The organism is Amycolatopsis lurida, from assembly GCF_900105055.1.
Taxonomy (GTDB): Bacteria; Actinomycetota; Actinomycetes; order Mycobacteriales; family Pseudonocardiaceae; genus Amycolatopsis; species Amycolatopsis lurida.
Map to the genome: position 1 here is coordinate 5,859,841 of NZ_FNTA01000004.1, position 54,122 is coordinate 5,913,962.

60 protein-coding genes and 1 pseudogene (2 of these 61 only partly in view) are annotated in these 54,122 nt (G+C 69.4%); 32 read left to right on the forward strand and 29 right to left on the reverse strand.

From position 1 onward, the window contains the following. On the reverse strand, nt 1–78 hold the start of the coding sequence (locus BLW75_RS33270) for a LytR/AlgR family response regulator transcription factor (protein ID WP_034315468.1). Its footprint begins 693 nt before the window's first position; 78 of the gene's 771 nt are visible here — the first part of the coding sequence; its start codon is at nt 76–78; its stop codon lies beyond the left edge, outside the window. Further along, a complete protein-coding gene (locus BLW75_RS33275; RefSeq protein WP_034315471.1) occupies nt 75–1,121 on the reverse strand; it encodes a sensor histidine kinase in 1,047 nt (348 codons plus the stop codon). Before BLW75_RS33275 ends, BLW75_RS33270 begins: the two co-directional genes overlap by 4 nt. 71 nt (nt 1,122–1,192) lie before the next feature. Between BLW75_RS33275 and BLW75_RS33280 the strand changes: the two genes are divergently transcribed. Beyond that, the gene (locus tag BLW75_RS33280; protein ID WP_241783756.1) at nt 1,193–1,672 is read left to right on the forward strand and encodes a hypothetical protein; all 480 of its coding nucleotides are present in this window, start codon (nt 1,193–1,195) and stop codon (nt 1,670–1,672) included. 64 nt (nt 1,673–1,736) lie between these two features. Here BLW75_RS33280 and BLW75_RS33285 read toward each other — a convergent pair whose 3' ends face one another. Genes BLW75_RS33285 through BLW75_RS33305 form a run of 5 tightly spaced genes read right to left on the reverse strand, consistent with a single transcriptional unit; the run spans nt 1,737 to nt 6,612 of the window. Further along, nucleotides 1,737–2,726: an ABC transporter substrate-binding protein gene (locus BLW75_RS33285; protein WP_034315477.1), complete on the reverse strand. Its 990-nt coding sequence runs from the start codon at nt 2,724–2,726 to the stop codon at nt 1,737–1,739. 28 nt (nt 2,727–2,754) lie between these two features. Further along, on the reverse strand, nt 2,755–3,816 hold the full coding sequence (locus BLW75_RS33290; protein WP_073848166.1) for an ABC transporter permease: 1,062 nt from the start codon (nt 3,814–3,816) through the stop codon (nt 2,755–2,757). Beyond that, on the reverse strand, nt 3,813–4,577 hold the full coding sequence (locus BLW75_RS33295) for an ATP-binding cassette domain-containing protein (protein ID WP_034315480.1): 765 nt from the start codon (nt 4,575–4,577) through the stop codon (nt 3,813–3,815). The genes BLW75_RS33290 and BLW75_RS33295 overlap by 4 nt, the downstream gene beginning before the upstream one ends. After that, nucleotides 4,574–5,629 carry a class I mannose-6-phosphate isomerase gene (locus tag BLW75_RS33300; protein WP_034315483.1) on the reverse strand — a complete coding sequence of 352 codons (1,056 nt, stop codon included), beginning with the start codon at nt 5,627–5,629 and terminating at the stop codon, nt 4,574–4,576. Before BLW75_RS33300 ends, BLW75_RS33295 begins: the two co-directional genes overlap by 4 nt. Next, complete coding sequence (locus tag BLW75_RS33305; protein WP_034315485.1) at nt 5,626–6,612, reverse strand: LacI family DNA-binding transcriptional regulator; 987 nt, start codon at nt 6,610–6,612, stop codon at nt 5,626–5,628. The genes BLW75_RS33300 and BLW75_RS33305 overlap by 4 nt, the downstream gene beginning before the upstream one ends. A 264-nt stretch (nt 6,613–6,876) precedes the next feature. On the opposite strand from BLW75_RS33305, the gene BLW75_RS33310 reads away from it, so the two are divergent. Next, entirely contained in the window at nt 6,877–9,264 is a 2,388-nt protein-coding gene (locus tag BLW75_RS33310; RefSeq protein WP_034315487.1) for a GH92 family glycosyl hydrolase, read from the forward strand. 203 nt (nt 9,265–9,467) lie between these two features. Further along, entirely contained in the window at nt 9,468–9,833 is a 366-nt protein-coding gene (locus BLW75_RS33315; protein ID WP_034315490.1) for a DUF3817 domain-containing protein, read from the forward strand. A gap of 65 nt (nt 9,834–9,898) precedes the next feature. Here BLW75_RS33315 and BLW75_RS33320 read toward each other — a convergent pair whose 3' ends face one another. Next, nucleotides 9,899–10,399: a MarR family winged helix-turn-helix transcriptional regulator gene (locus tag BLW75_RS33320; RefSeq protein ID WP_034315493.1), complete on the reverse strand. Its 501-nt coding sequence runs from the start codon at nt 10,397–10,399 to the stop codon at nt 9,899–9,901. A gap of 262 nt (nt 10,400–10,661) precedes the next feature. On the opposite strand from BLW75_RS33320, the gene BLW75_RS33325 reads away from it, so the two are divergent. After that, a complete protein-coding gene (locus BLW75_RS33325; RefSeq protein WP_005167823.1) occupies nt 10,662–10,961 on the forward strand; it encodes a thiamine-binding protein in 300 nt (99 codons plus the stop codon). A gap of 1 nt (nt 10,962) precedes the next feature. Here the strand turns inward: BLW75_RS33325 and BLW75_RS33330 are convergent, their stop codons facing one another. Next, nucleotides 10,963–11,379, reverse strand: coding sequence for a hypothetical protein (locus BLW75_RS33330; protein WP_034315495.1), 417 nt, complete (start codon nt 11,377–11,379; stop codon nt 10,963–10,965). A 97-nt stretch (nt 11,380–11,476) separates the two neighbouring features. On the opposite strand from BLW75_RS33330, the gene BLW75_RS33335 reads away from it, so the two are divergent. After that, complete coding sequence (locus BLW75_RS33335) at nt 11,477–12,448, forward strand: tetratricopeptide repeat protein (protein WP_034315497.1); 972 nt, start codon at nt 11,477–11,479, stop codon at nt 12,446–12,448. 61 nt (nt 12,449–12,509) lie between these two features. Here BLW75_RS33335 and BLW75_RS33340 read toward each other — a convergent pair whose 3' ends face one another. Continuing rightward, nucleotides 12,510–13,973: a neutral zinc metallopeptidase gene (locus BLW75_RS33340; RefSeq protein ID WP_034315608.1), complete on the reverse strand. Its 1,464-nt coding sequence runs from the start codon at nt 13,971–13,973 to the stop codon at nt 12,510–12,512. 144 nt (nt 13,974–14,117) lie between these two features. On the opposite strand from BLW75_RS33340, the gene glgP reads away from it, so the two are divergent. Next, nucleotides 14,118–16,658, forward strand: coding sequence for an alpha-glucan family phosphorylase (glgP, locus tag BLW75_RS33345; RefSeq protein ID WP_034315499.1), 2,541 nt, complete (start codon nt 14,118–14,120; stop codon nt 16,656–16,658). Between the two features lies 1 nt (nt 16,659). Here the strand turns inward: glgP and BLW75_RS33350 are convergent, their stop codons facing one another. After that, complete coding sequence (locus BLW75_RS33350) at nt 16,660–16,854, reverse strand: hypothetical protein (protein ID WP_034315502.1); 195 nt, start codon at nt 16,852–16,854, stop codon at nt 16,660–16,662. A gap of 318 nt (nt 16,855–17,172) precedes the next feature. Between BLW75_RS33350 and BLW75_RS33355 the strand changes: the two genes are divergently transcribed. From BLW75_RS33355 to BLW75_RS33370, 4 genes are all read left to right on the forward strand, one after another. Next, nucleotides 17,173–18,030: a hypothetical protein gene (locus BLW75_RS33355; RefSeq protein ID WP_034315610.1), complete on the forward strand. Its 858-nt coding sequence runs from the start codon at nt 17,173–17,175 to the stop codon at nt 18,028–18,030. A 21-nt stretch (nt 18,031–18,051) separates the two neighbouring features. Beyond that, nucleotides 18,052–18,417 carry a hypothetical protein gene (locus tag BLW75_RS33360; RefSeq protein WP_034315504.1) on the forward strand — a complete coding sequence of 122 codons (366 nt, stop codon included), beginning with the start codon at nt 18,052–18,054 and terminating at the stop codon, nt 18,415–18,417. 16 nt (nt 18,418–18,433) lie between these two features. Continuing rightward, complete coding sequence (locus BLW75_RS33365) at nt 18,434–19,063, forward strand: hypothetical protein (protein WP_034315506.1); 630 nt, start codon at nt 18,434–18,436, stop codon at nt 19,061–19,063. Nucleotides 19,064–19,137: 74 nt separating this feature from the next. Further along, nucleotides 19,138–19,971, forward strand: coding sequence for a hypothetical protein (locus tag BLW75_RS33370; RefSeq protein WP_034315510.1), 834 nt, complete (start codon nt 19,138–19,140; stop codon nt 19,969–19,971). On the opposite strand, the gene BLW75_RS33375 is transcribed toward BLW75_RS33370, so the two are convergent. Both BLW75_RS33375 and BLW75_RS33380 read right to left on the reverse strand, forming a co-directional pair. After that, the gene (locus BLW75_RS33375) at nt 19,968–20,363 is read right to left on the reverse strand and encodes a rhodanese-like domain-containing protein (protein ID WP_034315512.1); all 396 of its coding nucleotides are present in this window, start codon (nt 20,361–20,363) and stop codon (nt 19,968–19,970) included. The genes BLW75_RS33370 and BLW75_RS33375 overlap by 4 nt on opposite strands. Further along, a complete protein-coding gene (locus BLW75_RS33380) occupies nt 20,360–20,908 on the reverse strand; it encodes a cysteine dioxygenase (protein ID WP_034315514.1) in 549 nt (182 codons plus the stop codon). The genes BLW75_RS33375 and BLW75_RS33380 overlap by 4 nt, the downstream gene beginning before the upstream one ends. Before the next feature lie 318 nt (nt 20,909–21,226). Here BLW75_RS33380 and BLW75_RS33385 point away from each other — a divergent pair, with 318 nt between their 5' ends. The 6 genes from BLW75_RS33385 to BLW75_RS33410 are packed head-to-tail and all read left to right on the forward strand — an operon-like array spanning nt 21,227 to nt 26,200. Next, on the forward strand, nt 21,227–22,039 hold the full coding sequence (locus tag BLW75_RS33385; protein ID WP_034315517.1) for an ABC transporter ATP-binding protein: 813 nt from the start codon (nt 21,227–21,229) through the stop codon (nt 22,037–22,039). A gap of 55 nt (nt 22,040–22,094) precedes the next feature. Further along, nucleotides 22,095–22,874, forward strand: coding sequence for an enoyl-CoA hydratase/isomerase family protein (locus tag BLW75_RS33390; RefSeq protein ID WP_005167845.1), 780 nt, complete (start codon nt 22,095–22,097; stop codon nt 22,872–22,874). Between the two features lie 5 nt (nt 22,875–22,879). Beyond that, complete coding sequence (locus BLW75_RS33395; RefSeq protein ID WP_034315519.1) at nt 22,880–23,842, forward strand: class I SAM-dependent methyltransferase; 963 nt, start codon at nt 22,880–22,882, stop codon at nt 23,840–23,842. A gap of 1 nt (nt 23,843) precedes the next feature. Then, entirely contained in the window at nt 23,844–25,013 is a 1,170-nt protein-coding gene (locus tag BLW75_RS33400; protein ID WP_034315521.1) for a class I SAM-dependent methyltransferase, read from the forward strand. Between the two features lie 10 nt (nt 25,014–25,023). After that, nucleotides 25,024–25,788, forward strand: coding sequence for an HAD family acid phosphatase (locus tag BLW75_RS33405; RefSeq protein WP_034315526.1), 765 nt, complete (start codon nt 25,024–25,026; stop codon nt 25,786–25,788). 37 nt (nt 25,789–25,825) lie between these two features. Beyond that, on the forward strand, nt 25,826–26,200 hold the full coding sequence (locus BLW75_RS33410; protein ID WP_034315528.1) for a DUF427 domain-containing protein: 375 nt from the start codon (nt 25,826–25,828) through the stop codon (nt 26,198–26,200). Between the two features lie 3 nt (nt 26,201–26,203). Here BLW75_RS33410 and BLW75_RS33415 read toward each other — a convergent pair whose 3' ends face one another. Next, nucleotides 26,204–26,923 (reverse strand): hypothetical protein, encoded by a 720-nt coding sequence (locus BLW75_RS33415; RefSeq protein WP_034315530.1) that lies wholly within the window; start codon nt 26,921–26,923, stop codon nt 26,204–26,206. 67 nt (nt 26,924–26,990) lie between these two features. Between BLW75_RS33415 and BLW75_RS33420 the strand changes: the two genes are divergently transcribed. After that, on the forward strand, nt 26,991–27,767 hold the full coding sequence (locus tag BLW75_RS33420; protein WP_034315532.1) for a helix-turn-helix domain-containing protein: 777 nt from the start codon (nt 26,991–26,993) through the stop codon (nt 27,765–27,767). 28 nt (nt 27,768–27,795) lie between these two features. Further along, nucleotides 27,796–28,221 carry an acyl-CoA thioesterase gene (locus tag BLW75_RS33425; protein ID WP_034315535.1) on the forward strand — a complete coding sequence of 142 codons (426 nt, stop codon included), beginning with the start codon at nt 27,796–27,798 and terminating at the stop codon, nt 28,219–28,221. Here BLW75_RS33425 and BLW75_RS33430 read toward each other — a convergent pair. Beyond that, nucleotides 28,192–28,737 (reverse strand): GNAT family N-acetyltransferase, encoded by a 546-nt coding sequence (locus BLW75_RS33430; RefSeq protein ID WP_034315538.1) that lies wholly within the window; start codon nt 28,735–28,737, stop codon nt 28,192–28,194. The two genes, BLW75_RS33425 and BLW75_RS33430, sit on opposite strands and share 30 nt — an antisense overlap. 370 nt (nt 28,738–29,107) lie before the next feature. Here BLW75_RS33430 and BLW75_RS33435 point away from each other — a divergent pair, with 370 nt between their 5' ends. After that, complete coding sequence (locus BLW75_RS33435; protein ID WP_034315541.1) at nt 29,108–29,578, forward strand: GNAT family N-acetyltransferase; 471 nt, start codon at nt 29,108–29,110, stop codon at nt 29,576–29,578. A gap of 420 nt (nt 29,579–29,998) precedes the next feature. On the opposite strand, the gene BLW75_RS33440 is transcribed toward BLW75_RS33435, so the two are convergent. Continuing rightward, nucleotides 29,999–31,255 carry an HNH endonuclease signature motif containing protein gene (locus BLW75_RS33440; RefSeq protein ID WP_091598812.1) on the reverse strand — a complete coding sequence of 419 codons (1,257 nt, stop codon included), beginning with the start codon at nt 31,253–31,255 and terminating at the stop codon, nt 29,999–30,001. Between the two features lie 415 nt (nt 31,256–31,670). Between BLW75_RS33440 and BLW75_RS33445 the strand changes: the two genes are divergently transcribed. Both BLW75_RS33445 and BLW75_RS33455 read left to right on the forward strand, forming a co-directional pair. After that, nucleotides 31,671–32,522, forward strand: coding sequence for a nitroreductase/quinone reductase family protein (locus tag BLW75_RS33445; RefSeq protein WP_034315844.1), 852 nt, complete (start codon nt 31,671–31,673; stop codon nt 32,520–32,522). A gap of 460 nt (nt 32,523–32,982) precedes the next feature. Continuing rightward, on the forward strand, nt 32,983–33,969 hold the full coding sequence (locus BLW75_RS33455) for an acyl-CoA desaturase (protein ID WP_198935778.1): 987 nt from the start codon (nt 32,983–32,985) through the stop codon (nt 33,967–33,969). 4 nt (nt 33,970–33,973) lie between these two features. Here BLW75_RS33455 and BLW75_RS33460 read toward each other — a convergent pair whose 3' ends face one another. Genes BLW75_RS33460 through BLW75_RS33475 form a run of 4 tightly spaced genes read right to left on the reverse strand, consistent with a single transcriptional unit; the run spans nt 33,974 to nt 36,990 of the window. After that, on the reverse strand, nt 33,974–34,768 hold the full coding sequence (locus BLW75_RS33460; protein ID WP_034315837.1) for an alpha/beta hydrolase: 795 nt from the start codon (nt 34,766–34,768) through the stop codon (nt 33,974–33,976). A 2-nt stretch (nt 34,769–34,770) separates the two neighbouring features. Beyond that, the gene (locus tag BLW75_RS33465) at nt 34,771–35,718 is read right to left on the reverse strand and encodes a sigma-70 family RNA polymerase sigma factor (protein ID WP_034315835.1); all 948 of its coding nucleotides are present in this window, start codon (nt 35,716–35,718) and stop codon (nt 34,771–34,773) included. A 5-nt stretch (nt 35,719–35,723) separates the two neighbouring features. Then, nucleotides 35,724–36,380: an enoyl-CoA hydratase/isomerase family protein gene (locus tag BLW75_RS33470; RefSeq protein WP_034315833.1), complete on the reverse strand. Its 657-nt coding sequence runs from the start codon at nt 36,378–36,380 to the stop codon at nt 35,724–35,726. 1 nt (nt 36,381) lies between these two features. Beyond that, nucleotides 36,382–36,990: a TetR/AcrR family transcriptional regulator gene (locus BLW75_RS33475; protein WP_034315829.1), complete on the reverse strand. Its 609-nt coding sequence runs from the start codon at nt 36,988–36,990 to the stop codon at nt 36,382–36,384. 250 nt (nt 36,991–37,240) lie between these two features. On the opposite strand from BLW75_RS33475, the gene BLW75_RS33480 reads away from it, so the two are divergent. Beyond that, nucleotides 37,241–37,588 carry a DoxX family protein gene (locus BLW75_RS33480; RefSeq protein WP_034315826.1) on the forward strand — a complete coding sequence of 116 codons (348 nt, stop codon included), beginning with the start codon at nt 37,241–37,243 and terminating at the stop codon, nt 37,586–37,588. A gap of 2 nt (nt 37,589–37,590) precedes the next feature. On the opposite strand, the gene BLW75_RS33485 is transcribed toward BLW75_RS33480, so the two are convergent. Both BLW75_RS33485 and lexA read right to left on the reverse strand, forming a co-directional pair. After that, complete coding sequence (locus BLW75_RS33485; RefSeq protein WP_034315824.1) at nt 37,591–37,932, reverse strand: VOC family protein; 342 nt, start codon at nt 37,930–37,932, stop codon at nt 37,591–37,593. A gap of 37 nt (nt 37,933–37,969) precedes the next feature. After that, nucleotides 37,970–38,626 (reverse strand): transcriptional repressor LexA, encoded by a 657-nt coding sequence (gene lexA, locus BLW75_RS33490; RefSeq protein ID WP_034315919.1) that lies wholly within the window; start codon nt 38,624–38,626, stop codon nt 37,970–37,972. A 389-nt stretch (nt 38,627–39,015) separates the two neighbouring features. Here lexA and BLW75_RS33500 point away from each other — a divergent pair, with 389 nt between their 5' ends. Further along, nucleotides 39,016–39,450, forward strand: a complete 435-nt coding sequence (locus BLW75_RS33500; RefSeq protein WP_034315822.1) for a hypothetical protein — start codon at nt 39,016–39,018, stop codon at nt 39,448–39,450. A 1-nt stretch (nt 39,451) separates the two neighbouring features. Here BLW75_RS33500 and BLW75_RS33505 read toward each other — a convergent pair whose 3' ends face one another. After that, nucleotides 39,452–39,901: a MarR family winged helix-turn-helix transcriptional regulator gene (locus BLW75_RS33505; RefSeq protein ID WP_034315820.1), complete on the reverse strand. Its 450-nt coding sequence runs from the start codon at nt 39,899–39,901 to the stop codon at nt 39,452–39,454. A gap of 53 nt (nt 39,902–39,954) precedes the next feature. On the opposite strand from BLW75_RS33505, the gene BLW75_RS43655 reads away from it, so the two are divergent. Further along, nucleotides 39,955–40,326 (forward strand): VOC family protein, encoded by a 372-nt coding sequence (locus BLW75_RS43655; protein WP_158005392.1) that lies wholly within the window; start codon nt 39,955–39,957, stop codon nt 40,324–40,326. A gap of 72 nt (nt 40,327–40,398) precedes the next feature. Here the strand turns inward: BLW75_RS43655 and BLW75_RS33515 are convergent. Beyond that, nucleotides 40,399–41,169, reverse strand: a pseudogene (locus tag BLW75_RS33515) (helix-turn-helix domain-containing protein); the annotation flags it as partial. 102 nt (nt 41,170–41,271) lie between these two features. Here BLW75_RS33515 and BLW75_RS33520 point away from each other — a divergent pair. The 6 genes from BLW75_RS33520 to BLW75_RS33545 all read left to right on the forward strand — a co-directional run bounded on the left by BLW75_RS33520 (nt 41,272) and on the right by BLW75_RS33545 (nt 47,791). Then, nucleotides 41,272–42,177, forward strand: a complete 906-nt coding sequence (locus BLW75_RS33520; protein WP_034315813.1) for an MBL fold metallo-hydrolase — start codon at nt 41,272–41,274, stop codon at nt 42,175–42,177. 9 nt (nt 42,178–42,186) lie between these two features. Further along, entirely contained in the window at nt 42,187–43,452 is a 1,266-nt protein-coding gene (locus BLW75_RS33525) for a carboxylesterase/lipase family protein (protein WP_034315811.1), read from the forward strand. Nucleotides 43,453–43,551: 99 nt separating this feature from the next. Next, the gene (locus BLW75_RS33530; RefSeq protein WP_034315809.1) at nt 43,552–44,703 is read left to right on the forward strand and encodes an FAD-dependent oxidoreductase; all 1,152 of its coding nucleotides are present in this window, start codon (nt 43,552–43,554) and stop codon (nt 44,701–44,703) included. Between the two features lie 9 nt (nt 44,704–44,712). Beyond that, nucleotides 44,713–45,657, forward strand: a complete 945-nt coding sequence (locus tag BLW75_RS33535; RefSeq protein WP_034315807.1) for an RNA polymerase sigma-70 factor — start codon at nt 44,713–44,715, stop codon at nt 45,655–45,657. Between the two features lie 82 nt (nt 45,658–45,739). Then, complete coding sequence (locus BLW75_RS33540) at nt 45,740–46,906, forward strand: NAD(P)/FAD-dependent oxidoreductase (RefSeq protein WP_034315805.1); 1,167 nt, start codon at nt 45,740–45,742, stop codon at nt 46,904–46,906. 30 nt (nt 46,907–46,936) lie between these two features. Continuing rightward, on the forward strand, nt 46,937–47,791 hold the full coding sequence (locus tag BLW75_RS33545; RefSeq protein ID WP_034315802.1) for an NAD(P)H-binding protein: 855 nt from the start codon (nt 46,937–46,939) through the stop codon (nt 47,789–47,791). Here the strand turns inward: BLW75_RS33545 and BLW75_RS33550 are convergent. From BLW75_RS33550 to BLW75_RS33560, 3 genes are read right to left on the reverse strand one after another with little or no spacing between them, the layout of a single operon-like run. Then, nucleotides 47,767–48,297 carry a hypothetical protein gene (locus BLW75_RS33550; protein ID WP_034315800.1) on the reverse strand — a complete coding sequence of 177 codons (531 nt, stop codon included), beginning with the start codon at nt 48,295–48,297 and terminating at the stop codon, nt 47,767–47,769. The two genes, BLW75_RS33545 and BLW75_RS33550, sit on opposite strands and share 25 nt — an antisense overlap. A 19-nt stretch (nt 48,298–48,316) precedes the next feature. Continuing rightward, on the reverse strand, nt 48,317–49,444 hold the full coding sequence (locus BLW75_RS33555) for a C40 family peptidase (RefSeq protein ID WP_034315798.1): 1,128 nt from the start codon (nt 49,442–49,444) through the stop codon (nt 48,317–48,319). Then, nucleotides 49,444–50,403: a nucleoside hydrolase gene (locus tag BLW75_RS33560; protein WP_034315794.1), complete on the reverse strand. Its 960-nt coding sequence runs from the start codon at nt 50,401–50,403 to the stop codon at nt 49,444–49,446. The genes BLW75_RS33555 and BLW75_RS33560 overlap by 1 nt, the downstream gene beginning before the upstream one ends. A 53-nt stretch (nt 50,404–50,456) precedes the next feature. Between BLW75_RS33560 and BLW75_RS33565 the strand changes: the two genes are divergently transcribed. Beyond that, complete coding sequence (locus BLW75_RS33565) at nt 50,457–51,215, forward strand: acyltransferase (RefSeq protein WP_007031648.1); 759 nt, start codon at nt 50,457–50,459, stop codon at nt 51,213–51,215. A 103-nt stretch (nt 51,216–51,318) separates the two neighbouring features. Here BLW75_RS33565 and BLW75_RS33570 read toward each other — a convergent pair whose 3' ends face one another. Continuing rightward, nucleotides 51,319–51,885, reverse strand: coding sequence for an NADAR family protein (locus BLW75_RS33570; protein WP_198935777.1), 567 nt, complete (start codon nt 51,883–51,885; stop codon nt 51,319–51,321). Nucleotides 51,886–51,941: 56 nt separating this feature from the next. Beyond that, on the reverse strand, nt 51,942–53,198 hold the full coding sequence (gene ilvA / locus BLW75_RS33575; protein WP_034315790.1) for a threonine ammonia-lyase IlvA: 1,257 nt from the start codon (nt 53,196–53,198) through the stop codon (nt 51,942–51,944). A 101-nt stretch (nt 53,199–53,299) separates the two neighbouring features. On the opposite strand from ilvA, the gene BLW75_RS33580 reads away from it, so the two are divergent. After that, nucleotides 53,300–54,122 carry the 5' portion of a serpin family protein gene (locus BLW75_RS33580; RefSeq protein ID WP_034315915.1) on the forward strand. The gene runs 374 nt beyond the window's last position, so 823 of the gene's 1,197 nt are visible here — the first part of the coding sequence; the start codon lies at nt 53,300–53,302; the stop codon falls past the right edge of the window.

A 54,122-nucleotide genomic window follows, 5' to 3' on the forward strand; every position in this document is an offset into this window, starting at 1 on the left:
CTCGCGCAGCAGGCTGCACAGCTCGTCGAGGGCGGGCGGGACGTCGTCGACCGCCAGCACCCGCAGCCCGTTCGTCACGGCAGCACCCCCGGCTGGAATCGGGGCACGCGCACCACGACCCTGGTGCCCGCGCCGGTCTCGGTCTCGACCGTGAGGCCGTACCACGGCCCGTAGACGCTGCGCAGCCTTCTGTCCACATTGGCCAATCCGACGCCGCCGTCGTCGCCGTGCCCGGCCAGGATCGCCGCCGCGCGTGCGGGGTCCATGCCGACACCGTCGTCCTCGACGCTGATCACGCAGTCGTTCCCTTCCGCCATTCCCTGAACCTGGATGAACCCCGCTTCGGCGCGTGGCTCGATCCCGTGCCGGATCGCGTTCTCCACCAGCGGTTCCAGCACGAGGTACGGCACCGCGACGGCCAGCACCTCCGGCGCGACGCGCACCTGCACCCGCAGCCGCTCGCCGAGTACCGCGCGCTGCAAGGCCAGATACGTCTCGATGGCGCGGAACTCCTCGGCGACCATCGTGTACTCGCCGTGCCGGGCGAGGCTGTAGCGGGTGTACTCGGCGAAGTCGAGCATCAGGTCGCGCGCGCGATCCGGGTCGGAGCGGACCAGTGAGGAGATCACGGTGAGTGCGTTGTAGACGAAATGCGGCGAGATCTCGGCCCGCAGCGCGCGCAGTTCGGCTTCCGCGGCCTGCTCGGCGGAGGCCTCCAGCCTGCCGCGTTCGAGCGCGTGGACGACGAGTTCGGCGGCCTGGCGGGCGACGGCGTTCTTGCCGTCGGTGACCAGGAGGACCCCGGCCAGTTCGTCGTGGACATGCAGCGGCAGCGCCAGGAGTCCGGGTTCGGACACCGGCGTCTCGGAGTGGAGGACCTCGTCGAGCGCGGAGGCGACAACGTCGTCCGCCGCCGGGCGACCGGACCAGACGAGCGAGCCGGACAGGTCGGCGAGACCGAGCCCGGCGACCCCGAACAGCCGCCGGAGGCCGTGCGCCGCCTGGCGGGCGCGGGGTCCGGCCAGGCCGTCCATGAGATCGTCCGAGACACGCTGGGCGGCGACGAGCACCGGCACCGGGTCGACGCTCGCGGCGGGACGCCAGGGCAGACGGGTGCTCATCCGGCCTCCTCCACGACGTCGGGGCCTAGATCCTAACGTCGCTGAGTGGTTTCGCCGGTTACGCTCCGGGCATGGTCACTGGGGATGCCGTGGTGCTCCGGCTGGACGTCGTGATGCGCCGGGTCGCGTGGGCCGGGTTCGTGGTGTTCGGCGGCGGCGGCCTGGTGGCCGTCGTGCTGTCGCTGTTCTCCCGCTCGGTTTCCGGGGTGGTGTTCAGCCTGCTCAGCATGGCCTTCGCGGGGCTGATCCTGCTCGCTCTGCGGAAGTCGGCGGGCTCGCTGGTGATCTCCGCCGCGGGGATCGCGGTGCCGGGCGTGTTCGAGGTCCGGTGGACCGAGGTGACCCGGCTGCGGGTGTATCGGGAGAAGCGGCGCGTGGGCCGGTGGATGCACTGGTGGCACTACCGGCTCGACTGGACCGGCTCGGGGCCCGAAGCGCTGCTTGAGGATGGCGAGTACAGGTACGCGCTGGGGCACCTGGGCGGTGGCGCCCGGCTGTACGGAGCGTTGGAGCGGTTCGCGCCGGGCACGACGCGCGTGGAGCTGGCGTGAGCCGTCGGTCCGGTCTCGTGAGTGGTAAGGACGGTTAGAACCGTCCTTACCACTCACGAGGGCGTCAGCAGCTCTGCTTGTAGAAGTACTGCGCGTTCGCGTCCATGTTCGCCTTGGTGATGGAGTGCAGCGAAGCGGTCAGGTTCCGGGTCACCGGCTTGCCCTCCAGCGCCGCGATGGCCTGCTGCACGCCCTGCTGCCCGATGGCGGCCGGGTCCTGCGCGATGAGGCCCTGGTACTCGCCCTTCTTCAGGCCTTCGATCTCCGACGGCGACGCGTCGAAGCCGATCAGGTTGACCGCGCCGATCTTGCCCGCGTTACGCAGGCCGGTCGCGGCGCCCTCACCGGTGTTGAGGTTGGTCGCGAAGATGCCGATCAGGTCCGGGGTCGACGCCAGCGCGGCGGTCACCTTGGACGCGGCCTGGTCGGGCTCGTTCTGGGTGAACTGCACCCCGGCCGACTTCAGGTTGGGGTGGTTCTTCAGTTCGTCCTCGAAGCCCTTCGCGCGGGTGTTGGTGGTCGAGGTGCCCGCGATGGTGTCGAGCACCAGCACCGAGCCGGTCTTGCCCGCGGCCAGTTCCGCCATGGTCTTCGCGGCGAGCTTGCCGCCCTCGGCGTTGTCCGACGAAATGGACGACTCCGCGACACTGGTGTCCTTCAGCGCGGTGTCGACCTCGATGATCTTGGCGCCGCGGGTCTTGACCTGCTGGATCGGCGCGAGCATCGCCTGCGCGTCGGTCGGCGCGATGAGCAGCGCGGCGGGCGGGTTGGAGCCCAGCGCGTTGACCAGCTGGGTCTGCATGGCCGCGTCGAACTTCTGCGGCGCCTGCGTGGTGAGCTCGTAGCCCGCCTTCTTGGCCTCTTCCTGTGCGCCGCACTGCATCGAGATGTAGAACGGCTCGGCCTGCACACCCGGGATCAGCGACAGCTTCTTGTTGTTGGTCTTGGCGCCGGAATCGCCCGACGGCGCCTCGCCGACGGTGCCACCGCCGCACGCGGTCAGCAGGAGGGCCGCGGAAACGGCGGCACCGGCGGCGAGCAGGGTCTTCTTCATGGGGATAGCACCTCTTTGTGCGTAGGGATCAGCGAGAGTTGCGGCGACGACGGCGCCGCTGGTCGAACCAGACCGCGGCGATCAGCACCGCGCCGACCGCGATCATCTGCCAGAAGTCTTGGACCTGCGTGATGTTGAAGCCCTTCTTCAGCACGGCCGGGATGAACACGCCGATCACCGTGCCCAGCACCGATCCGACACCGCCGAAGAGACTCGTGCCGCCCATCACCGTGGCGGCGATGGCGTTGAGGTTGTCGGTGGTGTGCGCCGAAATGGTCGTCGACGCGTAGTACGCCAGCGAGAGGAAACCGGCGACACCGGCGAGGAAACCGGTGAGCGTGTACACCTTCAGCAGATGCGCGGTCACCCCGATACCCGCCCGGCGCGCGCCCTCGGCGTTGGAGCCGACGGCGTAGGTGTAGCGGCCGAATTTGGTGGTGTGCAACAGCCACGCGCCGATCAGCGTGATCACCACGGCCACCAGCACCAGATTCGGCACGCCGCCGAACGAAGTCCCGTAGCCGAGCGTCTTGTTGAGCTCGGTCGGCACGCTGCGCACGTCGGACCCGTTGTTCAGCAGGTACGCGGCGCCGAGCGCGGCACCCATCGTGCCGAGCGTGACGATCAGCGGCGGGATGTTCGCCACCGCGATCAGGAAACCGTTGATGAGCCCCCAGATCGTGCCCGCGACGACCGCCGCCACGAGCCCGGCGGTGATGACGCCCCAGCCCGCCTTGGTGGCGTCACCGTCCGGGCTCAGCGCCTCCATCGTCTTGCCGGCCACCATGCCCGCGAAGATCAGTACCGAACCGACCGAGAGGTCGATCCCGGACGTGATGATCACGAACGTCATGCCGACCGAGAGCACCAGCAGCACCGAGGTCTCGATGAGCAGGGTCTGGAAGGTGAACAGCGTCGCGAACTCGGCGGGCGCGATCGCGGTGAACACGATGATCAGCGCCAGCAGCACCAGCGCGATCCAGAACGTGTTCGCCCCGATCAGCCGCTGCCCGATCGACCGTTTGCCGAACCCACCGTCCACCGAGGTCTGGATCTCGGGGCCGTTCTTCGTCGGAGTGGACACGGTCACGCCGCCTCCTCTTGTACGAGGGCGCCCGTCATCGCGGCGACCAGGTCTTCCAGTTTCGTGCCGTCGCCGGTGAACCGGGCGACGCGTTTGCCGAGCCGCAGCACCTCGATGCGGTCGGCCACCGACAGCACCTCGGGCATGTTGTGGCTGATCAGCACGACGGCGATGCCCTTGTCCCGCACCTTCTTGATCACGTCGAGCACGCGTTCGCGCTGCACGACGCCGAGCGCGGCCGTCGGCTCGTCCATGAACACGACCTTCGACGCCCAGACGACCGACCGCGCGACGGCGACACTCTGCCGCTGCCCGCCCGAAAGCGAGCCGATCGGGACGTCGGTGCTCTGCAGGGTCACGCCGAGCCGCTGGAACTCCTCCACGGCCTGGCGTTTCATCTCCTTCTTGTCCAGCATCCCGAGCTTGCCGAGGATCCCCTTGCGGTGGATCTCCCTGCCCAGGAACAGGTTCGCGGCCGGGTCGAGTTCCGGTGCGACCGCGAGGTCCTGGTACACCGTCTCGATCCCCCTCCGCCGTGCCGTGGTGGGGGAGTCCAGCACCACCTCGGAACCATCGAGCAGGATCTTCCCCGATGTCGGCTGCTCCGCGCCGGAAAGGCATTTGACCAAAGTGGACTTCCCGGCGCCGTTGTCGCCGATCAGCGCGGTGACCTCACCGGCCCGCGCCTGGAAGGATGCGCCTCGCAGCGCCTCCACCGAGCCGTAGCGCTTGACCAGGTTCTGTGCGTCGAGCAGGAGTTCGCTCACGATCGCTCCCTCTTCTCGGGTGCGGGCGGCCGGCAGCGGATGACGGTGACGTCGCCCTCCACAGTGGACTGACCGGCGTCGTGCGGGACCACGTACGTCTCGCCCTTGCGCAGCGCGTACTCGCCGCCCTGTTCGGTCCGGAGTGTCCCCGAACCGTCCATGACGACCAGCACCGCGAACGATGGATCGAGTGACAACGTTGTCGACCTACCGGAAAGGCCGGGGCGCAGCTGGTCGGCACGGAAGAACGCGTCGCTGCCGTCGGCGAGAAGGTCCACAGTGGACGCTTCGTCGCCCGCGGTGCGCTTGACGATCGAGCCGAGCCGCTCTTCGTCCCAGCCCGAGGTGTCCAGGGTTTCGATGGCGGTCTCGAACCCGATTCCGAGGTGCGCCTTCTCCGGGTTCGCCAGGAAGTCCCGCCATTCCAGGGTCAGCGAGAAGTCGGTCGGCTGCTGGAGTTCGACGACGAACACGCCTTCGCCGATCGCGTGCGGCAGGCCCGCCGGGATGTAGACCGTGTCGCCGGGGGTGACCGCGACGCTGTTCAGCGCCCCGAGCATCGCGGGCGCGTCCTGCGTGCGGGCCCATTCGTTGACCGTCGCTTTGTCGACGGTCTCCTTGAATCCCGGGTAGACGCGCGGGTCGTCGCCGTAGGTGCCGACCACGATCCACGCCTCGGTCTTGCCGAAGTGTGAATCGAAGTGCCGCTTCGCGAACGAGTCCGACGGGTGGAAGTGCACCGGCAGGCGCTGGCCCGCGTCGAGCAGCTTCACCAGCAGGCCGGTCGAGTCGCCGAGCGCCTCGACGTGTTTGGCGCCGAGCCAGGCGGACGGGTTCTCGCGGACGGCGTCGCGCAGCCAGACCCCGCTGGGCAGCTTGGTCAGGCCGTTGGTCTCCTGGCCGAACATCGTGGTGGCCGAGCCGACCCAGTCCTCCGGGCCGTACTTGGACTCGGAGGAAGCGCCCCGCAACGCGGCGATGGCGTCGCCGCCGCGGTAGAACTGCGGCGGCTGGTTCGCCGGCAGGCGGATCGGTTCGAGGTGGCCGCTCATGAAGGGGCGACCTCCCCGGAACCGCGGGCTACGAGATGCACGGGCAGAACTACCTTTCTCGGTGCGGATTGATCTCCCTGGACCCGGGCGAACAGCAGTTCCGCGGCCGCCCGGCCCAGTGCGCTCACGTCGTGCGCGATCACGGAGACCGGCGGATCCAGCAGATCCGCCAGCTCGAAGTCGTCGAAGCTGATCATCGCGGGACGCCGCTCCGCGTGCGCCAGCGCGCGCAGCAGGTGGACGGCGACCCGGTTGTTGCCCGCGATCACGGCGGTGGCCGGATTCGGCCCGGTGAGCAGCCGCTTCACGGCGTCGCCGACGCTCTCGGCGGTCGGCGTCCGCATCACGACGAGGTGCTCGTCGTAGGGGATTCCATTGCGGACACAGCCTTCGCGGAAGCCGCGCAGGCGTTCGCCCGCGGTGAAGATGTCCGGGCTGTCGGCGAGGAACGCGATCCGGCGGTGGCCGTGTTTCGCCAGCTGGGCGACCGCTTCGACGGTGCCGCCGATGTTGTCGACCAGCACCGTGTCGGCCACGATGTCGCCGGCGGGCCGGTCGAGGAACACCACGGGCGTGCCCGCGCGCATCTCGGGGACCAGGTAGCCGTGCTGCATCCCGGCCGGGACGACGAGGATGCCGTCGACGCGGCGGGAGCAGAACTCCAGCACCAGTTCGCGTTCACGGTCGGAGTTCTCCTCCGACGAACCGGTCAGCACCTGGCGGCCGAACGAGGTCGCGATGCGTTCGACGGCCCGGTTGAGCTCGGAGTAGAAGGGGTTTCCGACGTCCTCGACGATCAGGCCGATCGTCCCGGTCGTCGAGCCGCGCCGCAGGTTCCGCGCGCCGAGGTTGCGCCGGAACCCGAGCTGCTCGATCGCCGCCATGACGCGCTCCGCGGTGTCCGGATGGACGGCGGGCTCGTCGTTCACCACTCGCGAGACGGTTTTGATGCTCACGCCCGCGAGCCGGGCCACGTCACTCATCGTGGCCCGTCGGCCGGTGGTGCGGTGGCCGTTGTCCGGTCCGCTGGAAGACAACGTTGTCATAGTGGCGGGAATTGAACGCCAGCGGCGCGGCGATGTCAATGCCCGATTCGTCCTCGGCCCGTTTTCCGAGTTCGAACCGTTACGGCCCACGCGGGTCGCTGTCCGGAATCGGACAGGGTTTGACGGACCTCTTGACCAGGTGGTCCGTTCTTGTCGAAGGTGAGCAGGCAGCGACAACGTTGTCAGGAGGCGGCCTTTCCCATGCCTGCACGCACCTCGATCCGCGTCGCCGGGTTGCTCACCGCGCTTGTCGTCCCCGCTGGGCTGGTCACGCCCGTCGCGGCGGCGGCACCCGGTGGCGACCCTGTGGACGCGGTCAACACCTTCATCGGCACCAAGGACGACGGCAACACCTTCCCCGGCGCTTCGGCTCCTTTCGGGATGACGCAGGTCAGCCCGATCTCCTCGCATTACGCCGGCTACCGCTACGACGACACCGCGATCCGCGGCTTCGGGCATTTCTTCCTGTCCGGCGCGGGCTGCTGGGAGCAGGGTGGCCTCGTGTCGTCCCTGCCCACCACCGGCGCGGTCGGGCCCGGCGCGGCGTTCGACACCACGAAACCCGAGACGTTCGACCACAAGAAGTACGCCTCGCCGTACACACACGAGGGCGAGGTCGGCAAGCCCGGCTACTACAAGGTACGGCTCACCGGTTACGGCGGCGTCGACGCGGAGACCACCGCGACCACGCGGACCGGCGTCGAGCGGTACACCTTCACGAAAGCGGGCGACGCAAACGTTTTCGTCAACGTCGGCCAGGCCAACGACAAGGAACCGGTGACGGCGAGCCAGATCCGGGTCGTCGGCGATCGGACGATCGAAGGCATGGTGGAGTCGCAGGCGTTCTGCGGCGGGAAGCCGTACAAGACCTGGTTCACCACGACGTTCGACAAGCCGTTCAAATCCTTCGGCACCTGGTCGCCGACGGGTGGCACTCCGGGCTCGAAGGAGTCCGCGGGCGGTGAGGGACTGCGCGGTGCCTGGCTGACCTTCGGCGGAGGTCAGGTCACCGCGACGACCGCGATCTCCCATGTGGACGCTTTCGGCGCCCGGCTGAACCTGGCGTCCGAGAAGGGCCGTTCGTTCGACGCGGTCCGCGACGGCGCCCAGCGTGCCTGGCGCAAGGAACTGTCCTCAGTGGACATCAAGGGCGGTACGAAGGACGACCGCACGGTGTTCTACACCTCGCTCTACCACGCGCTGCTGCAGCCGCTGACCGGCAACGACGCCGACGGACGGTACCGCGGGTTCGACGACAAGATCCACCGGGCGCTGGGCTGGACCTACTACGAGTTCTTCTCGTTGTGGGACACCTACCGCACGCAGAACCAGCTGCTCGCGCTCTTGAGGCCGGCTCGGGCGAAGGACGTCGCGAAGTCCGTGCTCGCCATCCACGACCAGGGTGGCTGGCTGCCGCGCTGGGCGTACGCGAACCAGGAGACGAACACGATGACCGGCGATCCGGTCACCCCGTTCCTGGTCGACCTGTGGCGGTTCGGCGCGCTGTCCGGGCAGGAGTTCAGGGCATACCAGGCACTTCTGCAGAACTCGCGCGAGATCCCGCCCGCGTCTTCGCCGTTCCAGGGCCGCTCGGGTAACGCGAGCTACCAGAAGGACGGGTTCGTCCAGTACGACAAGGACTTCCCGAAGAAGGGGCAGGACACCGACCCGCACCACGGCGCTTCGGCCACGCTGGAATACGCGCTCGCGGACTGCTCGCTGTCGATCATGGCCGCCGGGCTCGGCAAGAAGGACGACGCGAAGGCCTTGGCGGACAAGGGACGCAGCTATCGCACGCTGTGGGACTCGTCGGTGACCGATCGTGGCTTCACCGGGTTCTACCGTCCCAAGCTCGAAGGCGGCGAGTGGTTCAGCCCGGCGAGGAAGCCGTTCGACCCGCAGAGCCAGGACGGGTTCCACGAGGGCACGTCATGGCAGTACCAATGGCTGACCCAGCAAGACGTCCCCGGGCTCGTCGAGCGGATGGGCGGCAAGGAGAACGTCGGCAAGCGGCTCGACGACTTCTTCGCCTACGGGGATCTGGTCAAGGACCCGGCGAAGACCGTGCGCGAGGAATGGGTCGTCGGCCCGTACAACTACTACAACCAGTTCCGCTACAACCCGAACAACGAGCCGGACCTGCACTCGCCCTGGATGTACACCCTGACCGGGCAGCCGTGGAAGACCTCCGCCGTCGTCCGCGCGGCGCACACGTTGTTCACCAACGCGCCGAACGGTGTCACCGGCAACGACGACCTCGGGACCATGTCCGCGTGGTACGTCTTCAGCGCGCTGGGCCTGTATCCGGCGATGCCGGGCACCGGGGAGTTCGTGCTCAACGCGCCGCGGTTCGAGAAGTCGGTGGTGCGTCTGGAGAACGGCCGTGACATCACGATCAAGGCCGACGGCGCCGACGGGTCGAAGCTCCAGTACGTCCAAGGATTGGGAACCGGTTCGCAGCGGGCGTACGTCGGGTTGGAACAGTTGACGCGAGGGACCACTTTGGACTTCAAGCTCACCGACGACCCGGCGAAGGCGACCTGGGCGACCGGTCCGGAAGGGGCGCCGAAATCGCCCTGCGCGGGGTGATCCGAGTGGTTTAGACCGGTTCGTACCGGGGGTCGTGAGCAGCATCACGGCCCCCGGTGTTCCGGTGAGGGCCGTCACGCCTCACACTGGTATTACCACGTCCGACAGCGCTGTTGACGTTCTTGGCGAGTCCGCCTTGGACAGTGCTCGTCGGACGTAGTCATGTGTGTACGCATAGTGGTGAGACCCCACAGGAGGAGAAAGTGTCCAGCAAGGCCGCTCTAGTATTCCGCGTGGCCGCGGTAGCCGAAGCCCTCTCGTGGGCCGGGCTGCTGGTCGGGATGTTCCTCAAGTACGCCGTCAAGCTCGGCGAGGGCGGCGTTCCCGTCCTCGGCATGGTGCACGGCGTCGTCTTCGTCCTCTACGTGCTGGTCTCCCTGTCCGTGGCGAAGCCGCTCGGCTGGCGCCCGAAGACCCTGATCCTCGCGCTGCTCTCCAGCATCCCGCCGCTGTTCACCTGGCTGTTCGAGTCCTGGGCGCTGCGCAACGGCAAGCTGGACGGCCCGCAGCGGCTGTCGCACGGTGGGGTCGGCCTGTTCGCCAAGACCCCGGAAACCGCCGCCGCCTGATCTCCTCTTAAGCGCGTGAAGGCCCCCTTCCCTCGGCTCAGCCGAGGGAAGGGGGCCTTCACGCGCTATTCGGTGAAGTCGCCGGTGGCCTTGCGGACCTTGGTGAGCAGGTCGGTCAGCTGCTCGGTCTGCTTGCCGGTGAGCCCGGTCAGCCCGAAGTCGATTTCGGTGACCGCTTTCGTGGCCTCTTCGCGGCGTACGCGGCCTTCGTCGGTGATCTCGACCAGCGTCGTCCGGCGGTCGGTCGGATGCGGCACACGCTTGACCAGGCCGTCCTTCTCCAGCCTGTCGACGATGTTGGTGACGCTCGTCGGATGCAGTTGCAGCCGCTCGCCCATCACGCGCATCGGCAGGTGGGACGCGCGGGCGAAGGTCAGCAACACCAGCGCCTCGTACCGGGCGAAGGTGAGCCCGTGGGGTTTGAGCGCACCGTCCACCGCGGACTGGATGATCTGTTGCACGCGCATGATCCCGGTCACCGCGGCCATGGTCTCGGACGGCCCGATACGGGCCTCCCACAGCTGCGCCGCGCGGGCGATCGGGTCGAACGGCAACGGACGGCTCATGGCGCTCGAAGTTACCAGCGGGTACCCGTGCCATGCCGCACCACCGGGTGTTATGCGTGGGAAAAGCGTCTGAATGTCAGTAGGTGAACCCGCGTCCGCGATCGACGTCGGCAGGGCGCGACCTGGTCTTTCAGGTCGCGACGGTGTGAAGGCGCCCTGCCACCGCGATAGCGGGGCCTACGGCCGTGGCGGGTTCACGCGTAGGGTCACTTCCCGGACGAAATCCCAGCTCCGCCTCTAGGAGCTGAACGAGGAGCAGAAGATGATCGTGGCCTTCAGTGTCAGCCCGTCCGCGGCCGAGGAGGACGGCGGTGTCAGCGAGGCGGTCGCCCGCGCGGTGAAAGTGGTCCGCGAGTCGGGCCTGCCGAACTCCACCAACGCCATGTTCACGAACATCGAGGGTTCGTGGGACGAAGTGATGGACGTCGTGAAGCGGGCCGTCGAGGCCGCGGGCGAGGGTTCGTCGCGGGTCGGGCTCGTGCTCAAGGCCGACATCCGGCCGGGTTACGAAGGGCAGCTGACCGCGAAGGTGGAGCGCGTCGAGAAGCACCTGAGCGAATGAGTCAGGGGAGCGGCGGGGTGAACGACACCAGCCACAGCTTGTCCTTGACCGCGATGGCCACCGGATAGCCGAAGGAGCTGCCGTCGCCCAGTTTCCCGCTGACGGTCGCCGACGTCGGCGCGAGATCGTCCGGGGCGAACTTCACCGTGACGTCGTGGGCGCCGCGTTCGGTCAGGGCGTCGATATAGGACTTCGCGAAGTCGCCCGCCGACGCGGGCGGATAGTCGATGAGTTCGGAGAGGGCCTCGACATCGTGTTCGTTGAGCGCGGTGGTGAGGCCCTCCCGGAGTTGCCCTGGACTGGCGACACCGGGGTCGGGTTGATGGGCGATCAGCACCGTGATGACGCTCACCCAGACGATGGCACCGGCGATCGCGACGGCCACCGTGGCCGTCCTGCGTGTCGGAATGTCGATCACCCCCTCGTGGCGAGCCTGCCGGAACGTGACCGTCCTGCCAAGCGGGCAGCCGGGGGCATGCGGTGAAACGCTCGGGGATGCGTGCCAGGATGGAACCGTGACACACCCACGCGGATCAGCATCGAAGACGGCGGCCCTTTCCGCCGCGCTTTCCGGCGCGGTCGACCTTTCCGCGCTCAAGGCGCGTGCCGAGGCGCCTCAGAAACAGCCTCCTGCCCCGCCGCGGCCCGCGGACGGCGCCGCGCCGAGCGGCCCGGCCACGGCGGGTGCCGTGATCGACGTCACCGAGGCGACGTTCCAAGCCGAAGTCGTCGAGCGCTCCTTGCAGCAGCTGGTGGTCGTCGACCTGTGGGCCGAATGGTGCGGCCCGTGTAAACAGCTCAGCCCGGTGCTGGAGCGCCTCGCCGCCGAGTCCGGTGGTGCCTGGGTGCTCGCGAAGGTGGACGTCGACGCCAACCCGCGTATCGCGCAGCTCTTCGGCGCGCAGTCCATCCCGACGGTCATCGCCATCGGCGGCGGCCAGCCGGTCGACGCGTTCTCGGGTGCCCTGCCCGAACCCGAGATCCGCAAGTGGCTCGGTTCGCTGCTCGACGCGCTGCGTGACCGGCTGCCGGGCATCAAGGCCGCCGAGCAGAACGGCGGCGGTGTCGAGGTGCCGGAGGACCCGCGGTTCACCGAGGCCGAGGAGGCCTTCGAACGCGGTGACTTCGCCGCGGCGCAGGCGGCCTACGAGCGCATCCTCGACGTCGAGCCCGCGAACGAAGAGGCCAAGACCGCGCTCGCGCAGGTGAAGTTCACCGCCCGAGCCGAGGCCGCGGGCCCGGACGCGATCGCGAAGGCCGACGCGAACCCCGCCGACCTCGACGCCCAGCTGGCCGCCGCGGACCTCGAAGTCGCGGGGCAGCAGCCCGAGGCGGGCTTCGCGCGGCTGATCGCCGTCGTGCGGCGGACCGCGGGCGACGAGCGCAACAAGGTGCGGGAGCACCTGGTGGCGCTGTTCGACCTGTTCGACTCGGCGGACGAGCGCGTCATGAAGGCGCGGCGGGATCTGGCGAGCGCTCTGTACTGACACAAGCCTCGTGAGTGGTAAGGACGGTTAGAACCGTCCTTACCACTCACGAGCCCACCGATCAGCCGTACTGGGTCGAGCAGACCGCCGAACTCTCCAGGTAGCCCTTCCGCAGGGCCTCGACCCGTTCGAAACCGTTGTCCACGCGCTTGCCGTTGACGTCGGCCGAGACGAGGCTTTCCGGGCTCAGCAGGTCCGAGATGGCCTCGTCGAGGTCACCGGCCGAGAGCCGCAGCGTCGCGCCGGGCACTGTGCTGGCTTTCGCCCACGCGCCGACCAGACAGGCGGTGCGCAGTCCCGCGTTCGCGTTGTCGATCGACGCGCCGACACCCTTCTGGATGCCCATCGCGTACCGGGACGCGATTTCCGAGAACGCGGCGAAGTCGCCCTTGCCCTCGCTGTGCCCGCTTTCCCATTCCGCCTGCTGGTCGACCGGCTGGGCGAGTTCGCGCAGCTTGGCCATGTCGATGCTGACGGTGTTGTTCGACGGGCAGTACGACGCGGGCGGGGTGCTCGGGCCGCCGGGGCAGCTGCCGTTGCCGTCCTCGGTGATCTCCGGGCCGGGGACGCCGGCGCCCTTGAAGGCCTCGTCGAGGCTCTTCTTCAGGATCCCGATGATCTCGGCGTCGAGTTTCTCGTCGCCCTTGCCCTTGTCACCCTTGTCGAACGGGCGCTCGGTGATGCGCGCCTTGATGTTCTCCTCGTTCATCGCCGCGCATTCCTTCGGGCCCTTCTCGAACCCGACCTGGAACGCGTACGTGCGGTCGAACGCCGTTCCGTGCGCGCCCTGTTTGGTCGCGCTGGTGCCCGCCTGGTCGCGGATCAGGAACAGCGACGCCATGACCTGGTTGAGGCCTTCGGACGTGGAGACGCGGTAGAACTTGCTCTTGTCCTCGGCGACCCAGCGGAAGTAGCCGCCGGCGAAGCAGTCGGCCTGCTGCTCCTTGACGATCGACGGGGTGTTCTTCTTGATGCTGGCCTTCTCGCCGAGCCGGTACTGCACGGCGTGCCCGAGTTCGTGGGCGAGCACGACGGCGCCCGCCATCTTCCCGAACCGTTCGCGCAGCATGGGCAGCAGCACGCCGCGGTCCCACGCCACCAGGTCACCCGGTGGGCAGTAGAACGCGTTGACGAGCTTCTTGACGCTCCCGCATTCGGTCTCTTCGTCGTCGGTCTTCGCGCTGTAGGACAGCAGCGACTTCAGCGGCTCGTACGGCTGGCCGAAGTCACGCGGCATGACCTCGGTCCAGTAGGCCTGCGCGTCGGCGATGGCGGCGATGGCGAGCTGGTCGTCCTCGGAGCCGTCCTCGTTGCGGACCTGCAAGTCCGGCTTGGGCGCGCCCGGTTTCAGCCCGCTCTCGAAATGCGTGACCGGCAGACCGGCGATGTCACCGGCGCCCGGCTGGCTGCCCTGCTGACCGGTCGAGCCGCCCTTGTCGGCGCAGGCGCTCAGCCCGAGGGCCAGCACCGTCGCGACCGCGATCAGAGCCGGGCGTTTGAAGCCCCGCGCTCCCCCTTGGATCATGTTCACTCGCTTGTCGTCAGGGCCCCGACCGGGCCGCGTACTTCGGCAAGCAGGGACCCTACCCAGCGCTTATGGCCCGCGTGCAGGTAATCCCCGAAGTGGGTCTTGAGCGGGGCGGGGGCCGTGCCGATATGGTCGCTCTTCATGAGAGCAGTCCGCCGGTTCACCGTCCGCGCGAGCCTGCCGGAGTCGCTCTCCGGCCTCGGTGACCTCGCCACGAATCTGCGCTGGACCTGGCATCCGCCCACGCGTGACCTGTTCGCGTCGATGGACGCGGAGCTGTTCAACCGCGTCCGCGACCCGCTGCGGATGCTCACCGCCCTGCCCCCGGCCCGGCTCGACGAACTCGCCGTCGACGACGCCTTCCTCGCCCACGCGCGCGAGGCCGTCGCCGACCTGGAGCGCTATCTCGCCGAGCCGCGCTGGTACCAGAAGCAGGACGACGCGGACCTCCCGCCCGCCGTCGCGTACTTCTCGATGGAATTCGGGGTCACCGAGGCGCTGCCGAACTACTCCGGCGGCCTCGGCGTGCTCGCCGGGGACCACCTCAAAGCGGCGTCGGACCTCGGCGTGCCGATGGTCGGTGTCGGGCTGCTCTACCGCGCCGGGTACTTCCGGCAGGCGCTGTCGCTCGACGGCTGGCAGGTCGAGCACTACCCGGTGATCGATCCGAACGCCTTCCCGCTGGAACTCGTGACCGACGGCGGCAAGCCGGTGCTGGTCGACGTCGCGATGCCCGCCGGGCGCACGTTGCACGCCCAGATCTGGAAGGCCCGCGTCGGCCGGATCCCGCTGCTGCTCCTGGACACCGACACCGAGGCCAACGACGAAGACCTGCGCGCGGTCACCGACCGGCTGTACGGCGGCGACGCCGACCACCGCATCCGCCAGGAGATCCTGGCCGGGATCGGCGGTTTCCGCGCGGTGCGGCGCTACTGCGAGCTGACCGGGCATCCGCAGCCGAAGGTGTTCCACACCAACGAAGGCCACGCCGGATTCCTCGGGCTGGAACGTGCCCGCGAGATCATCCAGGCCGACGGGCTGGCGTTCGACGAGGCGCTGCCCGCCGTCCGCGCCGGCACCGTGTTCACCACGCACACCCCGGTCAGCGCCGGGATCGACCGGTTTCCCGTCGACCTCGTCCAGCGGTATTTCACCGACGGCAGGCTGGTCCCGGACGTCGACCCGCGCCGCGTGCTGGCGCTCGGCGCGGAGGACAACCCCGGCCTGTTCAACATGGCGCATATGGGCCTGCGGCTCGCCCAGCGCGCGAACGGCGTCTCCGCGCTGCACGGCCGGGTGTCGCGGCGGATGTTCTCGCGGCTGTGGCCCGGATTCGACTTCGACGAGGTGCCCGTCTCGTCGGTCACCAACGGCGTCCACGGGCCGACCTGGGTGGCCCGCGAGCTGAGCGCGCTGCTCGGGCGCAACCACGAGGAGCTGGGTCTCGACGGCGCGCAGGGCAAGCCGCTGCGGGACGGCGTCAGCGACGAGCAGTTGTGGGCGCTGCGGCGGGAACTGCGCGAGAAGCTGGTCGCCGAGGTGCGGCGCCGGGTGCGGGCCGCGTGGATGCAGCGCGGCGCGTCCGCGCTCGAACTCGGGTGGACCGACACGGTCTTCGATCCGGACGTGCTGACCGTCGGCTTCGCGCGCCGGGTGCCGACGTACAAGCGGCTCACGCTGATGCTGCGCGATCCGGAGCGCCTGCGCGCGCTGCTGCTGGACGAGCGGCGCCCGATCCAGCTCGTCGTCGCGGGCAAGTCGCATCCGGCCGACGAGGGCGGCAAGCAGCTGATCCAGCAGATCGTCCGGTTCGTCGACGATCCCGAGGTCCGGCGCCGCATCGTCTTCCTGCCGGACTACGACATGTCCATGGCGCGCTACCTCTACCGCGGCTGCGACGTCTGGCTGAACACGCCGGTGCGGCAGCTGGAGGCGTGCGGCACCTCGGGGATGAAGTCCGCGCTCAACGGCGGCCTCAACCTGTCCATCCGCGACGGCTGGTGGGACGAGTGCTACGACGGCAGCAACGGCTGGGCGATCCCGACCGCGGACGGCGTCACCGACCCGCTGCGCCGCGACGAGCTGGAGGCCGCGGCGCTCTACGACCTGCTGGGCCACCAGATCGCGCCGCTGTTCTACGACCGCGGCGCCGACGGTGTGCCCGGCGGCTGGATGTCGATGGTCTGGCACACGCTGGAGACCCTCGGGCCGCGCGTGCAGGCCGCGCGGATGGTGCGGGAGTACGTCGAGTCGGGTTATCTGCCCGCCTCGCGGATGGTCGCGGAGGCCATCGGTGACGGGTACCGCGGCGCGCTGTCGCTGGCCGACTACCGGACCAAATTGGACGTCTCCTGGCCTCGGGTGCGGATCTTCGACACCGAACTGCTCGTCGAGGACTCCGCGCCGATGGTCACCGGCACCGAGGTGACCATCCGGGCGCGGATCGACCTCGCCGGTCTCGAACCGTCCGAAGTGGACGTCCAGGCCGTCGTCGGGAAGGTGGGTGACGGGGACGAACTGAGCGACCCCGTCACCGTTCCGATGTCGGGCGACGGGATCGGCGCGTTCGCGGCGCGGTTGAAACTGCCGCATCCCGGCTCCATCGGTTACACCGTCCGCGTCCTGCCGAAACACCGGCTGCTGGCCTCCCCGGCGGAACTGGCCAGGGTCGTCCACGCCTGATTCACCTCAGGAACGGCGCACCGGTCCCCTGCGGGTACCGGTGCGCCGAGACGTATCCGGCGTACCGCGCGTATTCCCATGCCTGGGCGAAGTGGACGAGTTCCGCCTGGCGACGCTGATGCCAGCGTGCCGAAACGAGCCAGCCCGCTCCGGCGCCGAGCAGTATCGCCAGTCCGGCGATCACGACGAGTTCCATTCCGTACTCCTGATTCCCGGCCGCTCGACCAGCGGCTGTCGCTTCGACGCTAAGCGGCGTGATCGTCTTCGCGCAGCCCCTGCCGGACCTTGGCCAGAAAGTGGTCAGGAGACGTACGTACGGTTTTCGTTTTGCCACGGATTGGTCATCCTCGGCCCTTGTCAAGTCGGTGGCAAACAAAAGGCGAAAGCGCGTCCGATGGTGTCCATGAATTGGCAAAAGTGCAGGTGAAAGCCCTTTTGTCGGGCGCCGGGGGTGATTCGTGCGGCATATTGTGATCGCCTAGGCTCTTCGTCCTTGAGGTCGCGCAGGGGAGGAATAGTGACTTCGGCGAGGAAAAGAAAGAAACCCGAGGACAGCGTGCTCGGCATCCACAAGCGCAACGGCATCTGGCAGGACGGGCTCGCCGCGGTGATGGGCCCGGAGCTGCTCGAACGCTGGGGTATCGCGGAAGACGCCGAGGCGTCACGCGTGCGGGAGATCGTGCTCCTGCGGTTGAACCGGGTATTGGACCAGTTCCCGAAACCCGAAATGCCCGTGATCGTCTGGACCGCGTACAACCTCGGCGCGGCTTCGCCCGGCGAGGAAAGCGGCGTCGTCCGGCGGCTCGAAAGACTGGTCGGCCAAGGCGGCGTCGAATGCAGTGTCCGCACCTGCGCCCGCCGGTTCAACGACATCTTCCTGCCGGCCGTCGTGAAGAGCTTGAGTGCCGGGCAGAGCCCGATCACCGACGAGGATCTCGCCCGGGCTTCGCGCTGGCTGGCCGCGAACAGCCGGCCCGGTGCGCCGCGACCGGCCGCGGTCGCGAGCGGGCTGTCCACCGCCATCCGAAGGCTGCGGTCGCCGATGGAACCGGTCCTGAAGATGTTCCTCGACGGCCCTGTCCACGGACCCGCGGACGGTGCCGGGGTACCGCTCGCGGCGAAGCTCGGCACCCGGGGCGAGTGGCTGTGCGTCTTCACCGGAGAAAGGCTCCTGGCCACCTATCGCGAGTCCACCGGTGCGGACTGGGCCCGGATCGGCCGGTGGACGGGCCGTGACGTCGTGCGGACGGCGGCGGGCCGGATCTTCCCGACCGGGATCCTGATCGATCCGAGTCCGGTGCTGGGAGCGGGGGCCGATGCCACGCTGCCCCTCCCGCCGGAGGAGATCGACCGGCTGGCCCGTGAATGCTGACCCGAGACGAGGACACCGGACATGATCGATTTCGAGGCCGTTCCCGACGAGTTGAGCCGGTCGGGCGACCGGCTCCACGACATCACCGAGATGATCACCAGGCAACCGGCGCTGAAGTTCAAGGCCACGGCGAGCGAAGCGGGGGATCCCGTGCTCGTGGCGGCGCTGGAGAGCTTCCAGGTGGCTTCCGCGCACAGTGTCACCGTGCTCGCCGAGGACGTGCGGCGCCTCGGTGACCGGCTGGGCAAGGCCGCGCGCGATTACCGGAACGGCGAAGAAGAAGCGATCGAGAAGGTCTCGCTGATCGAAGCCGCCCAAAGCCTTACTCGGCGGGCCGTCGCCTTCGACGCAGGGAACGCCGGCACCATCCAGGCCGTTCTCGGCTGAGCGAAGTGGACGGACGATGAACCCGGAAGACCCGGACGGGCCGAGTGCGCCCTGGACGGCGGGGACGGTCAGCGTGCTCCGAAGCGAGGCGGAACGCTTGCGAGCGGTTTCCCGGTCGTTGGAGGACCAGGCCGTCGAGGTGCGCCAGATCGATCCTCATGGCTGGTCCGGCCCTGGACACGACGCGTATCTGGGCCGCCGGACGGAGCTGGTCGCCCGGTGCCGGATGGTGGCGGAGGAGCATGCCCGCGCCGCGCGGGCGCTGGACGATTTCGTCGCCGTCCTGGAACAGCTGACCAGGACCGCGCGGGACACCTCGGATCCGTCGCTCATCCGGAGACTGGCCGCCCAGCGGACCGAGGCGGCGGCACGGGCCGCCGCCACGCTCACCGAAGTGGGCAGGGATCTGGCCGCGCTGAAGACGGTGCTCGGTGAGGTCGACCGGCGAGCGGTGCGGGAATCGCGGCCTTCGCGTGCCGTGAAGCCGATTTCACCGCCTCCTGACACCGCCCCCGGGCAGACTGGGCTGGCGCCGGCTCTTCTCCTCGCCGATCCGGTCGAATTCGACCGGCGGCTGCAGGGACTCAGCGACGACGTATGGCGATTCTGGTTTGTCAAGCCGGTGGCGAACAAAGGAAACCCCTGATCTTCGATTTCCGCCGGACAATGCGGAACGGCCAGGTGAAATAGACTTTGCCGGCCGATCCGAATGGCGGAGGAATGGTGGCTTCGGCTAAGGAAACGAAAACGTCGCGCAGAGCCAAGGACCGGCTGCACCATGTCCACGCCCGAGCCGGGATCCGGCAGGACGGGCTGCACCACGCGCTGGGGCCGGAACTGCGGGGTATCTGGGGGATCGCCGAGGACGCCGAGCCCGGCCGGGTGCGCGAAATCGTTCTTCTGCGCCTGAACCGGGTGCTCGAACGGTTCGCCGACCCACTCATGCCCGAGATCGTCTGGACCGCCTACAACCTCGGCGTGGACCAGGTGCACGGCGGGGCGGGCATGGTCGGCCGGATCAGGACCATGGTCGACCGCGGCCGGGTGCCGGTCTCCGAGCGGACCTGCACCCGCCGGTTCTACGACTTCCTGGGGAGCGTCAAGAACAGCCTCGACGGTTTCCAGGAGGATCTCACCGGCGAAGACTTCAGGCTCGCTTCGCGGTGGATCGCCGAGAACGTCCGTCCGGAGCGGGAACCGACCGGCGGTGCTCCCCGCGACCCCGTTCCCTCGGTCATGCGGATGTTCCTCGACGGCACGGTATGCGGCCCGGCGGACGAGGCGGGCGCCCCGGTCCCGGCCCGGCTCGGCGCGCACGGCGACTGGCTCTGCGTCTTCACCGACGAGCGGTTGCTGGCCGAGTACCGCGCGGTCACCGGCGCGGGCTGGGGCCGGATCCGGCACCGGACCGGCCGCGAGGTCGTGCTCGCGGCCGCCCGCCGTGCCGCGGCGACCGGCGTGCTGGTCAACCCCAGGCCGACGCGAGGCACCGGGATCCACGCCGCGCTCCCGCTTTCCCCGGAGTCGGTCGCCAGGCTCGCGGTCCGCCGCTAGGGAACGGCGGGTGTACCGCCTTCCCGGACCGGGAGCCCCGCCGAACGCCAGGCCCGGAACCCGCCTTCGAGGTCGGTGGCACCCGGCAGGCCGAGCCGCTGCAGGTCGGCGGCGGCGAGGCTCGACGAGTACCCCTCGTTGCACACGACGATCACCGTCGAGTCCGGTTTCACCTGCGGCAGCCGCCATTCGCTGTCCGGCGCGAGCCGCCACTCGAGGTGGATCCGCTCGACGATCACCGAGCCGGGGATCTCGCCCTCTTCGGCCCGGTTGACCTGCGGGCGGATGTCCACGATGAGGGCGCCGTCCCGTTGCAGCCGCAGGGCCTGCTCGGGTGCCGCCCGGTCCAGTCCGGACCGGGCGGACGCCAGCAGCGTGTCGATAGCGCTCATCGGCCCAGTATCGGGGCCAGCGAGGGGATCTCGGCGGGAACGTCGGCGAGCGTGGCGTATTCGCGGGTCGCGACCAGCGGCGGCGAGTAGGCGTGGACGCTGGCGGCGGGCTCGGTGCCGATGCCGGTCACCTGGTGCGCGCGTCCCGCGCCGAAGCCGATGCCCTCGCCCGCGACGTGGGTGCGGCGCCGGACCGGGCCGCCGGGATAGCGGTACTCCTCGCCGATCTCACCCTGCAGCACGGTGAACGAACCGGACGCGCCGCCGTGGTCGTGCGGTTTGGTGCGCTGGCCGGGCAGCCACGACAGCAGCCACAGTTCGACGCCGTCGGTCAGCGCGAGGCGCGCCCACCAGCGGTGGTCCGGGTCGAAGCGCAGCAGGCCGCGCAGGCCCGAGGTCAGCTCGGTGGTGACCGTGGAGGTCAGCTCGGCCAGTTCTCGGGGCGTCCAGAGCAGGCGGTCGGGGTGCAGCAGTTCGGGGAGCAGCGGGTCGGTCAGCTGCGGGTGGATCTCGAAGTCCTGGCGGGGCGTGATGGACGTGGTCACGGAGAGGCTCCTCGTGAGGTTCGCGGGCGCGGAAGCAGGGCCGAGCGCGGCGCGACACGGGTGCCGTCGGAAGAGGGGACTCAGCCGTGTCGCGCGGTGGTACACCCGCACGAGGCGACGAGGAGCAGATCGATGGCCCGGCGACGCCAGAAAGAGCCCCCGATGACGGGGAAGGCGGCGGACACGGACCTGATCACGTCGCCGATGGTGCCACAGTGTCCTGCCCGGGGTCGCTCCGTCCCACTTCCTGGACCAGCCGCTTTCCCGCGACCGGCGGCCCGGTGCACACACGCGCGCGAGTGCGGACACAATGGGCGCGTGAGCGAGCCGATCCAGCCCAGCGAACTTGACGACCTCGTGGTGAGGATGACCGGTGTCGGGGTCCGCCGAACAGGCAACGACCTCCTCGCCGACCTCGATTGGACCGTGGAACTGGACGAGCGCTGGGTGGTGCTCGGCCCGAACGGCGCGGGCAAGACCACCCTGCTGCGGCTGGCCGCGGCCGAACTCCACCCGACCACCGGAACGGTCGACCTGCTCGGCGACCGGATCGGCAAGGTCAACATCTTCGAGCTGCGCCCGCGGATCGGGTTCACCTCGGCCGCGATCGCCCAGCGTGTGCCGGGTGAGGAGCGCGTCGTCGACGTCGTGGTGAGCGCCGGTTACGCCGTCGTCGGCCGCTGGCGTGAGGAATACGACAGCCTGGACACCGACCGCGCCATAGAGCTCCTGGGCGCTCTCGGCATCGCGCACCTGGCCGACCGCACCTTCGGCACGCTGTCTGAGGGCGAGCGCAAGCGGACCTTGATCGCGCGTTCGCTGATGACCGACCCGGAGATGCTGCTGCTCGACGAGCCCGCCGCCGGTCTCGACCTCGGCGGCCGCGAGGACCTCGTCGCCCGTCTATCGGAATTGGCCCTCGACCCCGAGGCCCCGGCCATGGTGCTCGTCACCCATCACGTGGAAGAAATCCCGCCGGGGTTCACCCACGCGCTGCTGCTGCGCGACGGCCGCGCGGTCGCCTCCGGGCTCGTGGACGACGTCGTGACCAGCGACAACCTGTCCAAGACGTTCGATCAGGACCTCCTGCTCGAACGGTCAGGTGATCGCTTCTTCGCCCGTCGCCGCTGACGGGTCGTACTGACCGGTAGCCTGCAGTCTGTCTTGGACGGTTAAGGAGGACGGCGTGGGAGAGTTCGTAAGTCTCGAGGTCGAAGGCGGGGTCGGCACGATCCGGCTGGACCGCCCGCCGGTCAACGCGCTGAACAACCAGGTGCAGGCCGAGCTGGCCGAAGCGGCCCGTGAGGCCTCCGAGCGCGACGACGTGCGCGCCGTGATCCTCTACGGCGGCGAGAAGACCTTCGCGGGTGGCGCGGACATCAAGGAGATGGCCGAGCGCACCTACCCGGAGATCGCGAAGTTCGGCGCGGCGCTGACGGCGTCGCTGGCCACCATCGCGAACATCCCGAAGCCGGTCGTCGCGGCCATCACCGGCTACGCGCTGGGCGGCGGACTCGAACTCGCGCTGACCGCCGACCGCCGGATCGCCGGCGACAACGTCAAGGTCGGCCAGCCGGAGATCCAGCTCGGCGTCATCCCCGGCGCCGGCGGCACGCAGCGCCTGGCGCGGCTCATCGGCCCGAGCAAGACCAAGGACCTCGTGTTCACCGGCCGCTTCGTGAAGGCCGAAGAGGCCCTCGCGCTGGGCATCCTCGACGAGGTCGTCGCGCCGGACGACGTTTACGCCGCCGCGCACAAGTGGGCCTCGCAGTTCGCGAACGGCCCGGCCGTGGCGCTGCGCGCCGCGAAGGCCGCGATCGACGGCGGTCTCGACACCGACCTCGCGAGCGGTCTCAAGCTCGAATCCCACCTCTTCGCCGCGCTCTGGGCGACCGAGGACCAGCGCAACGGCATGAAGTCGTTCATCGAAAACGGCCCTGGCAAGGCCACCTTCGAGGGGAAGTAAGCGCGATGACGCAGGTGAACGATCCGGCGCCGAATCCGCACGCCACCGCCGAAGAGGTCAAGGCCGCCTTCGACGATCCCAAGCTCGCCAACGTGCTCTACCACGACTGGGAAGCCGGGACCTACGACGAGAAATGGTCCATCTCCTACGACGAGCGCTGCATCTCCTACGCGACGGACGTGTTCAACGCCGTCGCCGGTGATGACGGCCAGCCGTATCCGACCGCGATGGAACTGGGCAGCGGCACCGGTTTCTTCCTGCTGAACCTGATGCAGGGCGGGGTGATCAAGAAGGGTTCGGTCACCGACCTTTCGCCCGGCATGGTCCAGGTCGCGCTGCGCAACGCCGAGAACCTCGGCCTCGACGTCGACGGCCGGGTCGCCGACGCGGAGCGGATCCCGTACGAGGACAACAGCTTCGACCTCGTCGTCGGGCACGCCGTGCTGCACCACATCCCGGACGTCCGCGCGGCGTTCGCCGAGGTGCTGCGGGTGCTGAAGCCGGGCGGGCGGTTCGTCTTCGCGGGCGAGCCCACCAAGGTCGGCGACTTCTACGCGCGCAAGCTCGGCCAGATCACGTGGTACCTCACCACCAACCTGACCAAGCTCCCGGTGCTGAACGGCTGGCGCCGTCCGCAGGAGGAACTCGACGAGTCCTCCCGCGCGGCCGCGCTGGAGGCCGTGGTCGACATCCACACCTTCGACCCGTCCGAGCTCGAGTCGATGGCCCGCGGCGCGGGCGCGCAGGACGTCCGCGCGGTCACCGAGGAGTTCGCCGCGGCGCTCGCGGGCTGGCCGATCCGGACCTTCGAAGCCGCCGTGCCGCAGGAGAAGCTGACCCTGCGCTGGCGTCTGTTCGCGTACCGGCTGTGGCTGCGGCTGTCCGCTTTGGACAAGAAGCTGCTCGCCAAGGTGCTGCCGCGCGAGCTGTTCTACAACGTGATGATCACCGGTACCAAGCGATCGTAGGTTGCCGTACCAGTTCACCATCGACGACGTCGCCTTCCTGCGCTCCGGCGCGGGAAGCGCGGCGCTCGCCGAATGCTCATCCCTGCCGCTGACCGACAAGACCCGGATTGCCGACGTCGCCGCCGTGCGCCGGATCGCCCCGGACCACGCGGCCGCGGTACTGGAAACGGTGGTACTCCGGCGGAAGTCGTCGGCCAAACTGGACTCCGCGGGCTCGTGGTTGTTCACCGGCGACGCCCTCCAGCAGGCCAGCGCCACGCTGGTCGCCCGGCACCGGGCTTCGCGGCTCGCCGGTCGTGACGTCCACGACGTGACATGTTCCGTCGGCGCGGACCTGATCGAGATCGCCCGCGTCGCCTCGAAGGCGCTGGGGTCGGATCTGGACGAGGTCCGGCTGGCGATGGCACGGCACAACGCCGCCGAGGCCGGGGTCTCGGCGGGCCTACTCAGGGCGGACGCTTTGCGGCCGGTCAGTCGTGATTCGGTCGTCGTCGCCGACCCCGCCCGCCGTGACTCCGCCGGACGCCGGGCGTGGAAGCCCGCCGATTTCCTCCCGCCGCTGGACGGTCTGGTCGAGTCGTACGCGGGACGCGAGCTTTCGGTCAAATGCGCGCCGGGCCTCGATTTCTCCATCGCGCCCTGGGTGGACGAGGTCGAACTGGTCTCTTTGGACGGTCAGGTCCGCGAGGCCTGCCTGTGGCGCGGAGTGGGCTCGACGGTGTCGCGCCGCGCGACGGTGCTGCGTTCGGACGGTACACAGTGGACGGTCACCGACGCCGACCCCGACGAGATCCCCGCGCGTGCGCCGGGTGAATGGATCGTCGACCCCGACGGCGCCGTCGTCCGGGCCGGATTGGTGCGGCATTACGCGGCACGGCACGGCTTGTGGCAGCTCGACGAGCGTATCGCTTATCTGACCGGGGACACTCCGCCGCCGGGAATCCGGGCGTTCCGGGTGTTCGAGCACGGACCGTACAGCGAGAAGAATCTTCGTGTATTGCTGAAAAAACACGATATCGGCCGGTTGGAGATCCTCGTCCGAGGTCTCGACATAGACCCGGATGCCTTGCGGCGCAAGCTGAAACCGCGCGGTGGCGAAGAAGCTACTTTGGTACTGACCAGAATCGGTCGTTCTGGAGTAGCGTTCCTTTGCCGCGCACGGCTGACGTGAGGAGCATTCCATGAGCCGGTTCACCGGTCTGCTGAAACTGGCCGCCGCCGCGGCCGCCGGGGCCGTTCTCGCGGGCGGCGCCACCGCCGTCGCGAACACCGGCGACGCCACCGCGCGGCACGGTCACGAGCCCGTAAATATCGGCCAGATCAAACTCGACGTGAAGGCCTACTACGGCGATGTCGTCGGCGGCGACGGCAAGCACCGATACTCCGACGGCAGCCGGTTCGTCTCCGACACCAAGCGCCAGGTCGAGGACGCCAAGCGCTACCTCACGCGCCGACTGGACCGCGGCGTGCGGAATCCCGCCGTCGTGTTCGACGTCGACGACACCGCCGAGGTCACCTACGGCTGGGAAGCGGACAACGACTTCGGCTTCGACCCGGTGAAACAGCAGGAAGCGATCGACAAGGGCACGTTCGTCGCGAACAAGCCGGTGCTGGCACTGGCGAACTGGGCGGCGCAGCGCGGCGTGAAGATCTACTTCCTGACCGGGCGCAACGAATTCCAGGGCCCGCGGTCGCTGAAGAACCTCGCGAACGAGGGTTACCCGGCGCCGGCGGGGGCGTTCTTCAAGCCGAAGACCATCGCGCCGGACTACCTGCCGTGCGGGCTGACCTGTACCACGGTTCAGTACAAATCGGGCACCCGGAAGCATATCGCCTCGACCGGCGCGACCATCCTCGCCAACTTCGGCGATCAGTTCAGCGACCTCGAAGGCGGTTACGCCGAGTTCCCGGTCAAACTGCCGAATCCGATGTACTACCTGCCCTGAGGGGAATATCCGCGTGCCCGGCGTCGCTGTGCCCGGTATGTCTGACAAGAAGGTGTTGAAGCCCAGCGCCGCCCACCCGATCACGGTGGAGCCGAACAAGGGGCGCGTGGTCGTCACGGTCGGCGGGAAGGTCGTGGCGGACAGCGCGAACGCGCTCACGCTCCGGGAGGCGAACTACCCGCCCGCGCACTACATCCCGCGTGCCGACGTCGACTTTGGCCTGCTGGAGCGGACGGACCACTCGACCTACTGCCCGTTCAAGGGCGACGCGTCGTACTACAGCATCCGCGCCGGCGACGGCGTCGCCGAGAACGCCGTCTGGACCTATGAGGCGCCGCACGACGCGGTCGCCGAGATCAAGGACCACGTGGCGTTCTACCCGTCGAAGGTCGACGCGATCGAAGAGCGCTGACCTTCACGGCAGCTGGTTGATCCGGTCCCCGTCGGCCGCGAGGGAGGTGTCGGATTCGATCCGCCACGCCTCCAGCCCCGGCGCCTTGACCAGGGCGTCGACGAGGGCCTCCTCGCCGGCGACGAGGGTCGAATCGAAGTCGACTTCGGTGGCCACGCACCACGCGCGGTCTTCCGGCCAGAACAGGTTGGGCGACTGCGCCTCGAACCAGTGCGGCCGGGGCCGCCAGCCGAGTTCGGTCGCGGACGTCAGCGGTCCGCGGAAGAGCAGGTAGTCCCGGCCGGGGTGGCGCAGGCGCGGCGCGTCGAGGTGCTTGCGTGACAACGCCGCCTCGTCGGCCCAGCCATAGCCCTCCCAGAGGCCGAACCAGGCGTCCGACGCGGACGTGTGGTCGCCGAGAAGGGCCAGCAGCGCGGTGAGAGTGTGCGACGGCAGCGTGCCGCGACCTGGGGGAGAGCCGCGCCAGAGCGAGCCGGTGAGATTCACCGGATCCGGGGAGCCGACCAGCGCGTGCCACTGCATGGCGCCATGGGCACGCCGCCCCGTTTCGGCAGCGGCTTCGCTCCAGCTCGCCCAGCCGCCGCGATCGCGCTCGGCGGGGTGGCAGAGGCGCGCGTAGGCGGCGTAGCCACGCGGAACCGTGCGGCCCGCCGCGCCGAACGCTCCGCCGAGCCTGGGGGAGATCCACTCGGCGGAGGTCGGGTCGAGCACCGGTCGCAGCACGGCGGCAAGTCTTCAGCAAGATCAGGTGGGGCGCATCTTGTCGGTGGGCGGGGGCATACTGCCGGACGTGGGTGTTCCGCTGCGTCGCCGTGCGGGCCGTTCGGTGTACCGCGAAAGCACGCCGGACGCGGCCGTGGCAGGCGTGGTCGAGAGAGCCTGGACGGGCGTGGTGGGCCGCCGTCGTCCGCTGAGGGTGTTCCCGGACGGCTGTGTGGACCTGGTCTGGGACGGGACGGTGCTCGCCGCGGTCACCACCGTGCGCGGGGTGCTGCGGCACGAGCTGCCGTCGGCGGACTGGACCGTCGGGCTGCGCCTGCGGTGCGGTGTCGGCGGCGCGGTGCTGGGCCTGCCGATGACGGAGCTGCCGGCGGGTGCGACCCCGTTGCGCGACCTGTGGGCGGTCGGGGCTCGCCGCGCGGAAGCCCGGCTGGCCGAATGCGGAGCGCCTGATGAGGCGCGGTCGGTGCTGGAATCGCTGGTCGCCGAAAGGCTCCGGGACGTCGAGGTGGAGGGGCTCTCTCTCGCGGCCGCCCGCGCGCTGCGTGCGCCCGATGCTCGTACCGACCGGGTGGCCGCGGGGCTGGGGGTGAGTGAGCGCGGTCTTCGGCGGCATGTGCGGCACGACGTCGGTGTCGGTCCCAAGGAGTTGCAGCGGGTGCTGCGGTTCCGCCGGTTCCTCGAGCGCGTCGAGGCCGTGGCACGGGACAAGACGTCGCTCGCCGACGTCGCCGCCGATGTGGGCTACGCGGATCAGTCGCATCTCGGGCGTGAGTGCCGCCGGCTGTCGGGCGCTTCGCCCGGCGCGCTCGTGCGGTCCTGGACTGGCCGAAACGTTCCAGACTGAGGCGATCCGCCCAGGCGAGGATCGGGAGGTGCCCGAACCCTTCCGTGTCACCATCGACATCCGCACCGACGATCTCGACCTCAACGGTCACGTACGCGGCCCCGCTTACCTCGCGTACGCCGATCACGCGCGCTGGGAGTGCGTGTGGGCGGCCGGGGTGGACCCGGTGGACCTCAGGGCCGGGAACCTCGGCCCGGTCAACCTCGAAACGACGATCAGGTTCCGCCGCGAACTGCGTGCCCGCGCGCGGATCGACGTCCTGACCAGGTTCACCTGGGAGCCGGGCAAGGTATCCCGGGTCGTCCAGGAATTCGTGGCGCCGGACGGCGCCGTCGTGGCCGAGGTGGAAAGCCTTTCCGGGCTGCTGGATCTCGAAAGCCGCCGCCTCGTCCCCGATCCGGGACAGCATTGGCGGAAATACGCTTCACGGCCGGAAATCCTCGGCTTGCCGTGAGCCGGCTGGTTTTTCGTAGAGGCTGGTGGGCCATTTGGCCTCGGGCGGGTCGGCCACGTGCTCGAAACCCCTGCGCTCGTAGTACCCGCGTAAGGCCGGGTTGTCCCTCGTGGTCGCCACCCGGACGAAGGCCTTGTCATGAACCGCGGCCTTCTCACCGGCCCAATCGATGATCCTGCTCCCGAGTCCGGCTCCGGCCGCTTCCCGCGCCACCGCGAGGCGGCCCAGATAGTAGGCCGGTTCCGTGGTTTCGCCCCAGAGTCCGGGATCCGCCTCCGTCACCACGCAGGTCGCGATGGGCTTGCCGTGCCCGACGACCAGCAACGCCTCGCCCGCCTGGATCTGCCGTCGCACCGACTCCCGGGGAAAGCGATGCGGCCACTGGTGGATTCCGCGGCCGGCGAGCCAGGCGGCGGCCTCGGCGAGGAGGTCGAGCACGGCATCCTCCTCGCCCGGCCGGGCCGGACGGACGGTGAGCTCCGGGGTGAGTGGCTCGGGGCCGGTGAGGATCGGCATGGCTCGATGATGCCCGCGCGGTGGTCGGATGTCCGTCGTAGTCGACGAAGACCTGGTGTGGAGGCTGCTCGCGGCACAGTTCCCTCGGCGGACGGTGGGGCGATGACATGGTCGTACGGCTGCCACAACCAAGGGCGGCGCGAAGGACGTGACGCTGGCCCACCGACGCGACGCAGGTCTACCGGCAGGCAGCTGAGCGTCGACGACGCGACCTGGAACCGCGGCCGATCGCGTTGCCGTACTACCGTGGGACCAACGAGCCACTACCGTGGGACCAACGAGCCGATGACGGGAACGCGCGGGCACGTGACCCAGGCGGTGCTGGACGAAGTGCGGTAAATCGCTTGATCCACCGGTTTACGGTTCGAACATGACGAGCACGCTCCGGCTGGCCGAGGTCACCGCCGCCAACTTCGACGCCGCTATCGAACTGAACGTCCAACCGGAGCAAAGCCATTTGGTCGCGCCGGTGGTGAAGTCCCTCGCCGAGGCCTACGTGCACCCCGGCGTCGCGTGGCCTCGCCTCATCTTCGACGGTGACCGGCTGGTCGGGTTCCTCATGGCCTTCCTGGACATCGACTTCGCCGGTGACGGCACGGGTACGGACATCCGCTCGGGCCTCTGGCGGCTCAACATCGCGGCAGGCGAACAGGGCCGGGGCTACGGCCGTTTCGCGGTCGACGCCGTGGCCGCCGAGATCCGCCGCCAGGGCGGCGACCGCCTCACCGCTTGCTGGCACCCAGGCGACGACGGGCCCGAGCGCTTTTACCTGAAGCTCGGGTTCCGGTTGACGGGGGAGATGAGTGGGGACCAGGTGGTCGGGGAGTTGGCTTTGGACTAGGGGTTCTCCTCCGGGGCTCGTTCGGACAGGTGAGGTGAAGGGGACTTTCGTCGCATCGGACGTGGGGGAGGGACCCTTCACGCCGGGTTCTGATGGGTGAGCGTGCGGGTCGTGTTGCGAAAGCCTGTTTCGCACCGTGGCGGAGATCGGGGCGTGCGGCTTGGGCTGTGGGCTATCGAGGCCGTACGCCGTGTGTCCACATTGGATTTCTGGAGTGGGCAAGATGCCCGATTGGCCCCTGGGCACGCTTCTTCCCCGGGTCGCGAGTGATCGGCAGTGTTCTAGTGAACCCAACGCTCATGACCTCTTGCGAAGTGCTGAAACCGGGTACTTCGGCGCGGCAAAGCGTCTCTTGTGGACAGTAGGGCATATGACTTCTCCGTAAGGGGACGCACGACCAACTGGCCTGATAAGGTCGGCCTATGTTCTGAGGTGCATGGTGTTCCGCCTCGGCGTCCCGGTGGGGTCGAGGTAGCTGGGCGGGGTGAAGTCGGGGAGTCCGTCTTGGGCGATCTGGACTTTCCATTCGCTGTGGTGGATCAACCGGTGGTGTTTGGTGCACAGCAACACGAGGTTGTCGATTTTCGTTTCGCCGTGGTGTCGCCAGAAGACAATGTGGTGTGCGGTGCAGCGGGGTACGGGCATGTCGCAGCCCGGGAACGCGCAACCGCCATCGCGGAGGGTCAACGCGTATTTCTGGGCCAGGGACACGGTCCGTTTGGACCGGCCGATGTCCAAGGGCTCGCCTGCGGTGCCGAGAACACCTGGTCGGACGCGGGCGTCGCAGGCGAGGATGCGGGCGTCGGTGGCGCTGATCGGCCCCACGAGGTCCAGGTGCGCTTCGCCGATGTCCCGGATCAAGTCGTCGTAGGACATGGTGACCAGGATGTGGGTGGCTTCGCCTGCTTGGCCGGGGAGGTTGCGGCTGGTGGTCTTCAACCGGACGTAGTCGGTGAACGCGTCCCCATAGCGTTCGTCCTGGCTGCGGGAGTCCCGCACCCCGTCGATCGCCTTATGGGGTTTGGCCATCGGATCCAGGTCGGATTTCAACCGGGCGTAGGTCTCCAGATCGAGGGTGCCTTTCAGGCCGAGGGTGCCGTCGCGGTGCTTGACGAACCGCAACTCCGGGCGGGTGTCTTTCGGGTCCTCGTTACGGGGTTCTTTCCCGTCGGGGTCGAGTTCGTCGAGCAGACGGCGTCCGGCGCGGGCGATCTGGCGGGGTCCGGCGCGGCGGGCCAACTCGACCAGGATCGCTTCCCCCGCCCGCACGTCTTCTTCCGGCACAGTGGACGGGATACGGGCGAGAGTCTTGATGATGGCGTCGATCTGCGACCCGCCGATCGCGCCCTCCGCCGCGGCCTCGGCCGTGAGGGGCGCCAAGGGTGGTTCGGGGTCCCCGCCGATGGACGGGCCGGGATGCAACGCCAGCACCCGGTCAGCGCGGGCGGAGGCTTCCTTGTCGGTCACCAGGAAGTCCTCGAAAATCAGCGCCGCCAACGTCGAATGACCACTACACCCGCGCACCCCGCGGGAATTGATTTCCGCCAGGATCGCGTTCTGCTCCGCATCCAACCGGCGCTTCAAGACTTCCAGCTCTTGTTTACGGGCATGCAGCGTCGCGGTATCGACGCGCCACCACTCGGTGGACGTCTTCTGGGGTGCATCGTCGCTGGCCACGACCTCAAAGCTACTCCAACTCGAACACTTGCGCTAGTCCAAACGGCCCAGTGGGGAAATTGCCGAAAAATGGCAGCGGCGAAGGAGTCTTTAAGCGGCGAAGTGTCTTTAAAGGCGCGAAGAGGCTATGGCGGCGAAGTGTCTTTCGGTTAGTGAAAGAGTCAAGGCAGGTGCGCATCGGCCCGGTCCCGTGCTAGCGTCGTCCCCGAGCCCCGTATGGGCCTACGCATGGAGGTAGCGGCTACTCGGCCACTGGAGATCGGCACACACCGTCTCTCGTATTCGGTCATCCCCGCGTCGTGGGATGACGCCTCCATGCGATGCGCCCGAAAATCGGGTGCGTCCAGGCTCGTGTGCGCTCTTCCGGTGGCGGTTCCGCGCCCTCCTGTCGACACATCGACGGGAAAGGATCGCATTGACCGGCTTCAACGACCAGGTGATCGAGGAATTCAGGCGGAGCAAGGGAAAGCTCGGCGGCATGTTCGAGGGGTGGCAGCTGATCCTGCTCACCACCATCGGTGCCAAGAGTGGTGAGCGGCGGACGAATCCACTGGGGTATCTCGAAATCGACGGCAAGACCGTCGTCGTCGCTTCGAACATGGGGGCGCCGGCGCATCCGGGCTGGTACCACAACATCCGTCGTGACCATCGGGTCACGATCGAGACGGGGACCGAAACTTACGCGGCCCTCGCGGCCGTTCCGCCCGCGGCGGAGCGTGCCGCGCTGTTCGCGAAGATCGTCGCCGCGGAGCCGGGTTTCGCCGAGTACCAGGCTAAAACGACGCGCGAGCTGCCGGTCGTGATCCTGTACCGGATCGACGACCGGGTGCGGGGATTGGGGGACTTCCTGGTGGAGGTCCACGACTGGCTGCGGCAGGAGCTCAAGACGTTGCGCGCCGGGATGGACGACATCGTGGCCGGGCGCGCGGACAAGCTCTTCATGGAGAAATCCCTGCGGGCGCACTGTGTTTCATTCTGCGAGGCGTTGACCAAGCATCATACCGGCGAGGACATGGGAGCGTTTCCCATGCTGGCGCAGCGGTTCCCGGCACTCGCGCCGGTGTTGACCAAGCTCGGGGAGGACCATGTCGTCGTCGCGGACCGGCAGAAGCGGATCCGGGAGCTCGTCGAGGGGTACGTCCACGGTGAGAGTGACCCCGTTCGCCTGCGCGACGAGTTCGACGCGCTCGCGGGGACGCTCGAAGCGCATTTCGCTCACGAAGAGCGAACGGTCGTGGCGGCACTCAACGTGACCGCGCCGGGCTGATCGATGCGGACGCCCTGGGGTTCCGGCCCCAGGGCGTGTATCGTAGGGGGTGGCGGCGCCTTCACAGCGCGACGCCGATCCGGCACGAGGCGGGTGGAATTCGCCCCCGGCCTCGCCGAAGACCGCGAACCCGTGGTCCCTTCGAAAGGTTTCACAGTCAAAACTCACAGCACCGACAGTGCGCTGTTCAGCCACCCGCTCGACACCCAGGTCGAGCGTCACGATCCCGCCACCCCTCAAGGTGAGCGATACGTGGATCTTTTTCGCGAACCCTCTTACCCCACACCGGAACCTTCGGCTGACGCCGTTCGTTGACGGGAGTAGACCGACGTTTTGGGTGTCGTGTTGTCCAAGCACGCTCGCGCAGAATTCGTCGCGGGCGTCGCTTCCGTGCGTCGCGCCGTGACATCGGGCTGACACAGCCGATACCAGTCCTGGCCATCGACAAAGAAGCGACGATATGACTTCAGTTCTAAACCACCCGGACAGCGCAGAGCGGCAGGCGCCTCAGCCCCTGCTGTCCGGGGAGCAGAGCAACACCGAAAACTTTCTCGTGAAGCTGTTCGCGGTGGTGCCGCTGCTGGCGCTCGCCGCCTCCGTCCCCTTCGCATGGGGCTGGGGCCTCGGCTGGGTGGACCTCGGCCTGGCCGTCGGGTTCTACTTCCTCACCGGCCTCGGCGTGACCATCGGTTTCCACCGCTACTTCACCCACGGCGCCTTCAAGGCCAACCGCGGCCTGCGGATCGCGCTCGCGGTCGCCGGCAGCATGGCCATGCAGGGTCCGGTCATCGGCTGGGTCGCCGACCATCGGCGCCACCACGCCTTCGCCGACCGCGAGGGAGACCCGCACTCCCCGTGGCGGTTCGGCACCAGTCCGGCCGCGCTGGCCCGCGGCTTCTGGCACGCCCACATGGGCTGGCTGTTCGACCGCGAGAAGACCAACGCGCAGCGGTTCGCCCCCGATCTGCTCGCCGACCGCGACATCGCCCGGATCGATCGCCTGTTCCCGCTGCTCACCGTCGTCACGCTGCTCGCGCCCGCCGTCCTCGGCGGCGTGATCACGATGTCGTGGTGGGGCGCGGTCACGGCGTTCTTCTGGGCCAGCCTGGTCCGCGTGGCACTGCTGCACCACGTCACCTGGTCGGTGAACTCGCTCTGTCACATGATCGGTGACCGCCCGTTCGCCGCCCGCGACAAATCCGCGAACTTCTGGCCGCTCGCGATCGCCTCGATGGGCGAGTCCTGGCACAACTCCCACCATGCCGACCCCACCGGCGCCCGGCACGGCGTCCGGCGTGGCCAGCTCGACATCTCGGCGCGGCTGATCTGGCTGTTCGAGAAGGCGGGCTGGGCGACGGAGGTCCGTTGGCCCAAGGCCGAACGTCTCGGCCGCAAGCTCAACCCCGGCCACGCCCTGTCACTGGGCCGGAGCGCAAGCCGGGGCTGAGCCGTCAAGGAACCGCGCCCGCGATGGCGCCGATCAGCTCCGGTCCGTCGGACAACGCCGGATCGTTGTGATCGGCGCCGGGCACCTCGATCGTCTCGGCACCGGCCGCCCGCGCCACGGCGCGGCTCTGCTCGGCCGGGACGATCGAGTCCGCGGCGCCGTATACGACGGTCACCGGTGCCTTCACCCGCGCGACGTCGTCCCTCGTCGGGAACTCGTCCCGCAGAAGCCAGCGGACGGGCAGGAACGGGTAATGCCGTTGCCCGACCGACGCGAGATCGACGAACGGCGAGCGCAACACGAGCGCGGACGGCGGGCGCTCGACGGCCAGTTCGGTGACGACCGCGGAGCCGAGGCTCTCGCCGAAGTAGATCAGCGGCGTTCCGGCCTCGCGGACCAGGAAGTCCTGTGCGGCGCGGACGTCCAGCGCGAGTCCGGCCTCGGACGGCTCGCCGGGATTGCCTCCGTACCCGCGATAGTCCAGAAGCAGCACCGAGAGCCCGCGCGCGGTCAGCGCGCGGGCCATCGGCACGCGGTACGACCGGTTCCCGGCATTGCCCGGCGCGACCAGCACGGTCGCCTTCGCGCCACTGACCGGGAAGTACCAGCTCCCCAGGCTCAGCCCGTCCGAGGTGGTGAGCGTGACGTCCCTGCCGGCGGGCAGGACGTCGGCGGCACCGGCGAGCGGACCTGCCTCGGGGAGGTAGATCAGCTTGCGCTGGAAGGCGAACGCGCCACCGAAGACCACGCCGACGATGGTGACGGCCACCGCCAGCGCGATCAACACCCTCTTGCGCATGCTCAGGCCTTCGCCGGGGGAAGGCCGAACCGCGCGAACAGGTCCGCGTCGAGGAACGAGGTGATCGCGCGGATCCGGTCTTCGCGCGGGGTGAGCACGTTGATGGACCAGGCGCGATGGACGGCGTCGGCCGATTCGCCCAGGTAGCAGGCGACGGCGGGTTGTCCATTGGCGGTGAGGACCTCGGTGCGCCAGCTCGGGCACCGGCCCAGCGGGACTGCGACGGCGAAGCCGGTCACCGCGTCGATGCCGCTGTACCAGCGCATGAGCGGTGGCATGGACCAGGTGACGTCCTTGGTCAGCAACGCCACGAGCGTGTCGGCGTCGCCGCGCTCCAGCGCGGAGGCGAAGTTCGCGGCGATCTCGCGCGTCGTGGTGTCTTCGGGCTTCGGCTGATGCCCTGACGCGGGGACCTTCTCGGCCACGATCGCCCGCGCGCGTTGCAGCGCGCTGTTCACCGCCGCGACCGAAGTGTCCATTGTGGACGCGATTTCGGCGGCGGAGAAGCCGAGGACGTCGAAGAGCACCAGCGCGGCCCGCTGGTTTCCCGGCAGGTGCTGCAATGCTGCGACGAAGGCCAGCTCTATGGCTTCGCGCCGCTCGTACCGGGTGTCCGGCGCGTCCGGGTACGGGCCGAGCCACGCCACCTCCGTCACCGGAGCGTCTTCGAGCACGACCCGCTCGCTCGACGGGCTCAGGTCCATCGGCAAGGCCCGCTTGCCGCGAGCGGCCGCGACGTCCAGGCACGTGCGGGTGACGATGGTGTAGAGCCAGGTGCGCATCGAGCTGCGGCCCTCGAACCGGTCCATCCCCCGCCAAGCCCGCAGGAGCGCGTCCTGCAGCGCGTCGTCGGCGTCGTGGACCGAGCCGAGCAGCCGATAGCAGTGGGCGTGCAGTTCGCGGCGCAGCGGCTCGACCAGGCGATCGAACTCCGCGTCGTCGGTGGGCACGACGGCTACTTGGCGCGAAGCGCGGTGACGGCCGGGGTGAACATCGTCGTCTTGATCGCGGACAGCGTGCCGCGATCCTTGCCCGCCAGCGGGCGGACGAGGTCGGCCGCGTACTCCAGCAACGCGGGCTTCTCGGCGACGGCGTCGACGAGCCCCAGATCCCGCGCGTCCGTCCCGCCGAACCGGCGTCCCGTGGTCATCGACGCGATCGCGGCGGCGGGGGTGAGCTTGCCCTGGATCAGCGCCGCCATCCCCGGCGTGAACGGGATGTTGATATCCGCTTCGGGGAAGCAGAAGTACCCGCGGTCGGCGCGCATCACCCGGAAGTCGTGCGCCATCGCGAGCATGGCCCCGGCACCGAACGCGTGCCCGTTGATCGCGGCGACCGTGTGCACGCCGAGGGTGAGCACACGGGCCAGCAGTTCGTGGACGTCGGCGACGTACTGCGCGGCCTGAGCGGGGTTGCTGGTGAGCCAATCGAGGTCGAGGCCGTTCGAGTAGAACTTCCCGGAGCCGACGGTGACCAGCACGGCCGGATCCGGATAAGCGACGACGGTGTCCAGCTGGGAATGGACGGTTTCCAGCCAGGAAGGCGAAAAGCGGTTTTCGTCGTCTCCGAGGTCCAGCAGGAACACCGGGGCGTCGTGGCGAAGTGTGGGCATGTCAGTCCTTTCGTGGGGGCGGGAGCAGGAGTATGGCGCGTACCGCGGCGGCGAGCCGGGTGCGGGAGGCTTCGGAGATCGGCTCGCCCGCGATGAACGCGCGGCGGAACAGGGCGGTCGGCAAGTCGACCACGCAGGTCGTTAGCACCTCGACGGCCTGCGCGTCCCGCCGGTCCCAGAGCCGCCCGGCGAGCCGGACCAGGAGCGCGATCAGGCGTTTGTCGAGGGCGAGGAGGTCGGCGGCGAGGGCTTCGGGCACCTGCGGACCGAGTACGTCCTCCTTCTTGACGGTGATGAGCAGGCGGGCCGCCTCCGGTCTCCGGTCGGCGAACGCGGCCGGTGTGCCCGCCGCGGCCGTGACCGCCTCGACCGGGTCTTCCGCCTGATCCGCCAGCTCGGTCTGGAGGTCGAGGAAATCACCCGCCGCGCGGAGCCAGACTCGGGCCAGCAAGGCGCCGAGGGAGCCGAAGGCGTGGTAGATCGTGCCGTTGGACACGCCCGCCGCGGCCGCGAGGGACCGGACGGTGACGCCGTGGGCGCCCGTCTCGACGACGAGGCGCTCGGCCGCGTCGAGCAGCCTGTCCAGGTCGTGCACGCGGGGGCGGGGCATGGCCCGACGGTAACAGAGCGCTTGCTCCAAAACAATAAGAGAGCGGTCGCTCTAAAACCTGCGCCGGGCGAAGTGATGGCCACCGCCGAGCAAGACGACGGCGGCCCCGGAACCGGCCCGCGCGCAGGCGATCGGTGTGCCGTCACGGGATGTGACGTGGGTCATGGGCGCCTTCGCCGCCAGGTTGTCACATCCGGCGTGCGGCCGGGGTCAACCCGCTGAACCACCGAGAACCCGAGGAGAAACCGGAATGACCACCGCCTATGTCATCGCCACCGTCGTCGGAGCCATCATGGCCGCCTTCTCGGCCGCCTCGATCTTCTTCCGTGCCCAGTGGGTCGTGCAGCCGCTGGCCGACTACGGCGTCCCCCGCGGTTGGTGGACGCCGCTCGGTGGCGCCAAGGCGGCGGGCGCGCTCGGCCTGATCGCCGGCCTGTGGGTGCCCGCGCTCGGCGTCGCGGCCGGGATCGGCCTGGTGCTCTACTTCACCGGCGCCGTGATCACCGTGCTCCGCGCGCACTGGCCGTCGCACGTCGCGTTCCCGCTGATGTACATGGCGCCCGTCGCCGCTTCCTTGGTGCTCGGCTTCGCCGCTTGAGGTCAGGAATCCGGGGTCCACACCGCGAGTTCGGCGCCGCCGGGCTCGCGGAAGTGGAACCGGCGCCCGCCGGGGAACGAGAACGGCTCGGCCGTGACGACCCCGCCCGCGGCCTCGACGGAAGCCTTCGCCCGTTCGAGGTCGTCGGTGCGGATCGTCACCAGCGGCGCGGCCGTCCGCGCCGCGGCGTCCTGCTGGAAGCCGAACGAGACCACGCCGCCGCCTTGGACGTCGGTGTACGTCGGGCCGTACGCCGCCGCCGTCCACCCGAAGGCCTTTTCGAAGAACCTGCCCGAGCCCGCCGCCGAACTCGACGGGAACTCGACGAAGTCGATTTCGTACATGGGCGGGAAGCTACTCCGGGGCACCGACAGAAAAGTGTCAGACGCTGCGCAGGACCGACACCACGACGCCGAGCACGCTCGCGCGGTCTCCGTCGATGACGTCGTAGGCGGGGTTGCGCGGTTCGAGGTACACGTGGCCGTCGCGGCGGCGGTACACCTTGACCGTGGCCTCCTCGTCGATCATCGCGGCGACGATCTGGCCGGAGTGCGCCTCTTGCTGCTGCTTGACCACGACGATATCGCCGTCGCAGATCGCCGCGTCGATCATCGAGTCACCGCGCACCCGCAGCCCGAAGACGTTGCCGCGCCCGGTGAGTTCCCGCGGCAGGGTCATCACGTCGTCGACGTGCTCGACGGCCGAGATCGGCGTTCCCGCGGCGATGTCACCGACGACGGGGACCGGCACGGAATCCTCTGTGGACACCTTCGACGAGGTGCCGTGCAGGAAGGCGCGGACGTCGATGGGGCGGGAGATCGAGCTGCTGCGGCGGAGGAAGCCCTTCTCCTCCAAGGCCGCGAGGTGCTTCGACACCGAGGACGTCGAGCGGAGCCCGACCGCTTCACCGATCTCGCGCGTGCTCGGCGAGTATCCGTACTCCATCACCCATTCGCGGATGGTCAGCAGGATCTTCTGTTGCCGCTCCGGCAGGGAAGCGGCTTCCTCGAACAGCTCGAGATCTTGGTAGGCGGTCATCAGCGGAATGGTAGTTCGTGCAGGCCGCCGCGATCGCCGCGGTGTCCCAGTGGAACGGCCGCACCGGTGGCTGATCTCGCTCAGGAAGCCCTGCTCCAGCATGTCGAAGACGTCCCAGGTGTCGCTCATCGCGGCGAAGAACCGCTCCACGCCCTCGTGGCGGCGCCAGACTCCGCCGTAGGGCAGGGAATCCGCCTGGTGCAGCACCACGGCGGGGGAGAAGAACGGGGCCGCCCGCAGCGAGGTACTCGGTGTCGTCACGACGACCACTGTGGTGCGCCAAGTCTCCGATCGCCGGCGGTCATCCGTCGTGGAGATCGGCCGGATGGCGACCAGGGCGAGCCGAAAGTCCGATCCCGCGGCCGGTTCCGCGAGGTTGACTCGATCGTATGAACACGAAGATCACCGCGGCGGTTGTCGCCGCCGCGACGGCCACGGTCGTCCTGTCCGGATGCGGTCTCAAGGAAGGACTGACCGAAAAGGCGAACGGGCACGTCAAGACGGTCGGCTACGCGACCGGCGCGGAGGGCAAGCGGAACGAGGACGCCCGCGTGCCGGAATGGGTGCCGGACGGGGCGACGTCGGTCACGGAGGTCATCCGGACCACGGGTTCGGAGCGGCTCCTGAAATTCACCGGCGGAACGCTGCCCGCCCTCTGCGTGCCGGGGGTGGCCGCGACGCAGCCTGCCACGCTCGCCGCCCCGTGGTGGCCGCAGGGGCAGGAGAGCCGGACCGACAAGGTCTGCGGTGAATGGCATGTGCTGGTCCAGGGCACCGACGTGTACGCGTTCAAGCCGGAGACGTTGGTGAGCAAGAGGTCCTGAGTCATTCCTCGGGGGCGAGCGCGTCGGCGCAGGCGGCGAGGTCGTGCAGCAGCCGGTCCCGCTGGTCCGCCGAAAACGGCGTGAGCATCCGATCCTGGACCGCGCGCACGACGCCGCTGGCGGCGCGGAGCCGTTCGCGTCCCTCGGGGGTGAGCGTGCTGGGCAAGGCCCGCCCCTGAGGCGCCGTCGTCGGGCGGGTGATGAGCCCGCGGTCCTGCAGGCCACGCAGGACCAGGTTCATCGACTGCCGGGTGACGAACACGGCCCTGGCCAGTTCCGCGTTGGACAGCCCCGGCCGCTGCGAGAGCACTTCGAGACAGGAGTACTGCGGCACGGTCAGATCTAGGGGGCGCAACGCGGTGTCCATCGCCGTCCGGAGCGCCGTCGCCGCTCGTTTCAGCATGTATCCCACCGCTTGGTCCAGAGGCCCGACCTGCTCGCCTTGACTCATGTCAGCATCATGACATACGTTGGCTATGTCAACACGCTGACATGGAGGACGACATGACCGTGACCGGACCCGATTTCTTCTCACTGCAGGTACGCGACCTCGACCGCGCAGCCACGTTCTACGAAACCCACCTCGGGCTGAGCAGACTGCCCGTCGCACCGCCGCACGCGGTGGTGTTCGGCACGAAGACGATCCCGTTCGCGGTGCGGGAACCCGTGCCGGGCACGGATCTCGACGCCATCTCCCCGCGGCCGGGATCAGGGGTGGCGATGTGGCTGCACGCCGACGACGCGCAGGGCCTGCACGACCGGCTGGCCGGCGCCGGCGTCACCATCCTCACGGAGCCGTTCGACGGGCCGTTCGGCCGCACGTTCGCCTTCGCGGACCCCGACGGCTACGCGATCACCGTGCACGACAAGGCCTGAGCCCGCCTGCCGCAGCAGTGCGAGGGCCTGCGCGTCGGACGAGCCGGCGGGGGTCGTGCACACGACCAGCAACTGATCCGGTGACCGGGCGATCGACAGGGTCTGCTGGGCCACCGTGACCGTGCCGACGACCGGATGCCGCAGTTCGTAGCTTTCGGCGTCACAGGGCCGCACGCGGTGGTCGCTCCAGAGCGCGACGAACTCGGGGCTCTTCATCGTCAGCTCGCCGATCAGCTCCGCGAGCAGCGGGTCTTCGGGATACTTGCCGACGGCGATCCGCAGGTTGCCGACCACCGCGCGGATCTTCCGCTTCCAGTCGGCGTACAGGTCCCGGCAATGCGGGTCCAGGAACAGCATCCGGCTCATGTTCGGCCGTCGCGCCGGGTCGTCCGGCGCGTGGAAGTCCAGATGCCCGCCCAGCAGGGCGTGACCGAGGGCGTTCCACGCCAGGACGTCCGAGCGGCGGCCGAGCACCAGGGCCGGAGCGTCGACGGTGCCCAGCAGATCCCGTGTCTCGTCGTGGAGCTTCTCGGGCCGTGGACGGCGTGCCCGCGGGACGCGGCGGGCGGCGGTGGCGAGCCTTTCGAGGTGTTCGCGTTCGTGGCCGTCGAGCCGGAGCGCGCGGGCGATGGCGTCGAGCACTTCGGCCGAGGCGCCGCGCGACATGCCCTGCTCCAGCCGCGCGTAGTAGGAGACGCTGACGCCCGCGAGCTGGGCCAGTTCCTCACGCCGCAGCCCGGCCACCCGGCGGCGCGCCCCGAAGTCACGCAAACCGACGTCTTCCGGGCGCAGCCGGGCCCGTCGCGCCCGCAGAAAGTCGCCGAGCGGGCCAGATCCGTCCATGAACCCGAGTATCCGTGCCGTGGCCACGCTCAGCCACACCCTCCCAGTGGGAGGAAAAGCAGGGCGTGGCCCGGGCGCTCACCGGCCTCCAGGCTCGGTGGCATGGACGAAATCACCATCGGAGACGTCACGGTCACCCGGGTCAAGGAGTTCTACGGTTCGCTCGGCATGACGCCGGCCGAGTTCATGCCGGACAGCCCCGGCGGCGCGTGGGACGAACACCGTGACTGGCTGGCGCCCGACTTCTGGAACCCCGAGACGAACGAGTGCCGCACGGCGCTGCAGTCCTGGCTGATCCGCAGCGAAGGACGCACGATCCTCGTCGACACCGGGGTCGGCAACCACAAGGACCGGCCCTACGCGGCGGTGTGGAACCGCCTCGACACCGCCTACCTCGACAACCTCGCGGCCGCCGGTGTGCGGCCCGAGGACGTCGACGTCGTGGTCAACACGCATCTGCACATCGACCATGTCGGCTGGAACACGCGGCTCGACGGCCGCACCTGGGTGCCGACCTTCCCGAACGCCGAGTATCTGCTGCCGCGGCCCGATTTCGACTTCTGGAATCCGGCCGAAGCGCACGATTCCGTGCTGGGGCGTGGAAATCAGAACGTCTTCGAGGACAGTGTCGCGCCGGTGCACGAGGCTGGGCTGACCCGCCTGTGGGACGGCACGCACCGCATCGACCGGAATCTGCGGCTGGACCTCGCGCCCGGCCACACCCCGGGCTCGTCCGTGCTCACCCTGGAATCGGGTGGGGAGCGGGCGTTGTTCGTGGGCGACCTCGTGCACACCGCGCTGCAGATCGTGGAGCCGGACACCAATTCGCCCTATTGCGAAGACCCGGCCGGATCCCGCGCCACCCGGCACAAACTGCTCGGCCAGGCCGCCGACGACAACGCTCTCGTCTTCCCCGCGCATTTCGGTGCCCAGGGCGCTCTGCGGGTCGAGCGCCGGGGATCGAAGTTCGCGATCGCGCGGTGGGCCGGGTTCTCCACCCTCTCCTGAGGAGTTTTCGTGTACGTACAAGCAGAAACCCCGTCCGGTGTCGTGCGCGGCCGCCGCGACTCCTTCGGTGAGCTCTACCAGGCCGTCCCGTACGCGGCGGCGCCGATCGGACCGGGTCGCTTCCTCCCGCCGTCGCCGCATCCGGGCTGGTCCGGCGTCCGCGACGGCACGCGGGCCGGGCCGACGGCTCCCCAGCCGGTGCGTGACTTCAGCGGGCTCGACATGACCCCGTATTTCGGCCCCGGCTGGGCGCGCGGCGACGAGTACCTCACCGTCGACGTCCGGACGCCCGCGGCGGACGACGGCCGCCGTCCGGTCATGGTGTTCGTGCACGGCGGCGGTTTCGTCACCGGTTCGGCTCGCGCCGCGCTGTACGACGGAAGAGCGTTCGCGCGCGACGGCGTCGTCCTGGTGAAGGTGAACTATCGCCTCGGCGTCCCCGGTTTCCTCGACCTGGCGGGTACTCCGCCCAACCGGGGGCTGCTCGACGTGCTCGCCGCGCTCGGCTGGGTGCGGGACACGATCGCGGTGTTCGGGGGCGATCCGGGCAACGTCACCGTCTTCGGGCAATCCGCGGGGGCGACGCTCACCGGCGCGCTGCTCGCGACGCCGGAGGCCAAGGGAATGGTCCACCGGGCGATCATCCAGAGCGGCAGCGGAACCGGCGCCTTCACACCGGAGCAGGCCGCCCGGGTCACGGCGGCGGCCGCTTCGGCGCTGGGAACCGAGCCTACCGCGCGAGCTTTCGGCGAGCTCCCGGACGAGCGGTTCGTGGAAATCCTGCCCGCGCTGGCCGGTCTCGATCTGCGGACCGAAAACGCCGGCGATCCGCTGGCCGGGCTGAGCCCGTTCAGCCTCGTGTCGCCGGTCCAGCCCGCCGACGGTCCGCTCGACGGCGACGTCGCGCTGCTCATCGGCACCAACACCGAGGAAGGAAACCTCTACGGCCGGCCAGATCTCGGGCACACACTGTTCGGCGCCGGTACCGAGCGCCTGGCGCGGGCGCACGCGCGGATCTCGGACGGTCACACCCATCGGTACTCGTTCGGCCATCGCTCGACGGCGTTGAACGGACGGCTCGGCGCCGCCCACACCGTCGAGTTGCCGTTCGTCTTCGACGTCGCGGGCGAGCCATGGCTGCACGGGGAGGCGGGCCTGCTCGGGCCCGATCCCGCCCCGGAAGGCCTCGCGGCCAGGATGCACGGCGCCTGGGTCGCCTTCGCGAGGACCGGCGATCCAGGCTGGTCCGCGGGCACCGTCGAATTCTTCGGCTGACAGCGCCTGCCAGCCGGGTGCCAGCGTCGTGTGCGCCGCCTGACAGCGGCCCTGAGCACGCTCTGGAATGTCATTCCAGAAGCGACTCGGGAGGTCACCATGAACACACCTGTCACGATCATCGGCGCCGGACTCGGCGGGCTCACCCTGGCCAGGGTCCTGCACGTCCACGGCATCCCGTCCGAGGTCTACGAAGCGGAAGCTTCCCCGACCTCGCGCCTGCAAGGCGGGATGCTCGACATCCACGACTACAACGGGCAGCTCGCCCTCGAAGCCGCCGGGCTCATGGACGAGTTCCGCGGCATCGTCCTGGAGGGCCGTCAGGCAATGCGGGTCCTCGAGTCGGATGGGACCGTCCTGTTCGAACGGGGCGACGACGGCACGGGCGGCCGCCCCGAGGCACAACGCGGGGACCTGCGGCGGATGCTGCTCGACTCGCTCCCCGAAGGCACCGTCCGGTGGGGACGCAAGGCGGTCGGCGCCCGGACGCTCGGCGACGGCCGCCACGAGGTCGCCTTCGACGACGGCACCACCGTCGTCGCGGGGCTCCTGGTCGGCGCGGACGGCGCCTGGTCGCGGATCAGGCCGCTGCTCACCGACGCCGTTCCCGAGTACTCCGGCAGCTCGTACGTCGAGACCTACCTGTACGACTCCGATACCCGTCATGTCGCCGTGGCCGAGACGGTCGGGGGCGGATCGATGGTCGGGACGGGACCCACCGAGGGCACGAGTATCAACGCCCACCGGGAAAAAGGAGACACGCTGCACGCCTATGTGGAGCTGAGCAAGCCGTTGGAGTGGTTCGACTTCACCGACGCCGAAACCGCCAAGGCGCGGATCGCGGCGGAGTTCGACGGCTGGTCGCCGGAGCTCACCGCGCTGATCACCGAAAGCGACGTCGCGCCGATCCATCGTCCTGCCTTCGCCTTGCCGTCCGGGCTGCGGTGGGAACGCGTCCCCGGCGTGACGTTGCTCGGCGACGCCGCGCATCTCGCACTGGCGAACGGGGAAGGCGCCAACCTGGCGATGCTCGACGGCGCCGAACTCGCCAAAGCCCTCGCCGGGCGTCCCGACGACGTCGAGACGGCTCTCGCCGAGTACGAACAGGCCATGTTCGTCCGCAGTGAAACGCCCATGGAGGAGGACTTCCTGCTCGAAAGCATCTTCGGGGAAGACATCCCCGAGCGGCTGCTGAAGCTGTTCGGGATCGAGGAACGGAAGGCGTCACACGCACAGCGTCGCGATGGCTAATCTGGAGCGATGCTGGTGGGTGCGCGCGAAGTCGAGGTGTTCGAGGCGGCCCGTGGCCGGTTGGAGGCGATCGCGTATCGCTTGCTGGGGTCCGCGAGCGACGCGGAGGACGCGGTGCAGGACACGTTCCTGCGCTGGCAGTCCGCCGACCACGGGTCCGTCGAGACACCCGAGGCCTGGCTGACGAAGGTGCTCACCAACCTCTGCCTCAACCGGCTCACCTCGGCGCGGGCCCGGCGGGAAACCTATGTGGGCCAATGGCTGCCCGAGCCGGTCTTCGCGGGGGACCGGATGCTCGGGCCGTCCGACACCGTCGAGCAGCGTGAGTCGGTCTCGATCGCGATGCTCACGCTGATGGAGCGGCTCTCGGCCAGGGAGCGCGTCGTGTACGTGCTGCGCGAGGCGTTCGGGTACTCGCACGCCGAGATCGCCGAGGTGCTCGACGTGACCGAAGCGAACTGCCAGCAGATCTACCGGCGTGCCAAGGGACATCTGGCCGCCGACCGCCGCCGGGTGGAGGTCGACGAGGCCGCCGCCCGCAAGATCGTCGAGGAGTTCCTCGCCGCGGCGCTCAGCGGCCGGACCGACACGCTGGTGCGGCTGCTGGCCGGCGACGCGGTCAGCATCGGCGACGGTGGCGGTGTGCTCTTCTCGCTGCCGCGGCCGGTCACCGGCGCGCTGCGGGTGGCGAGGTTCCTGCGCGGGCTTTTCAAGCCGAGCGCGGCCAAGTGGTCGTTGATCGGCGGCAAGCCCGTGCTGTTCCCCACCGTCGCCAACGGTGCGCCCGCGCTGGTGCTGATGGTGGAGGACCGGGTCGCCGGTGTCGTCTCCTTCGACCTGACCGCCGACGGCATCGCGGCGGTCCACGCCCAGGTGAACCCCGCCAAACTCGAGCGCGCGACGCGCCGGTGGGCCGAATCCGGGCACGGGGAGCCACTCGCCGTCGACTGGTGACCCGGATCACAGTCCGCCGCTGTCAGGTTTCGTGCCGCTGTCCGGTTCAGGAAGCGAACACCGACCGGACAGGAGTGAGACCATGAAGCATCGAATCGTCGTCCTCGGAGCCGGGTACGCCGGAGCCAACGCCGCCGGGCGTCTCGCGAAGCGGCTGCACCCCGCCGACACCGAGATCACCCTCGTCAACGCCGATCCCGAGTTCGTCGAGCGGGTCCGCATGCACCAGCTCGCGACCGGTCAGGACCTGAAGCCCCGCCTGCTGACCGACGTCTTCGCGGGCACGGGCGTGGGGGTGCGGATCGCCCGGGTCACCGCTGTCGACACCGAAGGCAAGACCGTCGCCCTCTCCGACGGCGAAATCGCCTACGACACGCTCGTCTACGCCCTCGGCAGCGCCGCCGCGGACAGCGGCGTTCCCGGCGTCGCCGAGCACGCCCACCACATCGACGGCAAGGGTTCCGCGCTGCGGCTGCGATCGCGCCTCGCCGATCTCGCCGCGGGCGGAACGGTCCTCGTCGTCGGTGGCGGCCTCACCGGCATCGAAGGCGTCACGGAGATCGCGGAAGCCCGGCCGGATCTCGAAGTCTCTTTCGCGATCCGCGGCGGCCTCGGCGACTGGATGAGCGAGAAGGCCCAGCGTCACCTGCGCGGCACCTTCGACCGGCTCGGCATCACCGTGCACGAGGACACCGACATCACGAGCGTCGGGCGGACCGGAGCGATGACCGCGGACGGCCGCGCCATCACGGCCGAGGTGACCGTCTGGACGGCGGGCTTCGCCGCCCACCACATCGCCGCCGCCACGACGCTGGAAGTCTCCGCGACGGGACAGATCGTCGTGGACGACACGATGCGGTCGGTCTCGCACGCGGACGTCTACGCGGTCGGCGACGCCGCGTTCGCGACGGGCGTGAACGGGACGCCACTGCGGATGTCCTGCGCCTCGGGGGTTCCCACGGCCTACCGCGCGGCCGACGCCATCGTCGCCCGCCTGACCGGAGGCTCGCTCCCCGAGAACAAGATCGGGTACACCGGCCAGTGCGTCAGCCTCGGCCGCCGCGACGCCGTCGTGCAGTGGGTGACCCCGGACGACCGGCCCAAGGACTCCGCGCTCACCGGCAAGACCGCCGCCCGGCTCAAGGAGATCATCTGTAAGGCCGCGGCCTGGAGCATCTCGCATCCGACGTCGATGCTCCCGGCCCGTCGCCGCCGTGTCGTCCCGGCCGAAGCGCCCGTCACTGTCTGACCACCCACCCGCCGAACAAAGGAAACGATCATGATCCTGATCACCGGAGCGAACGGCGTCGTGGGACGTCAGGTGATGAATGTGTTGCTGGACCAGGGTTCCTCCGTCGGCGCGGTCACTCGCGGCGACGGGACCGGTCTCCCCGGCACCGCGGAAGTCGTTGCTGGAGACCTGTTTCATCCCGCCTGGATCGAGACGGCGCTGGAGGGTGTCGAAGCGATCCAGATCAGCCCGCGTGCCACCGGCCCCGGCCTCGAAGAGCTCCTGAAGCTCTCGGCCGAGCGAGGTGTCCGGCGTGTGGTGCTCCTGTCGGCCACCACCGTGGAGCACCCGGTCGGGGAGGCCCGATTCGCCGCACAGTTCCAATACGCCGAAGACCTCGTCACGCGCTCAGGTCTGGAGTGGACGGTGCTGCGCCTGGCGGATTTCGCCGCCAACGCGCTGGCTTGGGCACCGCAGATCAAGGCCGGCGACGTGGTGCGCGGCGCGTACGGCCGGGCGGCCACGTCTCCGATCCACGAAACCGACATCGCCGAGGTCGCCGCGCGCGCCCTTCTCGGCGGCGTCCCGGTGGGATCGGTGTACACGCTGACCGGTCCGGAATCGGTGGATCAGCACGAAAAGGTGCGGCTCATCGGCGCGGCCATCGACCGGCCACTGTCCTTTCAGGAGCTTCCCCCCGAGCAAGTACGGCAGGGCATGCTCGCGCAGGGGCTGCCCGAGGAAGTCCCCGCCCGGCTGCTCGGCTCACTGGCCGACTACAGCGAGCGCCCCGGGCCGACGACCACCACGGTGGAAGAACTCCTCGGCCGTCCGGCGCGCACGTTCGCCGACTGGGCGCGGGACAACGCTCCGGCTTTTCAGGCCCAGCCGACCTTCGCGTAGAACGGCGTGATCCACGCCCGGAACCGTTCCCCGTAGGCCTTCTGAGCGGCGGCCACGACGCCGTCCGGATCCTCGGCCGGCGTCAGGCCCCGCTCACGGAGCCACTCGACGTACCGTTCGTGCGAGCCGCTGTGGTCGTCGTCTTCCTCGCGGTAGTAGTACGCCGAGTCGTGATCGACCATGATTTCGGCGTCGAAACCCAGTAGCCGCAGGAAATCCGTGAAGTCGCGCGCGACGACGTGCTCACCGCCCTCGTCGCCGAAGACCACGACGGGCGACCGGGCGAGGTCCGTCCCGTCGTCGGCCCGCCAGATCGCGTAGGTCGAGCCGCTGCCGTTCGCCTGGGCGAAGGGGATCAGCCGCGCGAGGAACGCGGGGTCGTCCAGCTCCTGCGGGAAGCTGCTTTTGTCGTCGTAGTCGGACAGCTCGAAACCGTCGGCCAGGTAGTCGCGGGCCGAGTCGTAGAGGTCCTTGAGTTCGTTCAGGACCGGGATCGGTGAATACACGCGGTCACCTTATGCCGCTTCAGGCCGTCGGGCGGCCCGCTCCGGCGTAATCGTCGCCCTGCTTCCGGTAGGTGTGCACCTGCACCGCCTGCCCGGTCTGCGGGGCGTCGATCATCTGCTGGTTCCCGATGTACAGCCCGACGTGGTGGATCTTCGTGTTCGGCTCGCCGTAGAAGATCAAGTCGCCCAGCTGCGGATCGGCCACCTTGTTCACGCTGTGATACTGCGTGTGGGCGGTGCGCATGAGCTTGACGCCCGCACTCGCGTACGCGGCCGTCGTCAGCCCGGAGCAGTCGAAACCGGGGTCGCCGCCACCGGTGCCGTTGCCGCCCCAGACGTAGGGCAGCCCGATCTTGTCGATGGCGAAGTTGACCGCGCTCAAGGCCGCCGCGTTCGGCGGCTGCGGGCTCTGGCCGACCGTGCCGTAGACGTTCACCGTCGCGAGCGTGCGGTGCATCAGCAGCGGCGCGGGCTGCAGCGTGCTCACCGCGTTCCACCACGTCTGGCCCTGGCCGAGGTCGCGGCCGCCCGCGCACAGGGCCCGCCCGGCGGTGAGCGTGGCGTCGTCGATGTTCTGCGGGTCCGGTTTCCCGCCGGTGGCCGAGGCCTGGAACTGGTTCCACACCGACGGCGTCAGCTGCAGCGGGCCGCTGGCGTTCGCGGACGAGACGACCTTGTTGTAGAAGTCGCGGACCTCGACCGCGCCGAGCGGTTTGGTCAGCACGCCATCGGCGTTCAGGCCCGAACCCGCGGCGCGGCCGTGATCGGAGGCGATCTTCCCGAGCGCGGCTAGCGTCACCCAGGAAAGACGGCATCCCGGCGTTTCCTTGCTCAGCGCGACGGTGGTCTTCGCGTATCCGGTCATCGCGCGCAGCGGGATGTCGAGCCAGCCGCTGGTCTTCGACACCCAGGCGTCGAATTCCTTCCCCATCTGCTGCGGGACCTTCGGCTGTTCCTTCGGCATTTCCGCCGGGGCGGACGACGTCGACGGCGGCGCGGGCGGAGCCGAGGACTGGACGGCGGCGGCCTCCGTCTTCGGTGCGTCCTTCGGCGCGAAGGTGATGGCGGCGACCAGGGCGGCGCCCGCGACGACGACGGCGGCGAGGATCACCGGCAGTCTGCGGCGGCGCGAGGTTTCCTGCTCCATCACCGGCCCCCGGTGATCCGGCCGAGGACGAAGTCGCGGAAGGCGTCGACGTCGGTGGTCAGCGCGATGTCGATGGTGCGGCCCGGCACGGCCTGCGGGGCGGTGTTTCCCAGCCTTCGCCGGTCTACCAGTGTCGCGCCGCGCGCCGGGCCGAAGCCGCACTCGACGTCCACGGGGTATGGCTCGAGGTCGAGGATGCCCGGCCGGATCGCTTCGGCCACCGCGACCGCGTCGTGCATGACCATCCCCGGCATGCCGAGGATCGGGGTGTAGTGCTTCACGTACGTCGGGGTCAGCGCTTCGAGCGCCGCGCCGAGCGGGCCGGACGCGGCGAGTTTGCCGAGCCAGTCCGTGTCGACCGAGCACTGGTGCGTGATGTCGAGCGGGACCAGCACCGTCGGGATGTCCTCGTCGACCAGCACCCGGCGCGCGGCCTCGGGGTCGCTCCAGATGTTGAACTCGGCCGCCGTGGTGGAGTTCCCCTTGGTCACTCCGCCGCCCATGACGACGATCCGGCCGATCTTCTCGCGGATGTCCGGATGGGCCGCCAGCAGCAGCGCGATATTCGTCAGCGGGCCGATCGGGGCGATGGTCACCGGCTCGCCGGCGGCTTCCAGCAGATCCACCAGCAGCCGGACGGCGCCGCGTTCGTCGAGCGGGCGCTTCGCCTCCGGCAGCGTCCCGGCGTGGCCGGACAGGCCGTCCTGGCCGTGGACGAACCCGGCGGGCTTGGCGTTGTCGTACACCATCGGCCGCGCGGCGCCGGCGGCGACCGGCACGTCGTCACGGCCGAAAAGCTGCAGCAGGCGGCGGGCGTTGGAGGTGGTGTGGCTCAGCGGGACGTTGCCGAACACCGTGGTCACGCCGAGGAGATCGACGTCCTCGGACTGCGCGGCCAGCGCCAGCGCGAAGGCGTCGTCGACCCCCGGGTCGGTGTCGATGATCAGCTTGGTGCCCATGCGCGTGCTCCCCTTTGCGGTCGGCGGCCTGAACACAGGTTACGGTCACCGGTATGACGTCCATGTGGGGTGCGCCCGCGCTGTCACGGCTCCGCGCTTGGGGCCAGGCCCGTCGTGATCCGCGTCAGGCGAAGTTCCTGACCAAGGACTCGCTGCGCTGGGTGCTGCGAAACCGCGCGTACACGCCTTGGTACCTCGTCCGCTACTGGCGGCTGCTGAAGTTCCGGATCGCGAATCCGCACATCATCCTGCGGGGGATGGTGTTCCTCGGCAAGGACGTCGAGATCCACTGCCGCCCCGGCTACGGGCGGCTGGAGATCGGCCGCTGGGTGCACATCGGCGACGGCAACGCGATCCGCTGCCACGAGGGTTCGCTGCGCATCGGCGACAAGGCGGTGTTCGGGCGGCAGAACGTCCTCAACGGCTACCTCGACATCGAACTCGGCGCGGCCACGCTCGTCGCGGACTGGGTGTACATCTGCGACTTCGACCACGTCACCACCGACATCACCGTCCCGATCAAGGACCAGGGCATCGTGAAGTCGCCGGTGCGGATCGGGCCCGACACCTGGATCGGCACCAAGGTCTCCGTGCTCAAGGGCACCCGGGTCGGCCGCGGCTGCGTCCTCGGCGCGCACGCCGTGGTGCGGGGCGAGATCCCGGACTACTCGATCGCCGTCGGTTCACCCGCGCGCGTGGTGCGGAACCGGCAGGACGACTACGCCGCCGACGCCGCCCGCCGCGAAGCCGTCGCCGACATGGCGCGCAAGGCGAACAAGGCACTGCAGAAAACCCTGGGCGTCGACTCGTAACTCGCGTGATCGAAGGCGTAACTCGCGTGATCGGAGGCGTAACTCACGAGTTACGCCTCTGATCACGTGAGTTACGTTCCTGATCACGCGAGTTACGCGTGCACTAGCCGCGCAGCTGCTCCCGGACCTCCATGAGCGCGAAGCCCAGGAGGTTCTGCCCGCGCCAGTAGTCGGGGCGCGTGGCGTTCTTGTCCTCGCGGGCGAGGCCGCTGCCCCAGACCAAGTCCATCCTGGACGCCTCGACGATCACCTTGTCGCCCGTGGACAGCAGGAACTCGCGCTCTTCGGCGTGCTGGCGGAACTTCTCGAGGTTGCCGTCGATGACGATGTCGAAGCGGTGCCGCTCCCAGACCTCGGCGTCGAAACCGGTGACCTCGCGGCCGAGGATCTTGGCGGTCTTGGGGTCCGGTGCCTGACGGATGGCGGCCGCGGCCTCGTGATCGCCGAACAGTTCCGCCTTGCTCGCCATCATGTAGTGCTCGGCCGTCGGGTACCGCTCGCCGCCCGCGACGAACGGCGCCAGCCACCACTGGCTCAGGCAGGCCGCGTTGATCCGGCCGCTCTTGAGCGGTGTGTGGCCGTAGAAGAGCTGGTACTCGGGCTCCGCGCCGCTGTGGACCAGCTCGCGCAACGCATCGAGACTCCGGACTCCGTCGACCTTGCTCACCATGGCGACCAGTGGACCACAGGCCACCGACAAGTCCCTCAGTGGCCCACCGCGGCGGTTCAGACCAGGAAATGGAACAGCGGGCTCCCCGGTTCCACCCGTTCCACCTGCAGAGGGCTCGCCTCCAGCCGGTGCAGCAGGCCTTCCAGGTCACCGGGCCGCGCGAGTTCGACGCCGATCAGCGCCGGGCCGGTCTCGCGGCTGTTGCGCTTCACGTACTCGAACCGCGTGATGTCGTCGTCCGGCCCGAGGACCTCGTCGAGGAACCGCCGCAGCGCGCCGGGCTCCTGTGGGAAACCCACCAGGAAGTAGTGCTTCAGTCCTTCGTGGATCAGCGACCGTTCGAGCACTTCGCCGTAGCGGCTGACGTCGTTGTTGCCGCCGGAGACGACGCACACCACGATCTGCCCGGGGTCGATCTTCACCGCCGTGCCCAGCGCGGCGGTCGCGAGCGCGCCCGCGGGTTCGGCGATCACGCCGTCGGACTGGTACATCGCGAGCATTTCCGTGCAGATCGCGCCCTCGGCGACGTCGGTGAGCTCGACACCGCCGTCGCGGACCAGCGGATATGTCACCGCTCCGGCCTGCGCGACCGCCGCGCCGTCCACGAAGGTGTCGACGTTTTCGAGCCGCACGGGCTCACCGGCCGCCAGCGCGGCCGCCATGCAGGTCGCGCCCGCCGGTTCGACGCCGACGATCCGCATTTCCGGCGCCCGTTCCGCGGCCCACGCGGCGATCCCCGCGAGCAGCCCGCCACCGCCGACGGGCACCACCATGACGTCGGGGATGAACCCGAGCTGCGCGACGACCTCCATCGCGACCGTGCCCTGGCCGGCCACTGTTTCCGGCGCGTCGAAGGCGGGGACCAGCGTCGCTCCGGTCGTCTCCGCGTCGTGCTTCGCGGCGGTGAAGGCGTCTTCGTAGGTCTCCCCGACGACGATGACTTCGATATGCGAGCCGCCCAGCGTCGCGATCCGCTCGCGCTTCTGGCGGGGAGTCGTGCCGGGAACGTAGACGCGGCCGTTCGCGCCGAGCCGGCGGCACGCGTACGCGACGCCCTGCGCGTGATTGCCCGCGCTCGCGCAGACGACGCCGCGCTCACGGTGCTCCGCGTCTAGCTGGACGATGTAGTTGTACGCGCCGCGGATCTTGTACGAGCGCACGGTCTGCAGGTCTTCGCGTTTGAGCCAGACCCGGGCGTCGACCCGCGCCGAGAGCCGCTCGTTCGGTTCGAGCGGCGTGCGGGTCACCACCCCGGCCAATCGCTTGGCGGCCTCTTCGACCGTTCGGGCGCTCACCGTTTCGATCCCTTGCACGAATGCTGAATGTACTGACCGGCCCCGGCCACGACGGAGAGACGTCCGCTTTCCGCCTGGCCCGGTGCAACCGAACCGGACACGAAGACCGTCTCCCGGTCATGACGGTGTTCACTCGGTCCCTCGCGCTCGGCCTGGTCGTGCTGCTCACGGCGTGCGGTGCGGAACCCGCCCGCGAAGAACCACCAGCGCCGCTGCCCGTGACCCAGCAGGTGGCTTCCGACATGGCCGCGGCGGTCGAGGCGGCCGGCGGCTTCGGGCTCGACCTGCTCACCGCGCCCGCCCTGGCGAGCGGGCCGAACCTCGTGCTGTCGCCGGTGAGCGTCTCCACGGCGGTGCAGATGGTCGGCGCCGGCGCGAAGGGCGACACCGCGGCGCAGATCCGGAAGGTGCTGCGTCTTCCCGGAGACGGGCCTCCCGTCCCGCCGGTCGCCGGCCACGAGGATCTGAAGGTGTCGAACACGGCCTGGATCCAGCGGGGGCTCGGGATCAAGCCCGGGTACCGGGACGTGGTGCGCGACCGGTTCGGTGCGGCGACGAGGGACGAGGACTTCGTCGCCGACCCCGGCGGCGCCCGTGATCGGATCAACCGGACGGTGGCGGACCAGACCCAGGGCAGGATCGAAGACCTGTTCCCGGAGAAGTCGATCACCGGCGACACCAGGCTCGTCCTCGCCAACGCCCTGTACCTGAAAGTGCCATGGGCGCGGGAATTCCCCCGCGACCTCACCATGGACGCGCCGTTCACCAGGGCCGACGGGTCGGCGGTGACCGTCCCGATGATGCGCACGGCTCCGGAGATCCAGCTGGGTTACGCCGAAGGGCCGGGGTATCAGGCGGTCACGCTGCCCTATCGCGGCGGGCGGCTGGCCTTCACCGTGATCGTGCCCGCCGCGATCGACGCCCTTCGCGGCAAGGGAATCG

Excerpts from the sequence above, each read along its gene's own strand:
- BLW75_RS33275 (WP_034315471.1), bottom strand. The coding sequence starts at position 1,121 with ATGAGCACCCGTCTGCCCTGGCGTCCCGCCGCGAGCGTCGACCCGGTG.
- BLW75_RS33280 (WP_241783756.1), top strand. The coding sequence starts at position 1,193 with ATGGTCACTGGGGATGCCGTGGTGCTCCGGCTGGACGTCGTGATGCGC.
- BLW75_RS33285 (WP_034315477.1), bottom strand. The coding sequence starts at position 2,726 with ATGAAGAAGACCCTGCTCGCCGCCGGTGCCGCCGTTTCCGCGGCCCTC.
- BLW75_RS33300 (WP_034315483.1), bottom strand. The coding sequence starts at position 5,629 with ATGAGCGGCCACCTCGAACCGATCCGCCTGCCGGCGAACCAGCCGCCG.
- BLW75_RS33305 (WP_034315485.1), bottom strand. The coding sequence starts at position 6,612 with ATGAGTGACGTGGCCCGGCTCGCGGGCGTGAGCATCAAAACCGTCTCG.
- BLW75_RS33310 (WP_034315487.1), top strand. The coding sequence starts at position 6,877 with ATGCCTGCACGCACCTCGATCCGCGTCGCCGGGTTGCTCACCGCGCTT.
- BLW75_RS33320 (WP_034315493.1), bottom strand. The coding sequence starts at position 10,399 with ATGAGCCGTCCGTTGCCGTTCGACCCGATCGCCCGCGCGGCGCAGCTG.
- BLW75_RS33325 (WP_005167823.1), top strand. The coding sequence starts at position 10,662 with ATGATCGTGGCCTTCAGTGTCAGCCCGTCCGCGGCCGAGGAGGACGGC.
- BLW75_RS33340 (WP_034315608.1), bottom strand. The coding sequence starts at position 13,973 with ATGATCCAAGGGGGAGCGCGGGGCTTCAAACGCCCGGCTCTGATCGCG.
- glgP (WP_034315499.1), top strand. The coding sequence starts at position 14,118 with ATGAGAGCAGTCCGCCGGTTCACCGTCCGCGCGAGCCTGCCGGAGTCG.
- BLW75_RS33350 (WP_034315502.1), bottom strand. The coding sequence starts at position 16,854 with ATGGAACTCGTCGTGATCGCCGGACTGGCGATACTGCTCGGCGCCGGA.
- BLW75_RS33360 (WP_034315504.1), top strand. The coding sequence starts at position 18,052 with ATGATCGATTTCGAGGCCGTTCCCGACGAGTTGAGCCGGTCGGGCGAC.
- BLW75_RS33365 (WP_034315506.1), top strand. The coding sequence starts at position 18,434 with ATGAACCCGGAAGACCCGGACGGGCCGAGTGCGCCCTGGACGGCGGGG.
- BLW75_RS33370 (WP_034315510.1), top strand. The coding sequence starts at position 19,138 with ATGGTGGCTTCGGCTAAGGAAACGAAAACGTCGCGCAGAGCCAAGGAC.
- BLW75_RS33375 (WP_034315512.1), bottom strand. The coding sequence starts at position 20,363 with ATGAGCGCTATCGACACGCTGCTGGCGTCCGCCCGGTCCGGACTGGAC.
- BLW75_RS33395 (WP_034315519.1), top strand. The coding sequence starts at position 22,880 with ATGACGCAGGTGAACGATCCGGCGCCGAATCCGCACGCCACCGCCGAA.
- BLW75_RS33405 (WP_034315526.1), top strand. The coding sequence starts at position 25,024 with ATGAGCCGGTTCACCGGTCTGCTGAAACTGGCCGCCGCCGCGGCCGCC.
- BLW75_RS33410 (WP_034315528.1), top strand. The coding sequence starts at position 25,826 with ATGTCTGACAAGAAGGTGTTGAAGCCCAGCGCCGCCCACCCGATCACG.
- BLW75_RS33430 (WP_034315538.1), bottom strand. The coding sequence starts at position 28,737 with ATGCCGATCCTCACCGGCCCCGAGCCACTCACCCCGGAGCTCACCGTC.
- BLW75_RS33435 (WP_034315541.1), top strand. The coding sequence starts at position 29,108 with ATGACGAGCACGCTCCGGCTGGCCGAGGTCACCGCCGCCAACTTCGAC.
- BLW75_RS33455 (WP_198935778.1), top strand. The coding sequence starts at position 32,983 with ATGACTTCAGTTCTAAACCACCCGGACAGCGCAGAGCGGCAGGCGCCT.
- BLW75_RS33460 (WP_034315837.1), bottom strand. The coding sequence starts at position 34,768 with ATGCGCAAGAGGGTGTTGATCGCGCTGGCGGTGGCCGTCACCATCGTC.
- BLW75_RS33470 (WP_034315833.1), bottom strand. The coding sequence starts at position 36,380 with ATGCCCACACTTCGCCACGACGCCCCGGTGTTCCTGCTGGACCTCGGA.
- BLW75_RS33475 (WP_034315829.1), bottom strand. The coding sequence starts at position 36,990 with ATGCCCCGCCCCCGCGTGCACGACCTGGACAGGCTGCTCGACGCGGCC.
- BLW75_RS33480 (WP_034315826.1), top strand. The coding sequence starts at position 37,241 with ATGACCACCGCCTATGTCATCGCCACCGTCGTCGGAGCCATCATGGCC.
- BLW75_RS33485 (WP_034315824.1), bottom strand. The coding sequence starts at position 37,932 with ATGTACGAAATCGACTTCGTCGAGTTCCCGTCGAGTTCGGCGGCGGGC.
- lexA (WP_034315919.1), bottom strand. The coding sequence starts at position 38,626 with ATGACCGCCTACCAAGATCTCGAGCTGTTCGAGGAAGCCGCTTCCCTG.
- BLW75_RS33500 (WP_034315822.1), top strand. The coding sequence starts at position 39,016 with ATGAACACGAAGATCACCGCGGCGGTTGTCGCCGCCGCGACGGCCACG.
- BLW75_RS33505 (WP_034315820.1), bottom strand. The coding sequence starts at position 39,901 with ATGAGTCAAGGCGAGCAGGTCGGGCCTCTGGACCAAGCGGTGGGATAC.
- BLW75_RS43655 (WP_158005392.1), top strand. The coding sequence starts at position 39,955 with ATGACCGTGACCGGACCCGATTTCTTCTCACTGCAGGTACGCGACCTC.
- BLW75_RS33520 (WP_034315813.1), top strand. The coding sequence starts at position 41,272 with ATGGACGAAATCACCATCGGAGACGTCACGGTCACCCGGGTCAAGGAG.
- BLW75_RS33530 (WP_034315809.1), top strand. The coding sequence starts at position 43,552 with ATGAACACACCTGTCACGATCATCGGCGCCGGACTCGGCGGGCTCACC.
- BLW75_RS33535 (WP_034315807.1), top strand. The coding sequence starts at position 44,713 with ATGCTGGTGGGTGCGCGCGAAGTCGAGGTGTTCGAGGCGGCCCGTGGC.
- BLW75_RS33540 (WP_034315805.1), top strand. The coding sequence starts at position 45,740 with ATGAAGCATCGAATCGTCGTCCTCGGAGCCGGGTACGCCGGAGCCAAC.
- BLW75_RS33545 (WP_034315802.1), top strand. The coding sequence starts at position 46,937 with ATGATCCTGATCACCGGAGCGAACGGCGTCGTGGGACGTCAGGTGATG.
- BLW75_RS33555 (WP_034315798.1), bottom strand. The coding sequence starts at position 49,444 with ATGGAGCAGGAAACCTCGCGCCGCCGCAGACTGCCGGTGATCCTCGCC.
- BLW75_RS33560 (WP_034315794.1), bottom strand. The coding sequence starts at position 50,403 with ATGGGCACCAAGCTGATCATCGACACCGACCCGGGGGTCGACGACGCC.
- BLW75_RS33565 (WP_007031648.1), top strand. The coding sequence starts at position 50,457 with ATGACGTCCATGTGGGGTGCGCCCGCGCTGTCACGGCTCCGCGCTTGG.
- BLW75_RS33570 (WP_198935777.1), bottom strand. The coding sequence starts at position 51,885 with ATGGTGAGCAAGGTCGACGGAGTCCGGAGTCTCGATGCGTTGCGCGAG.